The sequence below is a fragment of the Leisingera sp. ABM4_101 genome (assembly GCF_056158725.1).
The window spans coordinates 1,887,501-1,945,045 of sequence record NZ_JBSWTV010000002.1 but is presented as its reverse complement, the minus strand read 5'-3'; the positions used below and the strand labels follow the sequence as shown (position 1 = coordinate 1,945,045).

Below are 57,545 nucleotides of genomic sequence, written 5' to 3'. Positions count from 1 at the left end.
CCGCACCAGCGGATTCGGAAACCGCCGCCGCAGAGTGATCGCAAAGAATGTTTCGCGGATGCGCGGATGCTCCGCCGCCTCCACCAGCCGCCCGGACTTCAGCTCGTCCTGCACCACGATCGGTGCCACCAGCGCCAGCCCGATATCCTCCCGCGCCATCAGGCGCATCATCGCCATGTCATCCACCTCTGCCACGACCTGCGGCCGCACACCCAGGCGGCTGGCCATGGCATCAAAGGCCGTCCGCATCGAATTGTCAGTGGTGGGCAGAACAAAGGGCTGGGTTTCCAGCAGCTCGGCAACCGGGCGGTCCGGCTGCAGCCGGCCGGGGGAGCCGACAATGCTCACCGCCTGTTCCGCGATGCGGTGGGTCTCATAAGGAGCCAGCGAATCGCCGGGCGGCTCCCGGTTCATCAGGACCACGTCCAGATTCAGCGTCTGCAGCCCCTCCAGCAGCTCCGCAGGGCCGCCGGAGCGCAGGATCACCTCCACATCGGAGCGCTGCAGGATCGGCCGCAGAAAACTGATCTGAAAGTTCCGCGACAAGGTCGCCAAAGACCCGATGCGCAGCGCCTGCCGGCTGCGTCCCGTCTCCTGCAATGTCGCCACAAGTTCTTGCCCTGCCGAAAAAATCGCATCCGCATGATCCAGCGTGATCCGGCCCGCCTCGGTCAGATGCAGCTGGCGGCCGCGCCGCTCGAACAGATCATGCCCCAGCCGTTCCTCCAGCTGTTTGATCTGCACAGAGAGCGCGGATTGCGACAGGTTCAGGCGCTGCGCAGTGCGGGTCAGATTGCCGTCATGCGCAACGGCCCAAAAGTAGCGGAGGTGGTGATAATTCAGCGGCATACGTTCTATTATTCAGAACGAAAACTTCAAAACAATGTATTTTTACTAACTAAAACCTTTCCCTAGGTTGCGGCGCCAGACCGGCACCTGCCGCCGAAACCAGGGAAATGAACCATGAGCCACCTCTTTCTGCCTTTGCTCAGCCCGCTGCTGCTTCTGGCGGCGGCCTGCTATGCCAGCCGAAACCCGGGCCGCCGCCCCCGCCTTGTGCCGCAAGCGGCGGAATGGGCCGCGCTCGCCGCCCTCGCCGCCGCCGCAGTCTCTGCGCTGCTGCTGGTGCTGCAGGGGCCCGGGACCTCGCCGCTCATCGGCCTGGCGGGCGCTGGGCTTTCTATCCGGCTGGATGCCGTCAGCGCCGTGATGCTGGTGCTGGTCAGCTTCATCGGCTGGATTGTCCTGCGCTACACCGCCACCAGCCTGGACGGCGAGGCCCGCCAGGGCGCCTTCACCGGCTGGATGGCCGCCACCCTCGCCGCGGTGATGCTGCTGGTCACGGCCGGCAATCTGATCCAGCTGTTTGCAGCCTGGACCGCGGCCAGCCTGACGCTGAACCGGCTGCTGCTGTTTTACCCGGACCGCAATGGTGCCCGGCGCGCCGCCCGCAAGAAAGCCCTCGCCGCCCGGCTGAGCGAGGCTGCGCTGGCCGGGGCCGTAGTACTGCTGATCATCGGCCACGGCACCACCGACATCGCCTCGATCCTCAACAGCATCGACCCCGGCGCACTGACCGCTTCATCTGCGGCCCTGATCGCAGCCGCAGCCGTTCTGGCCTGTGCCCAATTCCCGCTGCACGGCTGGCTGACCGAGGTGATGGAGGCCCCGACCCCGGTCTCTGCCCTGCTGCATGCCGGCGTGATCAATGCCGGCGGCTTCCTGCTGATCCGGCTTGCCGACCTGATGCTGGCGGCGCCCGGCGTGATGGCGCTGCTGGTGATGCTGGGCGGGTTCACCGCGCTGTTCGGCAGCCTGGTGATGCTGACACAACCGGCGGTCAAAACCTCGCTGGCCTGGTCCACCATCGCCCAGATGGGGTTCATGATCATGCAATGCGGCCTGGCCTTGTTCCCGCTGGCGCTGCTGCACATCACCGCCCATTCGCTGTACAAGGCGCATGCCTTCCTCAGCGCGGGCAATGCGGTGCGCAACGTTGCCGCCATCCGGCGCCCAGGCCCGGTTGCGGTGCCCAGCGCCCGCAACGTGATGCTGGCCTTCGCCACAGCCATCGCGATCTACGGCCTGACCGGCAGCGTGTTCGGATTTGACGGCAAGTCGGTGCAGGCCATCGCGCTAGGCGTGATCCTGATCTTCGGTGTCGCCTACCTGCTGGCCCAGGGCCTGGCCGATGCCGCGCCTGGCGCCCTCACCCGCCGCACCATGCTCTATGCCGGCACCGTCTCTGTCAGCTACTTCCTGCTGCAGATGGCCGCCGCGCAGCTGACCGCCGGCGCGCTGCCCCCAGCGCCGCAGCCCGGACCGCTGGAATGGGCGCTGATCCTTCTGGCGCTGGCCAGTTTCGGCGCCGTCGCGGTCGCGCAGTCCACCTTCCCGCTCTGGGCCCAGCACCCCGCTGCTGCCGGCCTGCGCGTCCACCTCTCCAACGGTCTTTATGCCAACGCGGTCTTTGACAGGCTGCTCAGCGGCTGGTCCAAGAAATCCCCTGCCTGAAGGAACCCGGAATGTTTGCAAAGCTCGAAACCTTCCCCGCCCCGCTGCTGGAACTTGTGGCCGAAGCGGCCAGCGCCGCCAAGGCAGTGCCGCCGCTGTTTCCGCTGCAGGCCAGCGTCGCGGTGAACCCCTTTCTGGGCCAGTCCGGCGAGCCGCTGGCGGTCACCGCTGCCCGTATGGCGCGGGTGGCAGGCACCCGGATCACCCCCAGCCGCACCCTGTGGGCCAAGCAGTTCGAGGCCGGCCGCATCCTGGAGGACGACCTGCAGAATGCGCTTGCCGCCATCGAAGGCCGGTTCGGCCGGCCCAGCCTCGCAGAGGTGAAATCCGCCCTCAGCACCCCTGCGCCGCAGCCAAAAGCGCTGCCGACCGTGGCGGAACTGGCGGCGGATGCCTCCGGCATCGACTGGCCCGGTCTGATCGAAGACCGCATCGGTGTCTGGGCCGCCAGCCATTTCGACCAGGGCCAGGCGCTGTGGCAGCCCGGCCGCACCGGCGGCGCCTTTGCGGCCTGGCGCGAGTTTGCCTCCCGCGATCTGACACCCGAAATCCACGGGCTGGCCGGTTTCGGCGCCTTCGTTGCAGCCACAAACCGCTCGCATTGGCGTGCCATTGGCCGGGCCTGTGAAACGCTGGATCTCGGCACCGCCGCCGCGGCCACCGCGTTCCACCGCTGGCTGACCGCCCTGGGCGGCTGGGCGCAATACGCCCGCGGCCTGCTGTGGCAGGCGGAACTGGACGGCCGAAGCGAAAACGCGGTGACAGAGCTGCTGGCCATCCGCATGGTCTATGACGAGGCGCTGTTCACGCTGTACAAGGATCGGATTGCAGCCGAATGGGCCGCGGCCGTGGCCGGGCACGAAGCCCCGCTCGCCCCGGACCGGGACATGATCATCGACGCGGTGCTGCAAGACGCCGCCGAGCGGGCAGAGCAGCGCAGGCTGGCGGAAACCCTGGCCGCCTCCGCAGGCCCTGCACCGCAGGCCGCAGACCGCCCCAAGCTGCAGGCCGCCTTCTGCATCGACGTGCGCTCCGAGGTTTTCCGCCGCGCGCTGGAAGCCCAGGACCAGGGCATCGCCACCATCGGCTTTGCCGGTTTCTTCGGCCTTGCCAGCGCCCATCAGGCCGAAGCCTCCGACGTGGTAGAGACCCGCGGCCCGGTGCTGCTGCCCGCCTCTGTCCGTTCCGGCACCGCAGAGCCCGAAGCCCGCGGCCTGAACCGCCGCTATGCCGCCCGGGCCAAGCGTGCCTGGGGCCGGTTCAAACTGGCGGCCGTCTCCTCCTTTGCCTTTGTCGAGGCCGCCGGGCCGGTCTATGCCGGCAAGCTGCTGCGCGACTCCCTGGCAGCGGGCGGCAAGACGGCCGCCAGCCCCGCCCCGCGCCTGGATCCCGCGATCAGCCTGGAGCAGCGGGTCGGCATGGCGCACACCATCCTGAGCGCGATGTCGCTGACCCAAGGCTTCGCCCCGCTGGTGCTGCTGGCAGGCCATGGCGCGGGCGTCACCAACAACCCGCATGAAAGCGCCCTGCACTGCGGCGCCTGCGGCGGCCACGCGGGGGATGTGAACGCGCGCCTGCTGGCTGCCCTCCTCAATGACACCGGGGTGCGTGCCGGGCTTGCCGCCCGCGGGATCGCCATTCCGGACGACGCCCTGTTTGTGGCGGCGCTGCACAATACCACCACCGATCTGGTCACCCTTTATGACCAGGACGTGCCCCAGGGCGCCCATGCAGAGGAGCTGGCAAGGCTGCGCGGCTGGCTGGCAGAGGCCGGCACTCTGGCCCGGGCCGAGCGCGCGGCGCGGCTGCCGCGGGCGGACACCGGTGCCCAGCTGCTCCGCCGGGCGCAGGACTGGGCAGAACTGCGCCCGGAATGGGGCCTGGCCGGCTGCCGCGCCTTCATCGCCGCCCCGCGCCACCGCACCAAGTCCAGCGGCCTGGCGGGCCAGGCGTTCCTGCACAGCTATGACTGGCGCAGCGATGAGGGCTTCGGCGTGCTGGAGCTGATCATGACCGCCCCCGTGGTGGTCGCCAGCTGGATCAGCCTGCAGTATTACGGCTCTTCGGCTGCGCCCGCCCTGTTCGGCGGCGGCAACAAGCTGCTGCACAACGTGGCCGGTGGCATCGGCGTGCTCGAAGGCAACGGCGGCGCCCTGCGCCCCGGCCTGCCCTGGCAGTCCGTGCATGACGGCAGCGCCTTCCAGCATGATCCGCTGCGCCTGTCAGTGGTGATCGAAGCCCCGCGCGAGGCGATGACAGCCGTGCTGGAGCGCCACCCAGGCGTGCGGGACCTGTTCGACAACCGCTGGCTGCACCTGATTGCCATGGATCAGAACGGCAAATTGGCCTGGCGGTATTGCGGCGGCCTGACCTGGGCGCCCTTCGACGCGCCAGCCAATGCCGAAACCGCAATCGCAGCCGAATAACCCCTGCAACACAACAGATGCGGGCTGCTGGAATGGCGGCCCGCTTTTGCTACTCGACGACGATCAGGTCGGTATCCATTGCCTTCAGCATGTCCTTGATCGCCTGCGAGGGCTGGGCGTCAGTATAAAAGACGTCAAACTTGGTGTCCTTGCCGATCGACACCGGCGCGCGTTTGTTGAACTTGTCCCGGTCGGCCACCACAATCCTGATCTGCGCGTTGGCGGCGGCGACCCGCGCCAGGTTCGCTTCCTCCAGATCGTGCAGCATGAACCCAAGTTCGGCATTGATCGCCCCGGCCGAAAAAATGGCGAACTGCACATTCAGCCGCCGCACCAGATCCAGCGCCTCAGCCCCGAAGGCACCGCCATCATGCGGCCGCAGCTCTCCCCCCGCCAGAAACACCCGGTTGTTGTTGCGCGAGGCCAGCGCATGGGCCACCAGCACAGAGTTGGTGACCACAAACAGGTTCGACCGCTCCCGCAGCTCCTGCGCCACATAGGCAGTGGTCGACCCCACATCCAGAAACACCGAGTCGCCGTCGCTGATGGTCTTGGCGACCTCCCGGGCCAGGCGTTGCTTCTCAGCGGCATGGGTGCCCATCCGGCTTTGCAGCGGCAGTTCGACCACATCCTCCACCAGATGCACCCCGCCATGCACCTTGCGCACCACCTGCGCATCTTCCAGCGTGCGGATATTGCGCCGGATGGTCTCATTGGTCACGCCCAGCCTGCCCGCCAGGTAGCTGACCCGGCAGGACCCGCCGGCCTGCTGCAGTTCCCGCAGGATTTCCTCTTCGCGCTGATTGGTGGTTTTGCGGGTTTTGGTCATAGGGCCTCCTGTTGCGTTGCTACGCGAGAAAGCCACAAAAAACAACATTTCCGCCGGGTGTGCAGGAAAGTTGGCCCAAATACACCCGTGGAGCTCACGAAATATGTGGCTTATTGTGGTTTTTTATTGACTGAAACCGGCAGGCGCCGCAACATCTCAGCACGCGACGCCAAGAATTGCACAAAATGCCACATAACAGGGAATTCCTTATGCTGAGAAACTTCAATGCTTTGGGAGCCGTGGCGCTGACAGCCGCCGTTTCCGCATCCTCCGCCTGGTCCGCAGAATTTGCCGACCCGATTAAACTGACGCTGCACGACTGGTCCGGCCAGCTGATCAATACCAAGATCATGGGCAGCATCCTGCAGGAAGCAGGGTATAACGTCGAATACGTCCAGGCCGATTACATCGCGCAATTTGCCGGGCTCAAGACCGGCGACCTGCATCTGGCCATGGAAATCTGGGAAACCACCGGCCGCGAAGCACTGGATGACGCCACCGCCACCGGCAAGGTGATCAACGCAGGCGAAACCGGGCTGATGGCGATCGAGGAATGGTGGTACCCCTCCTATATGAAGGACAGCTGCCCCGGCCTGCCCGACTGGCAGGCGCTGAAGGACTGCGCCGAGGAATTTGCCACCGCCGAAACCTCTCCCTATGGCCGCTACGTCGGCGGCCCGGTCACTTGGGGCGGCTTTGACGAAGAACGCGTCGAAGCGCTGGAGATGGATTTTGAAGTGGTCCACGCAGGCACCGATGCAGCGCTGTTTGCGGAACTGGAATCCGCCTACCAGCGGCAGGATCCGATTGTCCTGTGGGTCTATGTGCCCCATTGGGCGCCGGCCAAATACGACGGCGAATTTGTCGAGTTCCCGCCCTATTCCGCGGAATGCTACTCCGATCCCTCCGTCGGGGTGAACCCGGATCTGGCCTATGACTGCGGCAAGCCGCGCGGCCCGATCTGGAAAGCTGCCTGGGCGGGGCTGCCGGAGAAATGGCCGGGCGCCTACGAGATCGTGCAGGCCTACAATATCTCCAACGAAGAGATGAGCGCCATGGTCGGAAAGGCAGATCTGGACGGCGTCGGTATCGACACGGTGGTGTCTGACTGGATGGCCGCCAACAAGGACCGCTGGTCCGGTTGGATCGGCAACTGATTTCACTCCCCGGGGCTGCTGTTTGCTCTCAAGGCAGCCCCGGCTTTTTCCCCGCCCGATCAATTTCGCCGGCCGCCCCTGCGGCCCGGCCCCGGAGCCGCCTTGATGACCCCCAAGACCAAACTCTCCTGCCGCAACGTCTGGAAGCTTTATGGCGCCAATGCGGATACCTTTCTGACCGCCAACCCCTCCCCCAGCGGCGGGGACATCCGCAAGGCAGGCATCATCGGCGCCGTGCGCAACGCCCAAATCGACATCGCCGAGGGTGAGATCTTTATCATCATGGGGCTGTCCGGCTCCGGCAAATCCACCCTGGTGCGCTGCCTGTCGCGGCTGATTGAGCCGACCGGCGGCCAGGTGCTGTTCGACGGCGTCGACCTGCTGACCGCCAGCGAGCAGGAGCTGATCGAAATCCGCCGCCACAAGATGGGCATGGTGTTCCAGCATTTCGCTCTGCTGCCGCATCTGACCGTGCTGCAGAACGTGATGTTCCCGCTGACCGTGCAGGCCGCCCCAAGGGCGGAAGCCGAAGCAAAGGCGCGCGAGGTGGTGGAGCTGGTAGGCCTCAAGGGCCGCGAGGATTACTACCCGCGCGAATTGTCTGGCGGCCAGCAGCAGCGGGTCGGCATTGCGCGCTCGCTGGTGACGGAACCCGACCTGTGGTTCCTGGATGAGCCGTTTTCGGCGCTGGACCCGCTAATCCGCCGCGAGATGCAGGATGAATTCCTGCGCCTGCAGGCAAGGCTGCACAAAACCATCGTCTTTATCACCCACGATTTTGAGGAGGCCGTGCGCCTGGCCGACCGCATCGCCATCATGAAGGACGGCGAGATCATCCAGGTCGCCACGCCAGAGGAACTGGTGCTGAACCCGGCCACCGATTATGTTGCCGAGTTCACCCGCCATATCCCCCGCTCCAAGGTTCTGACCGTCGGCGGCATCATGACCCCAGGCGCGGGCGGCGAAGGCACACCGGTGCCGCAAAGCGCGCGGGTGTCGGAAGTCGCCGAACAGATCATCGCCGCCGACGCGCCGCGCCCGGTCTGCGACGGCAGCGGCCAAATCATCGGCTGCATCACCCGCCAGGCGGTTGCCAGGGTCCTGTTCGGCACCGGAGAGCCGGCATGAGCGCCCGCCTCTTTGCCCGCCTGACCGGGCCCGCTGCCGCGGCCTGGGGCCTGGTGCTGGCCACGGTTCTGCTGGGCTGGTTCGGCCGCGACCTGGCCAAGGCGCTGGATGCGCGCTGGCTGGTCAAAGTGCCCTCCGGCTGGGTGATCCCGTTCAAGACCCATATCTCCTCCGCCATGACCTGGCTGGTGGAGGATGCGGCCATCGGCCCGCTGCGTTTTACCGATATGACCCGCGCCATCGCCTGGCTGATCGAACAGCCCTACCAGCTGATGCTGAGCCTGCTGGCAGACGGTTTCCTTGTCTCTTCTGCCCCCGGCGCGCAGGCGCTGCTGCCCGCCGCCAGCTGGATCGCCGTGACCGCTGGGGTCATCGCCCTGGGCCACTATTGCCGCAACTGGGGCCTGGCGGCGATGGCTGGCGCCTGCTTTGCCTACCTCGCGGTCTTCGGCCAATGGGACAGCGCCATGGTCACGCTGGCCTCTGTCCTGATCGCGGTGCCGATCGGTGCGGGCGGCGGGCTGCTGGCGGGGATCTGGGCCTACCGCCATCCGCTGGGCGAGCGTATCCTGTCGCCCATTCTGGACTTGATGCAGACCATCCCGATCTTCGCCTATCTGGTGCCGATCCTGTTCATGTTCGGCTTCGGCCCGGTTTCGGCCCTGGTCGCCACCATCATCTATGCCACCCCGCCGATGATCCGCATCACCATCATGGCGCTCAAGGCGGTGGACCCGGAGATCCTCGACTTCGGGCGAATGGCCGGCACCACCCCGCGGCAGCTGATGTGGCGGGTGCTGGTGCCCTCCGCCAGCCAAAGCCTGATGGTGGGGGTGAACCAGGTGATCATGCTGACCCTCAACATGGTGATCATCGCCTCGATGATCGGTGCGGGCGGGCTAGGCTTCGACGTGCTGGCGGCGCTGCGCCGCCTGGATATCGGCGCGGGCTTTGAGGCCGGTATCGCCATCGTTGTGCTGGCCATCGCCGTCGACCGGCTGAGCCAGGCGCTGGCGGAACGCATGGGCCAGGTGCATCACGTGGCGCCGGGATCCTGGGCTGCCCGCCACAAGCGCACGGTGCTGGTTCTGGCGCTGCTGGCCATCACCTGGGTGCTGGGGCATTTTTCGCCGCTGCTGCTGGACTATCCGGCCAGCCAGACCATCACCACCGGCGCCTTCTGGAACGATGCCGTCAAATATCTGAACGTGAATTATTTCGATGCGTTTGAGGCGGTTAAGGTCTTCTTTCTCAACTGGTTCATGCTGCCGATCAAGAAAACCCTGCTGGGCATTCCCTGGCCCTGGGCCATCGCCATGCTGACCCTGCTGGGCTGGCGGGCCGGCGGCTGGCAGCTGGCGCTGCTGTGCGGCGGCATGTCCGCGCTGATCGCCTTCAGCGGGCTCTGGGCCAAGGCGATGGTCACCGTCTACCTTTGCGGCGCCTCGGTGATCCTGGCCACCCTGATCGGCGTGCCGCTGGGTGTGCTGGCCGCGCTCAGCAAGCGCGCAGGCGTTGCCATCGGCCTGCTGATCGACACGCTGCAGACCCTGCCCAGCTTTGTCTACCTGATCCCGGTGGTGATGCTGTTCCGGGTCGGCGACTTCACCGCAATGATCGCCATCGTGCTTTATGCGCTGGCCCCGGCGGTGCGCTATGCGGCCCACGGCGTGCGCAGCGTCAGCGGCGAGCTGATCGAGGCCGGCCAGGTCTCCGGCTGCACCCGCTGGCAGCTGCTGCGGCTGGTACGGCTGCCGATGGCACTGCCGGAAATCCTGCTGGGCATTAATCAGACCATCATGCTGGCCCTGTCGATGCTGGTGATCACCGCGCTGGTCGGCACCCGCGACCTCGGCCAGGAGGTGTATATTGCCCTGACCAAGGCCGACACCGGCCGCGGCCTGGTTGCCGGGCTTGCCATCGCCTTTATCGCCATCATCGCCGACCGGCTGGTCAACGCCGGAGCCCGCGGCGCCCGTATCCGCTTTGGACTGGAGAGCTGAGCATGAGCCAATCCGATCTGCTTGACCAAATCCGCGCCCTGCCGGTCTGGCAGGGGGAGATCACCGCCGAACCGCTGAACGGCGGCATTACCAACGTCAACTATCTGGTCCAGGACAGCGCCGCCAAATACGTGGTGCGGGCCGGCGACGACATCCCGCTGCATCAGGTGATGCGCTTCAACGAACTGGCCGCCAGCCGCGCCGCCCATGCGGCGGGCCTTTCGCCTGCGGTGGTGCATACCCAGGGCGGGCTGACGGTGCTGGAGTTCATCGAAAGCCGCACCCTGACCGAGGAGGACGTGCGCGACCCGGCCATGCTGCCGCGGGTGCTGGAGCTGGTCAAATCCTGCCACCAGGAGGTGCCGCGCCACCTGCGCGGCCCGGCGCTGGTGTTCTGGGTCTTCCACGTGATCCGCGACTATGCCGCGACCCTGCAGGACCAGAACAGCCCCCACGCGGCACTGGCTGCCGAACTGGCCGCCACCGGCAACAGGCTGGAACAGGCCGCCGGCCCCTTTGACATCGTCTTTGGCCACAACGACCTTCTGTGCGGCAACTTCCTGGACGACGGCCACCGGCTCTGGCTGATCGACTATGACTATGCCGGCTTCAACTCGCCGCTGTTCGACCTTGGCGGGCTGGCGTCAAACAACGGGCTGTCGCAGCAGCAGGAGCAATGGCTGCTGGAAACCTACTTCGAGGCGCCGGCCAGCGATGATCTGCTGCACCGCTACAGCGCCATGAAATGCGCCTCGCTCCTGCGTGAGACCATGTGGAGCATGATCTCCGAGATCACCTCCGAAATCGACTTTGACTACGCGGCCTACACCGCCAGCAACCTCGCCCGCTTCCGCGCGGCGCTCGACGACTTTCAAAACACCTGAGGACTGACATGACCGAACTCCCCTCAACTGCCAAGGCAGTCATCATCGGCGGCGGCATCATCGGCTGCTCGACAGCCTACCACCTGGCCAAGCTGGGCTGGACTGACACCGTGCTGCTGGAACGCAAGAAACTGACCTCAGGCACCACCTTCCACGCCGCCGGCCTGGTCGGCCAGCTGCGATCCAACGCTAATATCACCCAGCTCTTGGGCTATTCCGTCGACCTTTATAACAAGATCGAAGAGGAAACCGGCCTGGGAACCGGCTGGAAGATGAACGGCGGGCTGCGCCTGGCCTGCAATGAGGAACGCTGGACCGAGGTCAAACGCCAGGCCACCACCGCCCATTCCTTTGGCCTGGAGATGGAGCTGCTGACCCCCAAGGAGGCCCAGGACCTGTGGCCGCTGATGGATATCTCCGACGTGATCGGCGCCGCCTACATGCCGACCGACGGTCAGGCCAACCCCTCCGACATCACCCAGGCGCTGGCCAAGGGTGCGCGTATGGCCGGGGCGAAGATATTCGAGGACACCAAGGTCACAGATATCGAGATCGAGAACGGCAAGATCCGCGCGGTGATCACCGAACAGGGCCGTATCGAATGCGAAAAGGTGATCTGCTGCGCCGGCCAGTGGACCCGCACCTTTGCCGCCAAGTTCGGCGTCAACGTGCCGCTGGTGCCGATGGAACACCAGTATATGGTGACCGAACCGTTTGAGGGCGTGCCCCCGGGCCTGCCGACCCTGCGCGACCCGGACCGGCTGACTTACTATAAGGAAGAGGTCGGCGGGCTGGTGATGGGCGGCTATGAGCCGAACCCGATCCCCTGGGCCAAGGACGGCATCCCCCAGGGCTTCCACTACACGCTGCTGGACAGCAACTTTGACCATTTCGAGCAGCTGATGGAGCTGGCGCTAGGCCGGGTGCCCGCGCTGGAACACGCAGGCATCAAGACCCTGACCAACGGCCCCGAGAGCTTTACCCCCGATGGCAATTTCATCATCGGCGAGGCGCCGGAGCTGCGGAACTTCTACGTCGGTGCCGGCTTTAACGCCTTTGGCATCGCCTCGGGCGGCGGTGCAGGCATGGCGCTGGCGGAATGGGTGAAAAATGGCGAGCCGCCGTTTGACCTCTGGTCCGCAGACATCCGCCGCTTTGGCCGCCCGCATTTCGACACCGACTGGGTCCGCACCCGCACAGTCGAGGCTTACGGCAAGCATTACACCATGGCCTGGCCGCATGAGGAGCACTCCTCCGGCCGCCCCTGCCGCAAGTCGCCGCTCTATGACACCCTGAAAAGCCAAGGCGCCTGCTTCGGCGAGAAACTCGGCTGGGAGCGCCCGAACTGGTTTGCCGATGCCGCCAAGGGCGAGACGCCCAAGGATGTCTACAGCTTCGGCCGCCAGAACTGGTTTCAGGCAGTGGGCCGCGAACACAAGGCCGCGCGCGAGGCCGCGGTGCTGTTCGATCAGACCTCATTCGCCAAATTCGCCCTGAAAGGGCCGGACGCGCTGGCGGCCATGAATTGGATCTGCGCCAATGACGTGGACAAACCTGTGGGATCGCTGGTCTATACCCAGATGCTGAACCGCAAGGGCGGCATCGAATGCGACCTGACCGTGGGCCGGGTGGCGCATGACGAGTTCTACATCGTGACCGGCACCGGCTATGCCACCCATGATTTCGACTGGATCCGCCGCAACATCCCCGAAGGCATGAACTGCCAGCTGTTCGACATCACCTCCTCCAACGCGGTGCTGTCGCTGATGGGCCCCAAGGCGCGGGAGATCCTCTCTGCCGTCACCCGCGACGACGTCTCCAACGCGGGCTTCAAGTTCGGCACGATCCGCACCATCGGCATCGCCGGCTGCCCGGTGCAGGCGCTGCGGGTGACCTATGTGGGCGAACTGGGCTGGGAGCTGCATCTGCCGGTCGAATATGCCCAGACCGTCTATGCCGCGCTGATGGAGGCCGGCCAGCCGCACGGGCTGATCAACGCGGGCTACCGCGCCATCGAATCCCTGCGCCTGGAAAAGGGCTACCGCGCCTGGGGCTCGGACATCGGCCCGGACCACACCCCGTTCGAATCCGGCCTGGGCTGGGCGGTGAAACTGAAGAAGGACATCCCCTTCAATGGCCGCGAAGCCGCCGAGGCGCAAAAGGCCGGGGGCGTCAAAAAGATGCTCGCCTGCTTCACCACCGATCCCGGCGTGGTGCTGATGGGCCGCGAAACCATCTACCGCAACGGCGAGCGCGCGGGCTGGCTCACCTCCGGCGGTTATGGCTACAGCGTGGAGCAATCCATCGGCTACGGCTACATCCGCAACCCCGAAGGCGTTGATGCCGATTACGTGCTGAGCGGCAAATACGAGCTGGAAGTCGCCACGGAACGGGTGCCCTGCAAGGTGCAGCTGACCCCGCTCTATGATCCGTCGATGAGCCGCGTGAAGGCCTGAGGAGCCGTCACAGGCCGTTCCTGCTGCAAAAGAAAAGCCTCGCCCGGGTATCTGCCGGGCGAGGCTCATTTTACCAATCTCCAGCGCTTCAGGCGTGCAGATCCTGCGACAGGCGGGTGCCATCTGGCGCTGCCGTGCTCTCGCTGATCGGCGCCGCCGAGGGATCGGTCTTCAGCGACCGGTACAGCCCCAGTGTCATCCCGATGATCACAAAGGAAATCGGGAAGGCCGCCGCAATCGACGCGGTCTGCAGCGCGCCAAGGCCGCCCGCCATCAACAGCACAATCGCGGTCGCCCCGATGCCCGCGCCCCAGATGATCCGGAACTTCTTGGGCGGGTTGTCGTCGCCCATCGACAGCATGGTGGTGATCACCAGCGTGCCGGAGTCCGCCGACGTCACAAACCACGAAAACAGCAGCAAGGTCGCCAGCGCCGACAGCGGCCAGGCGGTCCAGCTCAGATCGCCCAGCCAGGAGGTGGCGCCCAGGTTGCCGATGGTGCCGTAAAGCGCCGCAGGCAGGTCCCAGTCGCGCACGGTCTGGATCACACCCGCGCCGCCTTCGGCTGCCGGGCCGCCGGCCATGTTCAGCTCCTGCCAGATCGCATTGCCGCCGAACATGCACAGCCAGAAGAACGCAATCGCGGTCGGCACAAACAGCACGCCCACCATGAACTCCCGGATGGTGCGCCCGCGCGAAATGCGGGCGATGAACATGCCCACCATCGGCGCCCAGGCAATCCACCAGCCCCAGTAAAAGATGGTCCAGCCGCCCTGCCAGGCGATGTTTTCCTCGGAGCTTGCGGTCCAGAACCCCATCGGGATGAAGTTCCAGATGTAATCGCCCAGCGTGGTCACATAGAAGCCCAGCAGCCACTTCAGCGGCCCGATCACCACAAAGGCCGCCAGCAGGAACATCGACAGCCAGATGTTCCATTCAGAAATGATCCGGATGCCCTTGCCCACGCCCGACACGGTCGAAACGGTGGCAATGATCGTCACGATCACAATCAGCGCAATCTTCAGCGTCAGCGTCGGCTCCAGCCCGAACAGCACATTCAGACCGGTGGCCATCTGGCTGGTGCCCAGCCCCAGCGAGGTTGCAATGCCAAAGACCGAGCCAAACACCGCCAGCAGGTCGACGCAATGCCCCCAGGAGCCATAGATCTTCTCGCCGATCAGCGGATAGAGCGCCGACCGCATGGTCAGCGGCAGCTTTTTGCGGAACCCGAAATAGGCCAGGCACAGTCCCACGATCACATAGAGCGCCCAGCCATGGAACCCCCAGTGGAAATAGGTCACCCGCATCGCGTCGATCGCGCGCTGCATGTCCATCTCCGAATGGCCCGCCAGCTCTGCGTGCGGATTGTTCGGATAGCCCCAAACGGCGGAGTTATCGAAATAGAAGATCGGCTCAGCCACGCCAAAGAACAGGATGCCGATGCCGATACCGGCCGAGAACAGCATCGCAAACCAGCTGAAGTTGCTGAACTCGGGCCGCGCATCATCATCGCCCAGCCGCAGGCTGCCGAACTTCGAGAACATCAGGAAGAAGCAGAAGAACATGATCCCGGCCAGCACCGAGATGTAATACCAGCTCAGACCGCCCTCGATCCAGCTGCGCACCGATTTGTACAATCCGCCCGCGAACTCGACGTTCAAAACGGTGAAAATCACAAAAGCGGCGATCATCGCCTTTGCCGCCATCCCCATGCCTGGGTGCAGGCCGGTAAAGAAACCGGACTTCGCCACCAGATGGCTGTTGGAATTGCTCTCGGACATATGGTCCTCCCTTTGTCCCTAATTGCAAATGCGCCCCGGATCCTCCGCCCGGGACAGCAGCCCGGCCCGGGCAGGCGGGATGAAGCCCTCCCGCCTGCCCCGCAGGTCCGGAAAATCCCTCCCCTGGCTGCCGCCTTTTACAGCGGGCAAGCCGCGGGCCGGATCGGGGAGGAGACCCGGCCCGCATAAAGAAACCGGCAGCCGCAAACTGCCGGTTTCCATATCATCCCCTCTGGCCGACGTGGCGCCCGGCACCTTCCGGCAGCGGCAGTCCTGCATGGGCGGCGGCATAGCCCGCCAGCCTGTCCGCAACCTCCGGCGAGGGCAGCGAGGTGCCGCGCGCATTGAGGTCCATATGCAGCAGCAGCGTCTCGACAGTCGCCGCCAATTGCCCTTCGGGGCCAACCAGGCGGTGGAACAGATGCATCTTCTTGCCTTCGCCCTGCAGCACCTGGGTGGTGACGGTCAGCGCGTCGCCCTCGTGCAGTTCATCCAGGAAGCGCACGTGGTTTTCCACGGTGAAATAGCTGCCACCCGCGGCGATGTAGTCCGCGCCGCAGCCGATCATCTCCATGAAGCGGTCGGTCGCCTGGGCCGAGGCCTCGGTGTAATGCGCCTCGTTCATGTGGCCGTTGTAGTCGGTCCAGCTCTGCGGCACCACGCGGCTGACGGTGACCGGCAGCTCCACCGCCTCCGGCACGGGCAGCGTTGCCTCATGGGTGTTGATGACCCCGCCAGCACCGCTGCCGGATTTCTTCAGCGCCCGCATCATGCCGACCAGATTGTCGTCGCGCAGCCGCTCGAGTTCGCGGATCGGCATATGGCCGGACTGGGCATCCGACTGGCCCGCAATCAGGTCAACCAGCTCCTCGGTGAACTCCGGCACATCCATCAGCTTGGTCCAGGGCCATTCCAGCGCCGGGCCGAACTGCGCCATGAAGTGCTTCATCCCCGCTTCGCCGCCGGCAATCCGGTAGGTCTCGAACAGGCCCATCTGCGCCCACCTGAGGCCAAAGCCCATGCGGATCGACTCGTCCAGCTCCTCAGTGGTGCAGATGCCGTCCTTGATCAGCCACAGCCCCTCGCGCCAGACCGCTTCCAGCAGCCGGTCGGCGATATGGGCGTCGATCTCCTTGCGCACGGTCAGCGGGTACATCCCCACCTCGCGCAGCAGGTCCGAGGCTTGCGCACAAGTGTCCGCATCCCCCACCAGCTCCACCAGGGGCAGCAGGTAAACCGGGTTGAACGGATGCGCCACCACGGCACGGGCGCCTTCGGCGTTCAGCTCCGACGGCTTAAAGCCCGAGGTAGACGAGCCGATCACGGCGCTGGCCGGCGCATGCGCCTGGATCTGCGCATGGATCTTGTGTTTCAGCTCCAGCCGCTCCGGCACGCTTTCCTGGATCCAGGATGCCTCAGCCACGGCCTCGGCCATATCCGCGTGGAAGGTCAGCGCCCCCTCGGCAGGCAGCGCCTTGTCATAAAGCGACGGCAGCGCGCGGCGGGCATTGGCCAGCACTTCGCCGATCTTGCGCTCCGCTTCCGGGTCCGGGTCGAACACCCGCACGTTCCAGCCATTCAAAAGGAACCGCGCGGCCCAGCCGCCGCCGATAACCCCGCCGCCGATGATTGCTGCTGTTTTCATCTGATGTCCTTTTCAAAAACGCCCGGCACTTCTTCTGGCCGAAAATATCCTGGGGGTTTGGGGGCAAGCCCCCAATCCTCCCTCGTGCCGCAGCGCGGCGGTGCACAGGGGGTGTACAGGGGGTGCACGCATAGCACCCCCCGGTTCCCCGCTTACTTCGCCACCGGCGCGCGCTTGGTCAGACCCAGCTTCTCGCGCACCGCGTCTGGGCCGATGATCCTGGCACCCATGCCCTCGATCACGCCAACCGCGCGCTCCACCAGCTGGGCGTTGGTGGCCAGAACGCCCTTGTCCAGGAACAGGTTGTCTTCCAGCCCGACCCGCACGTTGCCGCCCGCCAGCACCGACTGCGCCGCATAGGGCATCTGATCCCGGCCCAGGGAAAACGCCGACCAGGTCCAGTCCGACGGCACATTGTTGACCATCGCCAAGAAGGTGTTGAGGTCGTTCGGCGCGCCCCACGGCACCCCCATGCACAGCTGCACCAGCGCGTTGGGTTCCAGAATTCCCTCTTTTACCAACTGCTTGGCAAACCACAGGTGGCCGGTGTCAAACGCCTCGATCTCCGGCTTCACGCCCAGATCGGTCATCATCTGCCCCATCGCCCGCAGCATGCCGGGGGTGTTGGTCATCACGTAATCGGCCTCGGCAAAGTTCATGGTGCCGCAGTCCAGGGTGCAGATTTCCGGCAGGCATTCGGCAATATGGGCCATCCGCTCGGATGCCCCGATCATGTCGGTCGCCGCCTCATTGACCGGCAGCGGAGCTTCGGTCGAGCCGAACACGATGTCGCCGCCCATCCCGGCGGTCAGGTTCAGCACCACATCCACCTCGGAATCGCGGATCCGGTCGGTAAGCTCCCGGTAAAGCTCAAGTTTCCGGGACGGCGCACCGGTTTCCGGGTCGCGCACATGGCAGTGAACCACCGCCGCACCGGCCTTGGCAGCCTCAATCGCGGACTCGGCGATCTGCTTGGGCGAGCGCGGCACATGGGGGGATTTGTCCTGGGTGCCGCCCGAGCCGGTCACGGCGGCGGTGATGAAGACTTCACGGTTCATGGTCAGGGGCATGGTCTCGCTCCTTTGGGGTTAAGCTTGCAATTCAGGGTGATCCGCAAACAGCGCCAGCGCCTGCGGGTTCGCGAGGCCGGATAGGTTGCGGACAGGCTGTTTGTTCACCACATCCCGCACCGCCAGCTCGGCGGTCTTGCCAGACTTGGTGCGCGGGATGTCGGCGACGGAGATGATCTTGGCCGGCACATGGCGCGGCGAGGCGTTCTTGCGGATTTCCGTTTTGATCCGGGTGGTTAGCCTGTCATCCAGCGCCACCCCTTCAGCGGTCTGCACAAACAGCACCACCCGCACGTCATTGTCGAAGCTCTGCCCGACCACCACCGCATCCGAGACCTCGCCGATCTTGTCGAGCTGCCGGTAGATCTCTGCCGTGCCGATCCGCACGCCGCCCGGGTTCAGCGTCGCGTCCGAGCGGCCCAGCACCACATAGCCGCCATGTTCCGTGCGGATGGTGAAATCGCCCTGCCGCCAGATATCGGGATAGGTCTCATAATAGCTGGCCCGGTAGCGGGCATTGCCGGGGTCGTTCAGGAACCGGGTCGGCATCGACGGATGCGCATTGCGGCAGACCAGTTCGCCCGCCGTGCCCTCGACTGGCTCGCCCGCGTCATTCAGGGTTGCCACATCCAGCCCCAGCATCGGCGCCTGGATCTCTCCCTGATGCACAGGCAGCACCGGGCAGCCGCCGATGAAACAGCCCAGAATATCGGTGCCGCCGCAGATCGAGGCCAGCTGCACATCCGCCTTCCAGTCGGCATAGACATGGGCAAAACCTTCGGGCGACAGCGGCGAACCCGTCGACAGGACCACCCGCAGGCTGGCCAGCTGGTGGCTGTCCATCGGCCGGTTGCGGCGTTTCAGGGAAGTATCCACGTATTTGGCGGAAACACCAAAGTGGGTGACTTTCTCGGAGTCCAGAATACCGAACAGCCTGTGCATGCCCGGGTGCATTGGGCTGCCATCAAACAGAACGATCACCGCCTCGGAGGCCAGCGCCGCCACCTGCCAGTTCCACATCATCCAGTTGCAGGTGGTGTAATAAAACATCCGGTCGCCTGGACGCAGGTCGCAGTGCAGCTGCTGCTCCACCAGCATCCGCAAGAGGGTGCCGCCACCGGAATGCTCAATGCACTTGGGCTTGCCGGTGGTGCCGGAGGAAAACATCACATAAAGCGGATCGCGGAAACCCATGGGGCGGCAGGCCAGCGCCGGGGCGTCTGCCTGCTTGAAAGTCTCATAGGCGGTCATGCCCTGTGGCAGATCCTCAGCCCCGTTTGCATAGGGCCAGACCACGATCTGCTGGATCGACGGCACCCGGGCGGCGACCTCGGCAATGGCGGCGCGGGTTTCAAACATCTTGCCGTTGTAGAAATAGCCGTCGGCGGCAAACATCAGCTTGGGTTCGATCTGGCCGAAGCGGTCCACCACCACATCCGGCCCGCTTTCCGGCGCGCAGGAAGACCAGACCGCCCCCAACGAGGCGGTCGCCAGCATCGCCGCCACGGTCTGCGGCATATTCGGCACGTAGCCGGCAACATGGTCGCCCGCCTTAATGCCTGCCTCACGCAGGGCGGCGGCCAGCTGTTCCACCTCGCGTTTCAGCTCAGCCCGGGTCCAGGCCATGCGGCGGCCGTCCTCGCCGATAAAGACCACAGCCTCGCGGCCATCGGCGTTCTTCAGAAATGTCTCAACGGCATTGAGCCGCGCTTCGGGGAAGAACCGCACCTGCATCGGGTCCGCATCCGCCAGCAGCGGCACCATGCCCTTGTCCCCTGCCAGCCCGCAAAATTCCCAGGCCAGCGGCCAAAATGCCTGCGGCTGCGCAACCGACCAGGCGTGCAGATCCTCAAAGCTGTCCAGCGCCGTTCCGGCGGCCTCGGCAGCCTGCGCCATAAAGCTGGACAACAAGGGTTTACGGCGCGCCGAAAGATCCGGCTGCCAGAGAAGGGAAGCAGTGGTCATAGAGGTCTCAGTGGCTGAAAAGCGGGCGTCGTGTCGTCTTCGGCGGAACGTCAAGTAGCTTGACTTGAGGGTGTCTAGCGCTTTGAGTGCAGCGGGATAAACACAGTTTTGGACATATTACATGCAAAAACGGTCAAAACTGCCACATGTCTTTGAGTTTCTATTGTTCGATGGTTTCTCAAACATGGTGCTGGCCAGCGCGATGGAACCATTGCGCGATGTGCGGATGACGGCCGGCCAGGACACAGCCGCCTGGCAGGTCAGCACCCTGGGCGGGGCGCCGGTCACCAGTTCCAGCGGTCTGAGAATTACACCGGACAGCGCCTTCGACGCGCAGCAAAGCGACCGTGCCCTGGTGCTGGTCGCTGGCTATAACATGCGTGAACAGGCCACGCCTGCGTTGCTTGCCAAGCTCAGAACTGCAGCCCAGAGAGCAGATCTGGTTCTGGCTCTGGACACCGCCGCATGGATGCTGGCGCAGGCTGGTGTTCTGGACGGCCATACAGCCACAATCCACTGGCAGGAACTGGATGCCTTTGCCGAGGCCTTCCCCAAGACAGAGGTCTCCACTTCGAGATTTACACGCTCCGGCCCGTTCCTCACCTGTGGCGGCGCCAGCACCGCACTCGACATGATGCTGAGCCTCATTCAGGAACTCTATGGCTCTGCAGCCGCGTTTGGGGCCTCGACTATGTTTGTCTATGATCCGTCGCGCCAGTCGGAGCTGAACCGTGGCGCCGCCAGGCTGGAACAGAAGGGATCGCCGAAGATCTTGAAAGCGGCGAACCTGATGGCCGAGAATATCGAAACGCCATTGCACACTTCGGAACTGGCTAAACGGGTTTCACTGTCAGAGCGCACCCTGGCCCGTGCGTTCCAGCGCGAATTGGGAATGACACCGGGCAAGTACTATAAAATGCTGCGGCTCCAGCACGCCAAATACCTTGCAGAAGAGACACATCTTAACCTCGAACAGATTGCCCACCGGTGCGGTTTTTCCTCCGCCTCCGCACTGGGGCGTTCCTTTAGCGGGCTGTACGGCCGCACGATCCGGGACGCGCATATTCAAGAGAAGCCGTGGAGGAGTTCCGCGCAGCAAGCCGAAGACCGTCAGGGACATGACGCAGCACCCGGGTTTGATGGCCTTCGCCAGCCCGTTGAGCGTGACTGAAGTGTCCTGCAGCTTGCTGCCGCAGACGATGAAACAGGCGCCGGGTGAACCTGGTTCCTGAACTGAAAGCGAACATCTCTTTCAGCTGCACAAGCTCCGTGGCCTGCCGTTTCTTTCCGGCAAGGTCCAAAATGGTCAAAGCCCTGCTTTGGCCAAGAGGGCCCGATGTTTCTGCTTCAGCCCGTATGGCCGCATTTCTTTTTCATCGGGTGCGAGAACTTACAGTTTCCAGCCTGTTGCCGGCGTTCGCCGCAAGCAAAGCCCGGGCTGACTTGCCCATCTCCTTTGCGCGACAGGTATCTCAAGACTGGCACTTGCTTCCCCTAGGACAGAACGCCTGTTCAGCAAAAATTCGAGCGGCCAGGACAAGTACAGGCGGCCCTGGCACGAAATCTGCCAGAGCCGGGTCTTTGTTTTGTCTTTCCGCTGGACGTCTACTTTACAGCGGCCGTTCGGTCTGATCGTGGCCCAGGTCTTTCATGTCCTGGAACCGGTCACCGATGCGGTGGTGGGGCCTGCCGCCGGTGGCGACGCCGATGGCGATCAGAACCTCGTCCGGGGCGGGCGCATCAGGAATGTTGAATTCCACCGTCATGAAGTGCGAACGGGCGCCGCCCTTGGTGGTGTGGCGCAGCGGGAAAGTGATCGAATTGCCGGGGCCGCCGCGCTTGTTGGTAAAGGGGATGAACTCGCTGCTTTGCACCGCGTCACGCAGGAAGTTGCCGAAACGCAGTGTATGGATCAGGGCAGACCCGTGCTCGATCTCGCCGTTAACACCGACAATGGCGGTTTTGCCAAAGGCTTCGACTTCGCCGCCGCCGCCCACCAGCGGCATCAGACGGTTCACCATCTCCTCGCCCAGCACCGGGGCAAAGGCGTGGATCTCCGGGGTCAGATCCTCGACAAAGCGCCCGGCCCAGGGATTCTTCAGCACTGCTGCCACTGCAGCCATGCGCAAAGGCGGGTTGGCAGGCTTGTGGCCCTCGATCAGGGTGTCTTCGATCCAAGCAACGTATTTGCGGACTTCTGGGGTCATGTCTTGGTCTTTTCTGTTGGGCCGCCATGGGCAGCAAGGAAGGGGTCAATAAGGGTGGCGATCTGGTCCGGTGCTTCCAGGAGCACCGAGTGTTTCAGACGCGGCAGGATATGCAGGCGGGCATCGGGCATCCGGGAAGCCATGAATTCAGACATCCGCGGCGAGGAGCCGATATCGTTCTCGCCGGTCATCACCAAAGCCGGGACGGTGACCTTGTGCAGCTCGGCACCCAGGTCGTTGCCCGCCAGCACCCGGTAGGCGGCGACGTAGCAGTCCGGGTCGTTCTTCAGCGATTTCTGCCGCCGGGCCTCCAGTACCTCGGGGTGGGCGGCGACAAACTCCGGTGTGAACCAGCGGTCCACGGCATTGGCCAAATGAGTGAGGGCGCCGTCGCGGGCCAGAGTTTCGGCGCGCTCGTTGACGCGGGCCTGCTCCTCAGGCGTGCGGCCGCCGACGGAAGACACCAGCGTCACGCAACGCACCCGTTCCGGGCAGCTCAGCGCGATCTGCTGGGCAATCAGCCCGCCGAGGGAAAACCCGATCACTGAGGCAGTTCCGATGCGCAAATGATCCAGTAGCGCCACGGCGTCCTCGGCCAGGCCTGGCAGCGTGTATGGCCCCGGCGTGCGCCGGGATTGCCCGTGCCCGCGCAGATCAAAGCGGATGTAGCGGCGGGAAGACAGATGCGGCAGCACCCCGTCCCAGCTTTCCAGGTCGGAGCCGACGCCGTGGATCAGCAGCACCGGATCACCCGCACCTTCATCCTGGTAATTCAGCGCCACATCGGCGGAACGTTCAAACATCGGCCAGGATCCTTGCATCCTCGGCCCGGAAGCTAAGGGTGGCTTGGCAACCCATCTCCAGCGCGGTGGCCTCGGCCTGGGCGGCCTGTTCCAGCGCTGCGACCTCGGTGCCGTCTTCCAGCGCGATGATCGCTTTGCGGGACTGGCCGAGGTAGATCAGCTCCTTCACAGTGCCGGTGAGCGTGTTCGTTCCGCCAGCACCCGCGCCGTTCACCACACGCAGCCGCTCGGGCCGGACCGCCAGCACTGCAGCCGCACCCTCCGCCAGCGGTGCGCCCAGCTGGCCGGTAAGCCCCCGCACAGAGGCCCCTGCCCCGCTGCAGCCCTGGGCCGCTCCGGCAATGAAATTGGTTTCGCCGATGAAATCCGCCACAAATTTGGTTTGTGGCGCCTCATAGAGCTCCCGCGGAGAACCCACCTGCTCGATCCGTCCTTTGCTGAAGACGGCAATCCGGTCGGACATCACCAGCGCCTCTTCCTGGTCATGGGTCACATAGAGCACTGTGGTGCCCATGTTCTTGTGCAGATGCATGATCTCCAGCTGCATATGTTCGCGCAGCTTTTTGTCGAGCGCGCCCAGCGGCTCGTCCATCAGCAAAAGCCGAGGCTTGAACACCATGGCCCGGGCCAGTGCCACCCGCTGCTGCTGGCCGCCCGACAGCTCCTTGGGCAAGCGGCTGCCGAAACCGGCGAGGCCGACCATCTCCATGGCCTCCTCTGCCCGCTTGCGGCGGTCGCCTTTCGCCACCCCGCGCATCTCCAGCGGAAAGGCGATGTTCTGCGCCACCGTCATATGCGGGAACAGCGCGTAATGCTGGAACACCATGCCAATGTCGCGCTTCCACACCGGTATCGGGTCCAGCGGCTGGCCATTGAGGCTGATGCCGCCGGCAGTGGGCTCAGTAAACCCGGCAACCATCATCAGCGTGGTGGTCTTGCCCGAGCCCGATGGCCCCAGGAAGGTGACGAACTCACCGTCCGCCACATCCAGGTTGATGTTCTTGGCGGCGTCAATCGGGCCATAGGCTTTGCCGAGACCGGCCAGTTTCAAAAGAGGTTCAGTCATGTCGAAGTATCCTCGGGGGTCTACAGGCCCGGCTCGCGGCCCGAGCGGCGGCGGGCTATGCCGTCCGCCAGCAGCGCAAGCAGGGAGAACAGGAACAGCACAGTGGCAATGGCGGCAATTGTCGGGTCGGTGTCACCCTTGATGTTGGACCACATCTGCACCGTCACCGGCCGCACCCGCGGGGTGGACAGGAACAGCGACACCACCAGCTCGTCAAAGGAGATCACCATGGCAAACAGCATGCCGGACATCACCGAGGGCGAGATCAGCGGCAGCGTCACCCGGCGGAAGGCAATCCAGGGCGGCGCGCCGCAATTCGCCGCGGCATCCTCCAGCCGCTTGTCGAACACCGCCAGGTTGGCGCTGACTGTCGACAGCACATAAGGCAGGGTCAGGATCACATGGGCCAGGATCAGCCCCCACAGCGAGCCGTAAAGCCCCCAGATCCGGAACACGCCAAAGATTGCGGCGGCAGTGATGATAACCGGCACCACCAGCGGCGCCATCAGCACAGCCCGGACTGCCAGCGCCCATTTGCTCTCCATCCGGCTGAGCGCCAGGGCGGCGGCGGTGCCCAGAACGGTGGCGGCGATGGCGGCCGGCACCATGATTTTCAGCGAGGTCACCAGCGTCCGCGTCCAGGTCGGGTTGCTGAACATCTTCTCGTACCACTGCAGCGACAGGCCGGGCGGCGGGAAGGTGAGGTAAAGTGCCGAGCTGAAGGAGATCACAAAGATGATCACCAAGGGTGCCAGCATGTAAACCACCAGCATCACATTGATGAGGCCGCGCAAGGCGCCCCAGAATTTTGCGGAATAGAACATCAGATCCGTCCCCGGCGCAGTTTCGACACGCTTTTGATGATCAGGAACAGGAGGCCGGTGCCGATCAGCAGCACAATCGCCAGGGCCGAGGCCAGCGGCCAGTCGCCGAATTCATCGATGCGCTCAAAGATCAGCTGCGCGATCATGATGTCGCCGCGCCCGCCCAAGAGGGCCGGTGTGATGAAATAGCCAAGCGCAATGATGAAGACGAGCATCGCTCCGGTCCCAAGCCCCGGCAAGCAGAGCGGCAGATAGACCCGGAAGAAGGCCCGTACTGGCGTTGCGCCCAGATTGGTCGCGGCCCGGAAGAAAGATCCGTCAATGCGCGCCATCACGGAGTAAAGCGGGAATACCATGAAGGGCAACAGCACTTGCACCATCCCCAACAGCACGCCGAAACGGTTGTAGACGATGTCCAGCGGCTCGGCGATCATGCCGATGCCTGTCAGGACATCGTTGATAATGCCGCCGCGCTGCAGGATCACCAGCCAGGCAAAACTGCGCACCAGGATCGAGGTCCAGAACGGGATCAGCACCACAAAAATCAGCAATTTGCGGATCCAGGGCCGCGCATGGACCATGGAATAGGCCACCGGAAAGCCGATCAGCGCGCATAAGGCGGTCGTCGCCCCGGCAATTGCCACCGTGTTCCAGAGCACCCCCAGATAGATGTTTCTAGAGAAAATGGTGATGTAGTTCTGCAGTCCCCAGACAGGTTCGGAGACGCTGCGCTGCAACAGCCAGCTGACCGGGTAGAGGAAACAGACCCCGATCAGCAGAACTGCCGGTATCAAGAGCCAGAGAGTACGGTTTCCAGCCGTCATCGCACAGCATCTCCTGTTGTCATGGGGTTAGCTGAGCTTCCACTCGTTCCAGCGCTCGGTCAGCGGGCTGAGGTTGTCACGCCAGTAGGCCGCGTCGATCAGGAAGCCTTTCTCGGCGTTCTCCGGCGTGGTCGCCAGCCAGGGCACAACGCTGTCTTCAACCTTGTCAAAGGCCCCCGGGTTCACCGGCGCATAGGCCAGCGTATTGGCCATCAGCGCCTGATTGTCCGCATCCACGGTGGCGTTCATGAAATGCTGCGCGACTTCGGCGTTCGGCGCGCCCTTGGGGATCACCAGATAGTCGATCGAGCGGATGTTCTGGTTCCACGTCAGATCAACCGGCGCGCCTTTCTTGTTCACATCAAACGTGCGGCCGTTCAGCAGCACGCCGACGCCGACTTCACCGTCCACAAACAGCTGCTGCGCGGCAGAGTTCGACTTGTACCAGATCACATGGTCCTTGATGGTATCCAGCTTGCGGTAGGCGCGCTCGATATCCAGCGGATACAGGTCCTCGGGCGCCACACCGTCGGCCATCAGGGCGATTTCCATCATCGGATAGGCCCGGTCGCGCAGGGCGCGCTTGCCGGGGAACTTCTCGACGTCAAACACATCGGCCCAGCTCTGCGGGGTGGTCTCGCCCACCACATCGGTGTTGAAGGCGATGTTGTAGGACCACACGATGCAGCCGATGCCCTTTGGGTGCACATAGGCCTGATCCAGCGCGCTGGCATCAACGATGCCAAAGTCGAGATCCTCGAACAGCTCTTCATTGGCGAACAGGAAGGTGTCGGTCACATCGACCACATCCCAGATCGGCTGGCCGCCCTCGACCATGGTGCGCAGCTTGGAGCCGCTCATCGGGCCGTCCTGGATTACCACGGCGCCGCTTTGCTCCATGAATGGATTGCAATAGGCGCTTTCCTGTGCCGCCTGATAGCTTCCGCCCCAGCTGGCAAAGACCATCTCGCGGCCCGAAAGATCCGCCGCTGCCATCGCCCGGCCGGTGCCGGCCGCCAGCGCGGCGGCGGAAACGCCCGCCGCCAAGGATGTGGTCAGGAATGTGCGGCGGCTGAAGCCCGCCCCGGTTTTGCGTTCAGTCATTTTTTCCTCCCTAAGGTAGACTGTAGTGTGCGTGACGCGCCGGAACCGTCTTTAAGCGGCTTTCTGGGCGCGGAAATGCGGGATGACGCGGTCGGCGAACAGCTCCATCGACCGCAGCGTGCGGTCCCTGGACATGCCAAAGGCCACGCCAAGCATAATGTGATTGATGCCAAGCGCCTGGTAACGTTCAAGCTTTTCAATGATTTCGTCCGGTGTTCCGAACAGCAGGTTATCGCACAGCGCGTCAGCCTGATACTCGTCGCGGTTGGCGACTTCATCAAAATCCACCGGCTCCGGGAAGCCGTCCTTGACCGTGCCGAGCCCCTTGAACAGGTTTTCGAAGTTGCGGCCGAAATTGATCGCGGCGCGCACAGCTTCTTCCCGACCGGCCTTGTCCTCATAGACCGCAACATTGCGCATGGTGGCGTGCTGCAGATGCTCTGATCCCGGCACCGCCGCTTGGGTTTCGTTGAACCGGTCAACCAGCGCCTCGACCTCGGAAAACGGGCGGCGCAGCGCAGTGGACATGATGTTGCAATTGTTCTTCAGCGCAAATTCAAAAGTGTTGGGATCGCGCGCCGCGATCCAAATCGGCGGTGCCTTCTGCAGCGGCTTCGGCACGCAGGCAACCGAAGGGAAGTTCCAGATTTCGCCCTCATGGGCATAGTCGCCCTGCCACAATTTCTGCACCGCCGGAATGATCTCCCGCAAGTAGCGGCCGCCTTCGCCCTGCGGCATGCCCCCGGCCATGCGGTCGAATTCATACTGATAAGAGCCGCGGCCCAGGCCCAGCTCCAGCCGCCCGCCGGTCAGCACGTCGCACATCGCCGCTTCGCCGGCCAGCCGGATCGGGTTCCAATAAGGCGCGGCCACCACGCCGGTGCCCAGGCGCACGTTATTGGTATGGGCTGCCCAGTGCGCCAGCAGCTGAAACGGGTTTGGCGAGATGGTCAGCTCGATGGTGTGATGCTCGGCGGTCCAGACGATGTCAAACCCGCCTTGGTCGGCGGTTTTCACCAGGTCGAGCGCTTCGCCCGCAACATCTTCCATGCTGCGCGAAGTATCGAACCGGGCCATGTTTACAATTGCTGAGAACTTCATGAGGACAATCCTATTTTGTAACACGCATCACAAAGGCGTCCTGCTGGGCGCCCGAATAGTCGATCACGACTGTCTTGATGCGGCTGAACTCTTCGATGGCGGCAAAGCCGTTGTGTTTGCCGTAGCCGGAATCCTTGTGGCCGCCCGAAGGGGACATGACAGAGGGGCTGCGGTAGGTGTTGATCCAGACCATGCCGGCCTCGATCCTGCGCATAAAGCGCAGCGCGCGTTGGAGATCTCGCGTCCAGATGCCTGAGGCCAGAGCGAAATCGCTGTCATTGGCCTGCCTCATAAGGTCATCATCGTCGCGGAATTTCAGAATGGCGAGCACGGGGCCGAATATCTCTTCCCGGGCAATGCGCATATCGTTGGTGACGTCAGTGAAAATCGTGGGCTCGACAAACCAGCCCTCCCCCAGCCCCTCGGGCCGTCCGCCGCCAAAGGCCAGCGTGGCGCCTTCCGATAGAGCGCTTTGGGTGAATTCCTCGACCTTCTCTACCTGGCTCCACAGTGCAAGCGGCCCCAGCTGCACGTCGTCCCGGCGCGGATCGCCGATATCGATCGCGCGGGCCTTGGCGATGATCTTGGCAACGACTTCGTCATAGACGCTTTCCTGGATGAAACAGCGCGATCCCGCCACGCAGGTCTGCCCGGCGGCGGCAAAGATTCCTGCCACCACGCCATTGGCGGCGGCATCCAGATCGGCGTCACCACATACCACATGGGGTGATTTGCCGCCCAGCTCCAGCGCAGCCGGGGTCAGCTGCTCCGCCGCGCCCTTGGCGATCACCTTGCCGGTTGCGGGACCGCCGGTGAAGTCGATCTTGGCGACGCCAGGGTGGGTGATCAGCGCATTGCCCGCGGTGTGTCCCAACCCGGTCACCACATTGAACACCCCGTCGGGGAATCCCGCTTCCTTCATCAGCCCGGCAAAGGCAATTGCGCCGGCCGAGGCGTGTTCCGAGGGTTTCACCACCACCGCATTGCCGCAGGCGAGGCAGGGCGCCAGCGCCCGCATCATCATGAACAACGGCGAGTTCCAGGGGATGATCACCGCCACCACACCCAGCGGCTCGCGCACGGTGAAATTCAGCATGTCGGGCTTGTTGACCGGGATCGTGGTGCCCTCGATCTTGTCGGCCATGCCCGCGAAATAACGCAAGGCCACCGGCAGCGCCTGGCTCAGCGCCCGCATCTCGCGCAACAGCTTGCCGTTGTCCTTGGTCTCGACCTCAGCCAGCCGCTCCACATGCGCATCCAGCAGCTCCGCCAGCTTCAGCATCAGCAATCCGCGCTGGCTTTGCGTCATGTCGCGCCAGGCCGGGTTGGTCATCGCCGCATTGGCGGCTTTGACAGCGGCGTCGACCTCAGCATCGGTGCAATCGGGCACCTGGCACCAGACCTGCCCGGTGGCCGGATCATAGCTGTCAATCAGCATCCCGGCTGAAGCCATGTATTCGCCGCCGATGTAAACGGGCAAGCTGGTGTCACTAAGGGTGTCTACGGTGAAAGCTGTCACTTGGCGCTCTCCTGATCGGTGATGAATTTGGTCCAGGGGGTGGCGCTGCGCTCAATCGGGTTGATCTGCCCGACGCTGGAGGAGCCATCGACATAGAGGCCGAACCGCGCCTCGGCGTACTCAGATTGGAACCGGCGCAGGATCGAGCGCACTTGCGGCACCGCCACCTCCTGCAGGGGCAGCGCATCAACCGGGAACAGGCGCAGTTCGCCTTCCGCGGCGCCAAACTCCATTTCGCCCTGGAAAATCAGCCATGTGGCATTGCCCGAGGGCGCATCAAAAACCGAGTAGAGAAAGCCCAGCTCCGCCGCGATGCCTTGCCCCGCCAGCGATTTTTCCAGCGCCGCGCGGCCCTCTCGGAAGCCCGCACAGACACCGCCCATCGGCAGCGACCAGCCGTCCTGCGTCTTGCGCAGCAGCACCTCGCCGCCGCAATCCAGCACGCAGCCGACCCGCACACCGCCATGATGCGAGACGGAGTCCGCTGCCTCCTCCGCCAGGCCAAGGTCCAGATAGTGGCCGCGCAGGTATGCCAGGGGCCGCCCGTCGGTCTGGCCGAAATCTGTGATTTGGCCGATCAGGATCACATGATCGCCCGCATCCACCAGGTTGTCGGTGGTGCAATCGAACCAGGCGACAGCATTCTCGATCAGCGGCGTGCCCTCCGCACCTTCGCGCCAGGCTGTCCCTGCAAACCGGTCCTCCACCTTGGAAGCAAAGCGGTTCGACACATCCTTCTGTGCCTCGCCAAGAACATTGACCGCAAAGCGGCTGGCCCGGGAGAAGTGGCCAACGTTGGAAGAGGTCTTGGCGAGGCACACCAGGAGCAGCGGCGGCTCCAGGGAAACCGAGGTGAAGGAATTGGCAGTGAAGCCGATCGGATTGCCGTCTGCATCGCGCGCTGTCACCACGGTAACACCCGTGGCAAAACTGCCAAACGCCTGCCGCAGCTGCCGCCGCCTGTCTTCGCTGTCTGTGGCCAAAGTGCTCACGGGTCCGGTCCATCCCAGTTTCTGTTGCACACAGGTTAGGAGTGGAAAGCGCCCGCGGTCCTCCGTTGGTTTGATCTAGATCAGAAAGTATTTTTCCTACGGTTCATAGGAATCTTTCAGCTTCCGCAGCCGGATTGCCAGATCCAGTTCAAAACATTTGTCCGAATCGTCGAAATCAAACCCGTGCTGATCGCTCAACTGTTCCAGCCTGTAGCGTAAGGTCGACACATGGATGCCCAGCACATCCGCCGCCTCCTGGTACCGCCGCCCTGTCTTCAGGAAGGCCTCGATGGTTGCCGCCGCCACTTGCGCCTTGCGCCCCGTGCCTGTCAGCACGCCGGGCAGCACGCTGCCCAGGTAAGCCTCGACCTTTGCCATCTCGGCCGAGGCCATCAGCGCCGGGAACTCCCCAACATTCACTGGCGTCACCCAGCCCGAGGCCTGCATCGATTGCGCCACCTCCAGCGTGTTGGCACAGGTCTCCCGAGCCTTTGGCAGATCCTCGAACACCTCCACCTGCTCCGACATCACCAGCGCCGTGCCCTCGGGCAGCAGCGAGCGGATGCGCGACAGAAACAGCCCCTGCTGCCGCACGGCACCGCCGGCGCGGTCATCGAGCAGCAGCATCAAATCGCCATCCAGCAGACAGGAGACCGAGGCCCCGAACACCGATTGCGCGCTGCGCAGGATAAAGCTGTGGGTGCCGTCATCGACGCTGCCGCCAAGCAGCCGCAGCACCACCAGCCGCAGCGGCGCCTGCAGGTCGAAATCGAGCCTGTGCGCCTCGTCCAGCATCTCCTCGCGGTCGCGCCATTCACCGCTGAACAGGCGCGACAACAGCCGCCGCGCCGTGACCCGGCGCGACTTGAACTCGATGAAGCTACGCAGGATGAAGGACGAAAGCGCCAGCCGCCCCGCCTGCGCCGCGATGCGCTCGTGATCACTCAGCGGCTGATGGCGGAAGAAAAACAGCGCCCCCACATGGCTGCCGTCAATCTGCAAAGGGCTCACCTCGGCGCGGATGGTGGAGCCTGCCACCGACAGGTCCATCACCGTGCCGCTGGCCAGCCCGCGCGCGGCAATTGCGGCAGCGATCAGATCCTCCGGTACCCGCCGGGCTGTGGCCAGCGTGACCGGCGGCGGCACTTCCGGGTCGAACAGCCCGCGTCCGGAGGTCAGGTCCACCGCCAGCCAGCCCGCCGGAAACAAGCTGCTGAGACCTGCGGCCAGCGTGCCTGCTGCCTCAGTGTCCAGTGTCTTGGTCAGCGAGGCGGTCATGTTCTCCAGGATCGCCCGCATCCGAGCGGCCTGTTTCTGCTGCTCCTGCAGCTTGCGCATTTTGCGCACTGCGATGGTAACCAGTTCCGCCACGCATTGCAGAAAGCTGAGGTCAGTCTCGTCGACACTTATGATGTTCCGCGAGGCCACCGAATATACCATCTGCCTCCGCTGCGCGTCGCGCACCCCCAGCGGGATCATCACTGACGTGTGGTAACCACGGCGGATCGCGTCCTCGCGGAACCCCGGGAACTCATCCTGGGCAGCCGCATCCTCCAGGATCAACGGTTCGCCCTCCGCCAGAACCTTTCCTACCGGGCTCGAGCTGGCATCCCACCCCGGAAATCCGGTTAGATCGCTATTGTTGAAGGGATCGTGCCGCACGATCGGAATGGCAAGCCCGGCTTCTGGATCCAGCACTTGAATACTGCTGAGATCCCATTGCGAATGCTGGCACACACCGCGTGTAAGCAACAGGTTGGTTTCCTCAGCATCCTGGCTTTCGTCGATAAACCGGGCCAAGCTGGAGATGTTTCGGAAATGACGGGCTAGGTTGGGATTTCCAGATCGAGGCAAGACAGGCTACAGCTCCGTGCAAGGCGCGTCATTAACACTGCCGGAGACCGGACTAGGCCGCCAATCAGCTGACTTTGGTGCATGAGCCTAGTTTGAGTTACGAAGGAAATTCAACAATGGACTGAGATAACGCAATTTCCTTGAAAACTAACCAGCATTTCGGGACGCTGCTACCCTATGCATTGGAGTGATCCTCCCCCAATGAAGTGGTCCGCCGTTATGTTTAGGAAAACGGAGGATCAGAATGGGAACGAAGCGACACAAGCCGGAAGAGATTGTCACGAAGCTGCGGCAGGTTGAGGTGCTTGTCGGTCAGGGATTGCAGCGCGTGGATGCGATCCGCGAAGTGCGCATCACCGAGCAGACCTACTACCGCTGGCGCAAGCAATACGGCGGGATGGGAACCGACCAACTCAGAGAGCTCAAACGGCTGCAGAAAGAGAACGAGCGGCTGCGTCGCGCCGTTTCGGATCTGACCCTGGACAAGCTCATCCTGTCGGAGGCCGCAAAGGGAAACTTCTGAGCCCCGCTCGCCGCCGGGCCTGCATAGATCATGTGCGCAGTCGGTTCAGCGTGTCGGAACGGAAGGCCTGCCGTGTCCTGGGGCAGCACCGTTCCACGCAGAGAAAATTGCCACGAGGCCGGGTCGACGAGGCGCGCCTGATCGCGGACATGATTGAGCTGGCGCGCCAATACGGCCGCTACGGTTACCGGCGGATCGCGGCCCTGCTGAGGGATGCAGGCTGGCAAGTGAACGACAAGCGTGTCGAACGCCTGTGGCGGCGTGAGGGGCTGAAAGTGCCTGCGAAACAACCGAAGAAAGGACGGCTCTGGCTGAACGACGGCTCCTGTGTCCGGTTGCGGCCCGAATATCGCAACCACGTCTGGAGCTACGACTTCGTGCATTGCCGGACCGATGATGGGAAGGCCTTCCGCACGCTGAACATCCTCGACGAACATAGCCGGGAGTGCCTGGCTATCCGGGTGAAGCGGAAGCTGAACTCAGGTGACGTAATCGATGCCTTGAGTGACCTGTTCATCCTGCGGGGCGTCCCGGCCTACATCCGGTCCGACAACGGTCCTGAGTTCGTGGCACAGGCTGTCCGGGACTGGATTGCTGCGGTCGGCTCCAAGACCGCCTACATTGAGCCGGGATCCCCCTGGGAGAACGGATACTGTGAAAGCTTCAACGCCCGGTTCCGCGATGAACTGCTCAACGGAGAAATCTTCTACAGCCTGCGCGAGGCTCAGATCCTGATCGAACAATGGAGGAAGCACTACAACACAAAAAGACCACACAGCGCCTTGCGCTATCGCCCACCGGCTCCGGAAACACTCGTCCCGATGGACCCGAGGCCGGTCATGCACTAACAATCAAACCGGACCACTCAGGTGGGGCTGATCACACTAACAATCAAACCGGACCACTCAGGTGGGGCTGATCAGCAATCCGGCCTGCCATCTCGAACCCTCCCATTGTTTTGATAGAAATGCAGCAATCTGGCGGCCGCGTGTCATGCTTGTTTGCGACATTCTCAGGGATTGCCGGTCAAGCAGCCGCTATGGGTCGAAGGTTGGCATCGGCGGAATACGGCCCTTTAGGCAATGAGGAGTTTTTCAATGGAATAGGCCCATTCCTGCCATTCATCTTGTCAGGCGTCTGCGGCGCAGCTTCGCCGGGCCGTCCATTCGCTGCAACCGCGAGATCGAAAAGTTACCGAGGCCGGCTCTGGGGGCGAATCTTCCCTTAGAAAATTGATAGCCGAAGTCCGTTTTGATGAGGCACGGCGGTCAAAACTGTGGGGGTAGCCGGTAAGATTCCCCAATCTCATTGTTATGCTTGGTCACCGGGTCAACTAGGATTTCCGGATCAAGTTCTCCTTAAGCCTCAGAAATGACGGGTCGTTGCTTTGTCTCTCGCTATAAACGAGATAGTATCCGAAGCCTGGGCGGCTGACCGGGGGACCGATACACACCAGTTTACCGGATGCGATCAGATCGTCTTCGATCCCGATCGTGCCAATGCTGATACCTTCGCCGGCACAGACCATGTCGAGCATCGTCGGGTAGCTTTGCACCACGCTCAACGCTTGCCTGCCAGGGTACTCCCCACCAGTCAGCGACAGAAAGCGCTCCCAATCCATCCAGCCAATGCCGTTGGGGTCGCCATGATCCAGCATGAGCCTGGGGTCGAGTGACCGCAGCGGATCCTTCGGATCGAGTTGGGGATGGTCCTTCAGAAAGGATGGGGCTGCAATGATCCGGCATTGCTCGTCAAACAGGTGATCCGCGCAGTTCTCCCCGAAATCGCCATGTCCAAATCTTATGGAGAAGTCGACCCCGGGCTCATCGAAAATCCGATAGTCATCAGAGGTGACAAGGTTGATATTCTTACCGGATGCCGCCCGCATTCCGCTGATCCGGGGCATGACCCATAGATGGGCAACTCCGAAGGAAGCACCGACCACGAATTCATCCTTGTTGGCCGGCAGGATCCCACGCACCCCCAATTCCAGCCTGTCAAATGCAGCCGTCGCAAGATCAGACAGCCTTTGACCTTCGAGGGTCAGTTCAACCTTACTGCCGTGACGCAGAAACAGCGGGGTTCCGATCCAGCTTTCCACGTTGGCGATATGCCGGGTGACGGCAGGCTGCGCGACCGAGAGCTCTTGTGCGGCGGTTGTGAAATTGCAGTGCCGTGCAGCCGCCTCAAAGGCCAGGAGCGCGTTAAGAGGGGGAAGCTTACGGCGCACTTTCGCGCTCCCATCATATCAAAATGTTAGTCCACGATGCCGATTTTTGGGATCGCGGTAAAGGCTTTGCTGATGCAGCCTGACCGAAGCAACCGGAGGGCAGCCATGGACAAGGTCAGTTTCACCCAGATGAAGGACGGCACAAAAGAGGAGTATGAACTTCTGAGTGAACGTGCCGTCGATGATGCCAAGCAAACAGCCGACCGTTTGCTGGAGGCACTGGTCGAGCTGGACGGTGAAATGGCAGGCTACCAGATCACCCGCATGGGGCATTCGGTGCAATCAGCCACACGGGCCTGGCGCGACGGTGCGGACATTGACTGGGTCGTCTCAGCGCTGCTGCACGATATCGGGGATATTTTTGCGCCCTACAATCATGATGAATATGCCGCCTCGATCCTGCGGCCCTTTGTCCGCGAACAATGCGCCTGGGTGGTGCAGACACATGGCGACTTCCAGATGCTTTACTATGGCCACCATTTGGATGGCTATGATCAGCACAAGCGCGAACGCCACCGCGGCCACCCCTGTTTCGACGACAATGCCGAGTTCTGCGAACGCTGGGATCAGGCCAGTTTCGATCCTGACTATGACGACCTGCCGCTGGAATTCTTTGCCCCTATGGTGCGCGAAGTCTTCAGCCGCGAGGCCTATGCCCCGGATGTGATCCAAAGCGGCATACGCATCCCATTGGTTCAGCCTGAAATTGCCAAGCAGCGCGCGGCGTGACCGCCAGCCCGGAGAACAAGACCATGACCCAAGAAAACCTGCGTGCGCTGGCTGCGGACTACTATGCAAGCCCGGAAATCCACGCCGAAGAACGCGAAAAACTGTTCTACAAGGCCTGGCAATACGCCTGCCATGTCAGTGAACTGGCTGAACCCGGCGATTATGTGGCCACCAGCATTCTGGGCCAGAATGTATTTGTGGTGCGCGATCAGGACGAAGAAATTCGCGCTTATTACAACATCTGCCCGCATCGCGGTCACAAGCTGGTTGAAGGCACTGGCCAGACCCGCGCCATCGTTTGCCCTTATCACCACTGGAGCTTTTCCCTGGATGGGTCGCTGCGCCATATGCGCAAGCGCGACACCAGCCATATCCCTGAACAGAAAGAAGTGTGCCTGAAAACGGTGCGGGTGGACCGCCTGCTGGACTTCATCTTTGTCAATCTGGATCCGGATGCGGAACCTATTGCAGAATACTGGCCGGGGATCGAGGCGCAGGTGCGCGAAAAATGCCCCAAGGTGGACAGCTATGTTCTGGGTAAAACGGCGGCGGCCATTCACGAGGTGGATGTTGCCGCCAACTGGAAGATCCAGATCGACAATTATCTGGAATGCCAGCATTGCCGTCACGGGCATCTCTCATTCACCGACATGCTGGACATCAACAACCAGACCTATGAGCTGAGCAAGAACGCCGCCTACAACTTCATCCCCGGCAATGGCAAAGCAGACAACATGGCCTATCCGCTGGATCTGGAGCATGACGAAACCGATCTGTACTTCTGGTTCCTGTTCCCCAATGTGGGCATTTCCCAGTTTGCCGGTGTGCCCAATATCACCCTGTTCCAATGGAACCCCATCGGCACCGACCGGGGCTTGCGCTGGAGCATCAACCTGGAGCCTGCCGAAGACACCGATCCGGGGATGCGGGAGCGTCAGGAAAAACGGGCAATCTGGGGGCGCGATGTGCTTCAGCCCGAAGATATTTCCTTCCTGCTGTCAGTTCAGGAAGGCATGTCGCAACGCTCGTTCGATCAGGGATGGTACATCGTGGATTGGGAAAATATCGAGTTTTCCGAGGCGATGATGCGCCATTTCCACGCGCTCTATCTGGCCCATATGGGGCGCGGAGAGATGCCCGGAGATGTCTCCACGCGCCTGGTAGAAGAGCCGGCGCGATGAGTGGTGCAAGGCCGCTCAGCGGCGTCCGGGTTTTGGACTTTGGCCACTATCTGGCCGGTCCGCTGGTCGGCATGATGCTAGCCGATATGGGGGCCGAGGTCATCCGAATCGATCCGCCCGCTGGTCCGCGATGGGATGACCCCGCCTTTGCCATGCTGTCACGCGGCAAGCACGTAATCCGGCTGGATCTGAAAACCGCAGCGGGGCAGCAAAAGGCAATCGAATTGGCCAAACGCGCCGATGTTGTGATCGAGAATTTCCGCCCTGGCGTCATGGACCGGCTTGGCGTTGGCCCATCAGTTCTGAGGGCTGCGAACCCCGCCCTGATTTACCTGTCCATGCCCGGCTTTGCCTCAACCGACCCCCAACTGGCAGGGCTGGCGGCCTGGGAGGCCATCATTGCCGCACGCACCGGCCAGTTCACCGATATGGGGTTGAACCGTCGGCTGATGGGGATCAAGGCGTCGTTCTCCCCGCTGCATCTGGCGTCGGCCTATGCGGCGAGCTACGGGTCGATGGCGGTACTGTTTGCGCTCTATTCGAAAGACAAGACCGGCGGCGATCATATCGAGGTGCCGCTGGCGTCGTCGCTGTTTGAAGGGCTCGCCTACAATCACGAACAGATCGAAGATTATCCCGACCGCTACAAATCCCCGCGCGAGTTGGAACTGGATCGCCGCGCACGCACGGGTGAGCCCTGCAATCTGAGTTTCGCTGAGCTGTCGGAGTTTCTGGACCCGTTTTACCGCACATATACCTGTCAGGATGGCCGCGGGTTTTATGTTGTGGCTGGCAGCATTGCGGCTCACCCCGCACGCGTATTGGAAACGCTGGGGTTGGAACACCTGCTGGAAGATCTTCCCGTTTTTGACCCTTACTTGGACACCAAAGACTGGCCGGACGAATGGACGCTGAGCAATTACCCGGTCGGGGCCCGGGACCGCGCAAGGATCGCAGAGGCGATGAAGGCCGCCTTCTTGACCAAGCCCGCGCATGAATGGGATGCGCTATTTGGCGCGGCCAAGGCCCCGGCAACCGCGCAGCGCAGCACCGCTGAATGGCTTCACGATCCGCATGCGTTGGCGTCTGGTTTGATCTTGTCCGTTGATGACCCAAGCTATGGATTGATGCAGCAAATTGGCAATGTCGCCTGGTTGGCTTCAGACACGGGTGCAACGGTCAAACACGCCCCGTGCGATGGCAGTGCCTTGGTCGAGACGATCCTGGCCGAAGCGCCACGCGATGCTCTAACGGGGAGTGAAAGCGCTGGCTGGCTGGACGGTTTGAAAGTCGTCGATCTGACCAATGTGATTGCAGGCCCGACGATTGGTTCAACACTTGCGCGTTTCGGCGCCAAGATCACCCATGTTCAACCAGTCAGGCCTTCGGTCGATCCGTGGAATGCGGTTGTCTTTGGACTTCAGGCAAACCGGGGAAAGGAGAGTATTCTGCTGGATCTGAAGTCCAAAGCCGGGCGCGAGGCGCTCAACCGCCTGATTGCGGAGGCCGACGTTGTCACCCTGAATGCAACGGACGATCAGCGGGACGCTTTGGGACTGTCGGCAAGCGATCTGGCTCTGATCAACCCCCAGGCAATTCTGGTGCAGCTTGATGCCTTTGGCGGGCCGATCCGGGGGCCGAAATCAGATCACCTCGGCTATGATGACCTGGCGCAGGCGGCAACGGGCATCATGACCCGGTTTGGCGGCGGTAAAGAGACCCCGGAAGAGCATGCCCACGCCGGTACGATCGATGTTCTGGCTGGCTTGACGGCCTGTGTCGCCTTGGGCGGTGCCTTGTTGCAAAAGCAACGTACCGGCAAGGTTGATATTGCCCGATCATCGCTTTCGGCAGGCGGGAACATGATACAGGCGCAGTTCATGTATGACTATGCCGGCCGCGCTGCATTCGATGAACCTTCCGGCCGCGCAGCTTTAGGATCTGACGCGTTCTACCACTGTTACGAAGCATCGGATGGCTGGTTTTTCTTTGCGGCTCCAACCGAGAAACGTGACCGGTTGGCGGTGACTACTGATCTGGCCGGGCTGGCGCAATGCCCCGATCTGATCAGCCGGCTGGCGCAGCGGTTCAAAACCAAGCCCATCGCCTATTGGGCGGAACATCTGAATGCGGGAGCAAGCGCTGTGGTTCCTTTGGCCTCGATGCTGGAAACGCGTGACGACGCCCTGGAAACCGATAGCAACGGCCCGGCCGATATCGAACAAGCCACCTATAGAGCTGTGCGCCACGACACCCACCCCATGGGTCATTGGTGTGATCTGGCTGCGCCCAATGCCATCCGCCTGAAGCATGCGCAGATCAGGGTGCCCAGCCCAGCACCAAAATACGGCAGTGACACAAGGGCCGTGTTGAGGCGGGTTGAGTTCTCTGAACGGCAGATCGACGACATGCTCGCCGAAGGTTCCGCTGAAGAAAGTTGGTCGGTGAGTTACTTGCCGAAATAGCCGGAGTTCAACTGTTTCTCGGCCATACAAAGCTGGATGGCACCGTTTGATACCTTGGCGCTGAACTTGAAGATGCGCTGGCGATCTCAGAAGCCGTAGAAATCTAAAGGTATGGGCCGTCTTCACGGACGGCCCAAAGCTGCCACCCAAGACCTTCCAGTCTTCTGCTTTGCAGCTTCCCCAGAGCAGCCATTCGCAGTCAGGTGCAGAATTTCAAGAACAGGCGAGACAAAGTATGAACTCGCTGCGGTTGCTCGAGCGTCAGCGATTGGCCAACGCGTCGAGCCCAATCCGTGCCTCACACTAAGATCACTTCGGCCCAAAGGCGTTCGCGACTGCGAGCATTCTTACTTCGTGAAAACCTGACGTTTCCCGTCAATACTGTGACTGCAATCCCAGCAAGAATGCGGAGACCATGTCGGATATTTCTGCTTCGCGCTCCTCGTCCACTTCTTTTCCGTTCAGCCATGTGACGCTCAGGAAGACCAAGATCATCGACCGGCGGGCAATCGCCAATTGCCCCAGCTTTCGCCGCCCAAGCGCATCCAGTCCAAGATGACGGCTGATCAGCTCGGCTTCGATATCCAGCCCCTGAACAATAATGGCCTCGTTTTCATCAAAGGCATCACGGGTGGGGTCGTGGGCCTTTGCGAAGTCGTCCAATGACAGGCTTACGATTCCCTTCCGTTCAGCCAAATAGCGGGTCGTCCGCCTGTTGAGTTCCCGAATTGCATCTTCACCGTCCAACTCCTCAGGCAGATCCAGCAACAAGTGCTCTTCTGCCAGGGACTCCCCAATGAGAGCTGTCAGGATGGCGCCCAGACCTTTGAAATGCTTGTAGATAGACGCAGGCTCAATCCCAACAATTCGGGCGATTTCTCTTATTTTCAATCCAGATGCGCCCTTCTCGCCAGCCAGTTTCTCGGCTGCGGCAAGAATGGCGTCACGCGTCGCGAACCCCTCGTATTCCCGGGCAATTTCTTTTGGCCGTCCCACCATGGCTTGGTGTCATCTCCTGTATTTCAGGGCCTCCTCTTGACTTCTTTGCTAACGTTGTTAGCTAAGGCAAACAATGTTAGCTTTGAGGGGCCTATATGAGACTGCCTGCCACGTTTGCCACCACGGCGCTGATTGCGCTGGCAACCACTGCGAATGCACAGAACAGCCCGATGACCGAAGTCGCGGTTGGCGTCTTCCACTTTTTTGCCATGGGATACTCCAGCATGGTGGTTGTTGGAGACGACGGCGTCCTCGTGACAGACCCGTCTTTCACGCCGCGGGCTGAGATCCTGAAAGCAGAACTCGCAAAAGTCACGGACAAGCCCGTTACTCACATCGCTCTCAGCCACGAGCATTTCGACCACATTGGCGGGACCGAAGTGTTCGAAGGCGCCGAGATCATCCTGCAGGAAAACGGCCTGGATGTTCTGAAGCTGTCGCCGCTCATGCCCATGCCAGCCATCACCGTGTCGTTCGACGACAGCCACACCGTGGACCTGGGCGGCCAAACCGTTGAGTTGCATCACCTCGCCGTGGCCGATGGCGTCGCGACCACCGTTGCACGCGTGGCGGACAGCGATGTCGTATTTTCGGTGGACATGTACATGCCGCGGGAATTGTCGCCGCATGAGTTCAAGGAGGACACCAACTTTGTTGGCTCGGCCATTGTTCTGAACACTTTGGTGGATTGGAACCCGGCCTACGCCATCAACGGGCATTCAAGCGGCAACAGTGTCGAGGCTCTTCGGGAAAACGCCGCGTTTTTGAATGAGCTGCAAGCGAAAGTAGAGGCCCGTTTTCAGGAGGCATTTGCCAGCGGCAATCCGTCTGCGCCGGTGGAGCTGCTCTTTACCATTCCGAACGAGATCGAGATGCCCGAATATTCGGACTGGAAAAACTACGACACCGCCTTCCCCGGCTACGCGCGCCGCATGGCTCTGTCCGTTTTCCACGGCGGCTGAACGGCAATGCCCTGTTCCGGGCGGCACAAAACTCAATCTGCAACAAACACAAAAGGGAACCCAACATGTCCGTCATGTCAGTTGGAAAGGAAGCCTATCTTCTGTTCAGCTTCACAGAGGAAGGAGATATGAAGAATTTTGGCGAATATGCAAAAGCCTCTAACGACGTTCTCGAGCAGTTCGGAGGCGAGCTCCTTGTTATAGGCGCGCGGGAGGCCTCCATTTCCAAGTTCGAGGGCAAATGGCCGGAAGGCGCAGGTCTTACCCTGATACGGTTCCCCTCCCGCGAAAACCTTGAGAACTTCTGGAACAGTGATGAATACCAAGCCATCATTGACCTTCGGACAGCGATTTTGCCGGCCAATTTCACCATTGGGTTCTCGCACGGTTGGCGGGGCGAAGCCGCCTCATAACCCTTACGGCACACCTCGATGAAAGACAGAATCATGTTCAGTTCAATCGCTAAATCCGCTGCAATGGCAAGTCTTATCGCTTGCGCAGCCGTGCTGCCCGTCCAGGCTGAAATGGCAAAAAGCTCATACAGAATTGCGCTGGATGAGGCAGAATTCTTCCAGCCTGAGGGCGCACCATTCGAGCTGGCTGTCCTTTGGGGCAATCCCCAGGAAGGACCGTCGGCGGTCCTGATGAAATTCCCGCCGAACTTTCCCGGAGCGATGCACTCACACACCCATGGATACCACGGTATGGTCGTAAGCGGTGCGTCAAAGCACTATGTCAAAGGGGAGAGCGAAGCCGAGGTGCCGCTGCAAACCCCTGGAGACTACTGGTATCAGCCGGGCGGCGAGCCACACAATGACTCCTTTCCCACCGATGAACCTACGGTTCTGTTCATTCAATGGGACGGCCCAATGGACGTTCACTTCCACCCGGAAGATTAGATCTCAGGTCAAAATGGAGGGGCATGTGTCCCTCCAGACGCATTTCTCCGGAATCGGCCCACACAAGACATTCGTCCGGTCGGATAATGCTGCGGTGCAGCTCTCGCATTCCCGCCATTCGTGCGTCTTGCAGCATTTCAGGAAAAGAAGGACTGTGCCGCGGGACCTTCCCGCCCTTCGCCGCCTGGGCTACCCGGTACGGTAGCTCTGCACATGTAGCGACCTTTGCAAAGTCGCGGCAGATAGGAGGCCTTGCCAGGCAGGGACAGCCCAATGCGGTCGGTGAGCGACTGAGCCGAACTGCATCGCGGCGCCCCAGACTGGCCATTCACGTAACATATAGAGAACAGTCGGAACGAGCCCGAGCCGCCTCAAGCGCGGATCGGTGAAGGGCCAGAGGGCGAAAACACTGCGGCGGCCAACAGGTCCCAGCCACGGGATCACAAAACATTGAGCGGGGTTCGATGCGCCGTCCGGCCGCCGGAACTCGGAATTTTCTGCAAACTTGCTATAATTTGAACGGTTCGGGACCAGTCCCGTGTGACCAGCCGGGCATCCGAACGTTCGTTGGGAGACCTATTCATGCTTACCGTCCCATTCACCCGTCGTTCCCTCCTCGCCGCAGGAAGTGCTGCCGTGGCGATGGGAGCCTCCGGCTTCCTTGTTCCCGCCCGCGCAAAGGGCCTTGCACCGACGCCTTCAATGCGCGGGGGTGCCAACAACTATCGCCCCGGCGCTCCGATCGTGGACAGGATTGGCGGCGGTGGATTTTGGATGACGGGCACGGTTCGGCGTGCAGGCGATGGCGCCCCGCTTGCGGGGCAGCGCATCCAGATCTGGGCGCATACGACCGAAGGGCACGAGCGTGACCAGAGGAGCCATGGTGCCACGCTCACGGATGCAAACGGGGAATTCCGCCTCGAGATGCCGCAGATCGTCCCCGCTTTCGGCCAGCCGCATGGCCACCTCGCCTACGATAGCAGTGACTTTGAAACCGTCTTCCTGCGTCCGGTAATGCGGAGTGCCAAAGATACCACCCTAAGCGCGCATTTCGTCCTGCAGCCTGCATAGCTGTAGTGGGTGCTATGATTATGAGCCCGGCCCGAAAGGCTTTGGTATGGGCTGCCCTCACCGCCACCGTTGTAGTTCCAATCGCCGCTGCTGCGATGAGCCCGCTGCAGGCATGGCGCCAGCCAGTTTACATCGCGGCAGGATTTGCTGGTGTGATCGCTATGGCGCTCTTACTCGTACAACCCTTGCTAGCCGCCGGCTACTTGCCGGGATTGCAGTCACGGCGTGGGCGACGCGTGCATCGCTGGACCGGTGGCGTTTTGATCGTGGCGGTTGTGGCTCACGTGGCAGGCCTTTGGGTCACCAGTCCGCCGGACGTGGTCGACGCGCTTCTTTTCGCGTCGCCAACGCCGTTTTCCGCCTGGGGCGTAATTGCGATGTGGGCGGTATTCGGCGCTGCGCTGCTGGCCGCCTATCGGGCACGTTTCCGCCAGAGATTGCGCACGTGGCGCCGCGGCCATACGGCTCTCGTAACAATTACGGTCATAGGGAGCGTGGTCCATGCCATGCTGATCGAAGGAACAATGGAGACGGTGTCAAAAACCGTGCTCTGTGCATTAGCCCTCTTGGCGACAGTTAAGGCGGTGGCTGATCTTAGGGCGTGGGCAATCCGGCCGCGCCATGGCCCCCGACGATGATCTGAAAGCAAGGCCGGACGATGCCCTTGCTCCTCTACCTGCAATGACCACATCACAGGAGCCGGGTCTTCTCCTCTAGAACCGGAAGGCACGAGACACGGCGCCTCCGGCGGTCGCCTTTCAGCGCAGCAAGGCGATAGCCGCGCTGAAGCGCGGCTGCAGGATTTCCCATGAAAACGTCCTTCTGCAGCTGGATGCCGGAGGCGTGAAGGCCGTTGATACAGACGGTTCCGACCTAACAAGCCATCAAGCATTCTGGTTAGCCTGGTCGCAGTTCCATCCTCAAACCGCCCTTTGGCCCAACTAAGTTGGCTTAACACGGACAGCCTTTGGATAAGTCGCGGTCTCGCCGCTAAAAAAGTGGTCAGTGTGCCCGTGGCCGACAGACCCGCTCTATACGTCACCGTACCAAAGCCTGCTGGTAGTGCTCTAGAAAAGCCATGATCGGATGCTCCGACTGAGAGGAGCAGATGGCATCCACTACCAGAGGACCGGTATCGAACCCGCCGGACTCCAGTCCCCGCTGCACCGAGTCCACGATCGGCCCGTCCTCGGCAAAGGTGGTGGTGCGGTGCTGCAGGATGATCTCCTCTTCAACTGCGTTCGGCTCAGGCTGTGGCAGCCACCAGTCGACCTCGATCTTGGTCCGGTTCACAGCCAGAGGCTTCCAGCGGTAGGTATTCACGATGCCGCCCGGGTAGACCTGCAGCGCCAGCAGCGGAAAGAACCACCAAGTCAAGAATTTATCGGTCTTCGCCTCCGGATCGGCCACATAGGAATAGCTCTTCTTCCCGTCGGGCCTCGCGGGCGAAACATGCCGGATGCCGTAATCACAGCCGCGGGTGCGGTATTGGTCTGGATCCACCACCCCGGTGGTCAGCGTCTTATGCACCACCGCGCAATGGTAGCACTCGTTGAAATTCTCGGCGACCACCTTCCAGTTGGCCGCGGCCAGCCGTTCAGTCCGTGCCGCGCGTTGGTAGCTCTCTAGGTTCGGCGCATAATCCTGGATCTCGGGAATGGCCTCAGCCGCCAGTTCAGCAAAGGGCATGGCATCTGCATCCAAGTTGACCAGCACTAGGCCGAAAAAGACCTCGACCCGCACCTGGCGCAGGCGGTGCTGCGACTTGTCGAAACCGGGGAAGTTCGCGGCATTGGGGACCGCGCGCAGCTGCCCCGTGGTGTCATAGGTCCAGGCGTGGTACGGGCAGGTCATCTTCTTCGCACAGCCCTTGCCCTCCAGCAACTCATGACCGCGGTGGATGCAGACATTGTAGAAGGCCCGGATCTCCCCGTCCTGACCGCGCATCACGATAACCGAGGTGCCGGAAACATCCTCCACCACGTAATCGCCAGAATTTGGAATGTCCTTGGCATGGCCGATCAGCTGCCAGCAACGGCGGAAGATCTTCACCTTCTCCTCCGCAAAGAGCGCTTCATCTGTATAGCTGCGGGCCGGCAGGGTGGAGTAGACACCTCCGGCAAAGCTCATTTCCCCCATCTCTCCTCCTCCGGGCAAAACTGGCTATCCGGCAGAGTGCCGCCCTGCAGGCAGCGCTGCGCCTCCATTCCCGCCCAAGGGGTCGGACACAGGCGGCCTGATTACGGCAGGCGCGGCGGTTTCAGACCTTGATATCAACAGCTTGTGAAAGTTGATGACGCATCTGCGAGCCGCGCCGGATTTTTGCGCCGGAAAACCGCAACTGCCCCGTTTCAGAAGGGACATACCGTCGCAGAGATTTGAACAAAGGACCTGACCATGAAGACGCAAATCCTCATCACAACCATGGTGACCGCCATTGCCCTGCCTGCTTACGCCGGCGGAGGCCGCCTCAAGGCGATGGACCTGAACGGCGACGGCAAGGTGACCGTCTCCGAGGCGGTGGAGGCCCGGGTGGCCAAGTTCGACAGTGCCGACACCGACGGCAACGGCAGCCTGGACAAGGGTGAGCACACAGCGATGCTGGAGGCACTGAATAGCCAGCGCAAACGCGGCGGCGGCGCCAAGCGCACAGGCAATGCCGATCCCTTCTCCATCACCGATGCTGACGGCAACGGCAGCATCTCCAAGGCGGAATTCCGGTCTGTCGCCGAGCAGTTCTTCACCCGCGTAGACGCGGACGGCAATGGCGAGCTGACCCGCAGCGACTTCCGTGCCCTGCGCAGCCAGAAGAGCGGCTGACCTGCAATACCGGGCGGGCGCCCGCGGCTGGGTTTGGAGGAGCCCTTACGCCGCGCGATGCACGCCTCCACGGGGGCAGGCAGGCCGTGCCTGCCTGGCCCAACAAGGCTCTACTGAATTTCAGTTAGGAACCTTAACACCCAAGCCGACATTTGCGACTCTGCAAAAAACGTCAACAGGGCCCCGAGCCGACCTCGGATGCATCACAGGATCGGCGCCATGTTGGAACAACGGCCCAAAGCAGCCCTTGATCGGGGGTCCCGTAGCTCCAGCGCAGCTTCCCCAGAGCGGCCATTCGCAATCAGGTGCAGCATTTCAAACCAACCAATGCCTCCGTGGCGGGACGGAGCCGCCTTTCGCCGCATATTCAGCTTGGACAGCCCCACACGTTTGCTTTGGGCAAGAACCGGACTTTGCTGAATCCGGTAAAGCACACCTTGTTGCCACCGTGAGGCTGGAGAGGGCTGCAGTGCAGCTTCCGCTTTTCCGCCGCTCGTGTTTCCTGCGGCATTTTTCGAAGGCCGAAGAACCGCACCACAGTATGGAGCTGCCGTTATTGGTCCTTGTCCCGTCATCCCGCATCATGCCGGAGGCGGCGCCCGGCCAGGTCTTCTGCCGCCGACTAGGAAAGAAACTGGCCCGCATTGGTCTGCTAGCGTCCAAAGAAACCAGGTCCCGAAATAGACAAAGGCAACGAGGAGCATGAATTCAAACCACCAGGGCGCCGAAAACTGAGCCGCAACCGCCAGTCCAACCAAGGTCAGCGGAAAGTGCAGCACATAAAAGGGAAACACTGCGCGGTTTAACTCGCGCAGCAGCGGACTTGATCTGCTGAGATACCGTGCAGCCAGGCCCAGGGCTGCTACACACCAGCACCAGGCTGTTGCCGCCTCGATTACCGAAAAGGCAGTCGTGTTCGGTGGGGTTAAGCCCGCAGAGAGCCAGCCCCCAGCCGCAAGCGTCTGGCCCGCTGCGGGATCCTCTAGCAGCGTGATTGCGAGCAGCGCGGCCTTGCTTCCGAAAAGCAAGACCGCGCAAGCCAGAAGCCACCAGGCATGCCCGCACGCCCAGTCCAGAAAACGGACATGATCGGCGCCGATCAGATAGCCGCCCAGGAAGAACAGGAGGTAGAGGACAAACTGATAATTGTCTCCTGCCAGGGCGGCTGCATAGGGCTTAAGGACAGCAACGGCCGCCGCCGACAGAAGGACCAGGATCGTCAGCAATGCAACTGGCCGCGGCACCCGCGGCCCAAGGCGCCGCCGAACGAGGAAGACTGGCCAGCACAGCACCGTGTAGAGTGTGAGGTTGATCAGGAACCAAAGGTGCTGAACCTGCTGCAGCTCCGGTTCCGTCGCCCAGCTCCACCAGAAGGAAGGAAAAGCCTCAGTCTCTCCCGTCAAGGCCGCGATGGCATAGCCGCCGAAGACATTGATGAAGAAGGTGCCGAAAAGGAGAGGCGCCCCGAGCCGCAGGAATCTCCGGCTCATGAAGCCTGGCCCTACGCCCCTCAAGGTCAGAAACCAGGTGCCGACACCGGCAATCATGAAGAGCGACGGAAGACGCCAGCTGTGGCTCCAATAGATAAACAGGGTCAACCCGTCGCCCGCCAGCCGGTCGTTCACGAAGTGGTAGATGCCTATCCCCCAGTCAACAAAGCCAACGGCGGCATGGTGCGGAACCAGCAATGCAAAGAGAATAATCCGGAGCCAGTCGAGTTCGTGCCTTCTCGTCATTCGATACCTCCTGCCGGATCTTCGGACCTCCGGTCGGCACAATCGGCGCGATCAGACCGCGCTGTCCGGTAAATCCGCCACCATGCTTAACGTCTGCCCTTGAGCTGACGCGGTCAATGGGTTTGGGGAGCGGCCAGCCAGCGGTCACATTTGCAGAGGATGACACGCCCGTTTCAGGATGCGAAGCGCCCGTCTGTTCTCTACGCAGCGGGCGATCAGACCGAGCCCCACAGTACCGAATGCTGCGTGCGACACAGATGTCCGCTTCGCTGAACCGGTTTAATCAAACATGCGAGGGTGTGCCCGGCAGCCAACGGCAGCAATGGGCTCTTTGTAACCATGAAAGGATCGGCCTTTATCGTGTTACCCTGAGCTGCCAATGTCGGATTGGCGATGCGGCGGATCGTGGCGGATTGGAGGAACCGCCATGACTATCGCAAATCTACCAGCCATACGCGCCTGCCGCCCTGCTTGGAACAAGGGACGGGTTGTTGGACAGAAACGTCCGCTGATGCCGAAACATGTTTGGGCCATCCGGGTACGATTGGAAATCGCGGAGAACCATCGCGAGCTAGCTCTCTTCAATCTAGCTATAGACAGCAAATTACGCGGTTGCGACCTCGTGAAGCTGAAAGTCGCAGATGTGTTCGCCTCTGGTCAGGTCAAAGAACGCGCCTCAATCATTCAGAGCAAAACCCGGCGGCCGGTCAGGTTTGAGATCACTGACGGAACGCGCAACTCGATTATGCGATGGATGAAGGAACCCCTTATGATCGGGTCCGAATACCTCTGGCCAGGGCGGTTTCACGAACGGCTGCATATTTCGACGCGCCAGTACGCACGTCTGGTCCGCGAATGGGTCAAGTCCATCGGTCTGGATCCGACTTCATACGGAACACATTCAATGAGGCGAACCAAAGTTGCGTATATCTATCGCAAAACCGGCAATCTGCGTGCTGTCCAGCTTCTGCTTGGACACACCAAGATGGACAGCACAGTTAGGTATCTCGGAGTTGAGCTCGAAGATGCCTTGGCAATCTCTGAAGCCATTGAAATCTAGTTGCAAAGGGCCGCCGACAGTGCGGCCCTTGCCAGACATTCACAGCTTTCTTTCAGCCACCCGGAAGCGGTCGTTGGTGCTGGGTGCGGCATTGCTCCCCTTCACTGGGTGGAAGAAAGCGAGCCCTCCTAAGACAGCATGGTCATAAAACTAAACTTCACCGAGGATAACTCACAGATTGGACGGGATCAGCCTGTCCCAGGGCCGGTGAAGACGTCCAATTGGGTCTTCCCTATCATTATGTGTTCAACCCTAGACTATTCAATACAGATTGCGTGACAGCGGCGGTATCAGCAGCCCCACCCAGGTCCGGAGGCAGCAAACCTGCAGTCAATGCGTCATCCACGGCCTGTTCAATGGCTCGTGCGGCATGAGGCTTTCCAAAGCCATGCTCGAACATCATTGAAACTGACAGGATTGCGCCCAGCGGGTTGGCGATGCCCTGTCCTGAGATATCCGGTGCGCTGCCATGGGTCGGCTCGTAGAGCCCGCCCTTCACGGGGCGCCCAGACTTTGCGGCCGCGGGCAGGGTTGCCGAAGGAAGCATGCCCAGGGACCCCGAGACCACAGCGATCAGGTCCGAGATGAGATCCCCAAAGAGATTGTCACCCAGCAGCACATCAAATTCCCGCGGGGCGCGTGCCACTGCAAACAGTGCGTAATCCATCAGCAGGTGGCTGAGTTCGATATCGGGGTATTCGTCGCGCCCGATCCGCTCGACCGTTTCCCGCCAGAGTTTGCCGCTCTCCATCACGTTCGACTTGTCCAGCGAGGTGACGTGCCCGCGCCGCCCGCGTGCCGCCTCAAAAGCGCAGCGGGCGATGCGCTCAATCTCTGCCGAGCGGTATTCGCTGATTTCAAAGGCCCGGATCTGACCATCGTTCAGCACCTCGCGCCCCCGGGGTTCGCCGTAGTAAATGCCACCCGAGTTTTCCCTCACCACCAGCAGGTCAGCCCCTTCCACGACCTCGCGCCGGTAGGGTGTCGCTGGCAGGAGCGCCCGCCATGCACGCGCCGGACGCAGGGCGTTGTAGACATCCAGCTCGATCCGAAGCCGGGTAAGCCCGTCGGTTTCCGTGACCGGCCCGTCGATCTTGATGTTGTCCCATTCCGGCCCGCCCACGGCACCAACCAGAATGGCATCCGCCGCGCGGGCCTTGGCGGCCACCGCATCGGTGCAGAAGGTGCCATGCATGTCCCAGGACGCGCCGCCGAGAAGGTCCTCCTCGATCTCAACCGCCACACCAAAGAGATCCGCAGCCCGGCGCAGCACTTTTAGCGCGCTGGCCGTCACCTCCGGCCCGATATGGTCGCCGCCGAGCGCCAGAACTTTGAACGGAGCGCTCATCCGGCCATTCCCTGCGGCAGCACCAGATGCATGGCGTCCGGGTCCAGGTCGCGCTGCAGCAGGCGCATGCTGGAGTGGAAATCGTCCAAGTCGACCGAAGACGTGAGAACGGCACGGGGAGGCGTTTCGGGTGTGAACCCCGTCCGCCCGTGCAGCAACCGCTGATTGTCGAACAGCAGCCCTTCGCCTGCCTTCAGATCCAGTGTCAGGCGAAGTTCGTCACTGTACAGCAAGTCAAACAGCCGTTTCAGCGCGCGGTAGACCGGAACAACCTGATCGGCAGGCACATCCAATGGCGAGATCTGCCTCTCGTTCATCCGCACCCCGCAGACCTCGCCCCGGCCGTCCAGCCGGATGAGCGGCAGGCGGGACTTGTACCAGCGCATATTGCCATGGCTGTTGTCGCCAGGGTCAAAGCGCTGGCAGGTCACAGGCGTGTTGCACAGCAGCTCGAACTCCTCAGGCCATTGCGCCTTCAGGCGGCGAACGGCTTCGAACCCGTCCACCAGCGTCGAGGCCCCGCCGTTCGAGCTGGGCCGCAGAACCTGGAACACGGTGATGCCTATGGCGGCATAGCGGTAGGGTTCATCCACATGCGGATCCAGCGGGCCGGTGGTGTCTCCCACATTGGTCACAGTTGTCTTCTTTTTCAGCGTGTAAGTACCGTAGTGCGTCTGCCGCTGCGCGCCCGCCAATTGGATCATCCGCTGGCTTTCTGACCGGTCGGTTGGCGCATCCACGATCTTGCAGAAGCCGTAATCCCGCACTGTTTCGAGGATTTTCAAACGCGCCGCAGGGTCAGCCTCAGCTTCAGCCAGAGACCCAACCGGAATATCCGCGCTGATGGATCCGTCCCAAAGGATCGGCTGCACACGCCTGCGGACACGCTCAGCCTCAGAGTAACAGTGATTGCGCAGCCAGCGCGCCGCGTATTCCGACCGGTGCCCGTCCGGCCAGAGGACCTGAACGCTATTGTCCGCCACTTCCGCGCTCTCGATCGGGATGTCTTCATCTATATGGTGCAGGCGGATGCCGCGCACGCCGGTCTCAGGCGTTCCGCAGACGGGGCACCAGCATTGATGACGCAGCCAGATGGGATGAAACCGGCTTTCGTGGCCGTCCTCAAAGACAACGGTCAGAAGACCGGTCTCTGCAGAAGCTGAGCTGATACGGTGGCGTGCTGATAGCATGAACTGTTCCTCGCGGGTTTCCTGTCCGCAACTAGGCCGCCAGCGAATACATTTGACAAATTCCAATTCAACACATGATGGTTGAGCTAAGCTCAAATATGGAGCGCACATGCTGCCCGACCCCAAAGACCCCTCCTATCTGGGTGCCCTCGTCTATTTTCACCATGCTGCGGAAAGCCTGAGCTTTTCCCGGGCGGCCCAGGCACTGAACGTGACGCCGTCGGCCGTCAGCCACCGCATTGCCGCGCTGGAAAACACACTCGGGAAACGGCTGTTCGAGCGCCGCGTGCGGGAAGTCCGGCTCACCCAGGATGGTGCCGAACTGGCACGGGCCACAGCAGTGATCTGGAACGAGCTCAAAGAGATCACGGGGAAATTGACAGCCCAGGAGGTGCTGCGGGTCTCGGTCGGGCCCTATCTGTCCTCGCAATGGCTCATGCCCCGGATCGGCGCGTTCGAAGCACAGCATCCCGGTCTGCGGGTAGATTTGATCCATATGATCGGACAGCCGGATTTCGGCCTGGCCGATGTCTCGATCATCTGGGCCGAACTGGATAGGCCCGCAGCGGGAGCGACACTGCTGTTTGATACTAACGCCATCCCGGTTGCCGCGCCTGGAGTTCCGACAAGCGGAAACTTCTGGGAGGAAGTACTGCCGCCCATCCACTACCGCGACCGCTCAACCTGGCGTCATTGGCTTTCGACAATCGGCGCCCCCGCAGATTTTGCAGAACGCGGCGAAATCCTAGAAGAGCCGCATATGGTTCTGGAAGCTGCTGCCTATAGGAGGGGCATTGCGATCGGTTTTCTGCCCTTTATCGGCAAGTTCCTGGAACAAGGGCGGCTTGTTCAAGTGGGAACGCATTCTGTCCGCTCCAACCGGGGCTACCGGATGGAGGTAAACTCGGACGGTCGCCCTGTGGCCACACTGTTTGCCGATTGGGTAAATCACCGGGCAAAAGAGGATGTGAATTATACAGCGACGGGAAAGCAATCCGGGTCAACTTGAAGGGTAGACACCGCAATCTCAAAACGATGGGTCAGATAAAGAACTTGGTCGCGTCAGATTGCGCTGCAGGGGCAAGCTGAGGGCATCGTTTGGTTGCTTGGAGCCAAGGGGTCACTGTTCATATTCACCCGCTGAGAATGCTTGTAAACCGGCCTCATCGACAATCCAATCCCGGAAGGCTTTCAGCTGCTCCTGCTCTATCGCATCCGGCGGGCAAACGGGCTGAAGCCGGTTTTCTGCCCTTCGTGCCAGTTGCTTCGACACGCTCCGAGATCCGAGATGGCTTCGTTGCCGCCTTGCGGCTGTGCAGAAATCAGCTGGCCCAAATGAACGTTGGAATGTCAGCTTCAACAGATGACCCCACAAGATCTAGCTCTTGCAGAGAAGGTCCGCATTCCGCCCCTTGCTACAGTGGCCCGTTTCCTGGCTCCCTATGCGAGATCCTCGTCAGCCGCGCTTCATCTTCCGGCTCCCATTTCTCGCGCAGGCCGCGAACATAATCCGCGTCATGCTTCAGCTTTTGCCGCTCCTTGGCGAGGACGCGTTTCACGGTCCGGGCCACCAGTTGAGCAATGCGCGTGACCATTCCCATTGCTGGACGGATTTCTTTCAGCTTTCCCTCCCTCACGCCCTTGGTCTTCGGAGCTGTCGCGCCCCAAGCCAGGCCTGCCTGCTGATCTGCAGACGCCTCCCGCCAGTAGATCGCCCCATCAGCAACCAGATTCAATCCGCTTTCAATCGCATCCGTGATGACCTCCGCCTCCGCTGCTTTCAGCCGGACCTTTTCTTCTGCCTCCTGCAGCCTCGTCTCCTCAGCCAGCCGGGCAGCCCGGGCCTCAGCAACTGCTTTCTCTTCCTGGCCGCGGTGCTGAACCATCTGCAGCAGCTGAGCGGCCAGATCAGATTTCTCCGCCTTCGCGGCGTTCAGCACCTGCTCGGCCTGTTGCCTTTCTTGGATAATCCGCGCGCGTTTTTCCTCTTCGGCCTTCCGCGCTGCCGTTTCGTCCCGGTACTTTTCTGCAGCTTCTTCCGCCCTTGCCTCATACCCCTTAACCCTCGGCTCCAATGCACCGACCTCAGCCACAATTTTCTTTTTCAGAGCATTCGCGGCGTCAGCCGCTTTTTCCTTCTGCACAGCCTCTGCCTCCGTCGCATCGCGGCGGCGGATCATCTTTGCAGTTTCCCGCGCGGCCCGCTGTTTGCGGGCCCGCGCCTCTTTCACCGCTCGCTTGCGCGACTTTTTGACCGTGGCCTTGGCCAGGTCCCGGCCGTTTTCAACGGCCGCCTTTGCCTCATCCAGAGCATCGCCCAGGATGCGCTTCTTCTCCGCTTGCGCCTTGAGGCGCTCCTCGGCACGCCACTTTGATGGCGGCACATGCTGCCGCCGCTCGGGCAGAGGTTTTCCCTCTGCCCGCGCCTGGCGCCGGGCCTCGGCACGGCGCTCCCCCCGGGTGATCCCGATTGTCTCGAAGGCCTCTCCGGCAAGATTCTGGGCATGCTCATAGCTTTTGATGAGCGGGTTCTCAGATGCCTGCAGCAGGATCTGATGCCCGCGGTTGGCGGATGGTTTCTCGGTCCAAACGGCCACGACAAAGTGGATATGGTACACTGCCGAGCGCAACCGGCTGAAGGCCGCAGCCGCCGGGAACCGCAAGGAAAAGGAACAGGCGCTCGCCCGTGCAAAACGCGACCACCAGAAGCTGGTGGATGCGATCATTGCGGGCATTCCCGCAGACCAGGTGAAAGACCGGATGATCGAGCTCGACACGCGGCGCCAGCAGCTGGAACGGGAGCTGGAGCATACCCCTGCCCCGGACACGGTGGTGTTTCACCCGTCGATGGCGGAAGCCTACCGGGAGCGGGTCAGGCGGCTGATCAAGGGCCTTGGTTCCGCCGCAGGCATGGAAGAGGCCAAGGAGGCACAGCGCGCATTGGTGGAGCGGATTGTGCTGACGCCCGCGGCGGAGGGCCCTGGCCTGGATCTGACCATGGAGGGGGATCTGGCCGGGCTGCTGCGTCTTGCGGCCGGAGCGGAGGGTCCGAACACGGAGAAGGCCCCGGATGGTAGATCCGAAGCCTTTGATATTTCTGAGGAAATTGTGTTGGTTGCGGGAGCAGGATTTGAACCTGCGACCTTCAGGTTATGAGCCTGACGAGCTACCTGGCTGCTCCATCCCGCGACAGGTATGATGTCCTACCGCCCGGAGGGCTACTTGAGGACTTTTGTTTGTCCTGCCGCGTGGAACGCTGCTTGAGGACGGTGTTTTTATCGTTTTCGAGAGATTTTTTGGATTTTACTAGGTTTGGCGGTGACCTACTCTCCCAGGGCTTTAGCCCAAGTACCATCGGCGCGACAGTGCTTAACTTCCGGGTTCGGGATGGGACCGGGTGTTTCACTTGTGCTGTGGCCACCAAACCAAGAAAAATCCAAGCGCCGGAGGCGATTGGATTTTCTTGGTTAGCGGCAGACAGCGGGTTTGCGGAGCAAACCTGCGTTGCCGCACCCGAGTTATGTCACATGACATATCCAAATGCGTCCGGCTGCAATCAACGTTGTCCAAGTGTTTGTTAGGGATGTGTTTGCTTTCTGTGTCCGTAACACTGTCTGTTACTGGATCAAATCAAGCCTATCGGGCGATTAGTACCGGTCAGCTGAACGCATTGCTGCGCTTACACCTCCGGCCTATCGGCGTGGTGGTCTTCCACGGCCCTCAGGGATACCTTGTTTTGAGGGGGGCTTCCCGCTTAGATGCCTTCAGCGGTTATCCTGTCCGATCATAGCTACCCTGCACTGCTGCTGGCGCAACAACAGGTCCACCAGTGGATCGTTCACCCCGGTCCTCTCGTACTAGGGGCAACTCCTCTCAAGTATCCTACACCCACGGCAGATAGGGACCGAACTGTCTCACGACGTTCTAAACCCAGCTCACGTACCTCTTTAAACGGCGAACAGCCGTACCCTTGGGACCTGCTCCAGCCCCAGGATGAGATGAGCCGACATCGAGGTGCCAAACACTGCCGTCGATATGGACTCTTGGGCAGTATCAGCCTGTTATCCCCGGCGTACCTTTTATCCGTTGAGCGATGGCCCTTCCACGCGGGACCACCGGATCACTATGGCCGACTTTCGTCTCTGCTCGACTTGTCAGTCTCGCAGTCAGGCTGGCTTCTGCCATTGCACTCAACGAGCGATTTCCGACCGCTCTGAGCCAACCTTCGCGCGCCTCCGTTACTCTTTAGGAGGCGACCGCCCCAGTCAAACTACCCGCCACGCAGGGTCCCGGATCCGGATAACGGACCGCGGTTAGACATCAAGAGTGCGAAGGGTGGTATCTCAAGGGAGGCTCCACAGGAACTTGCGTTCCTGCTTCGATGCCTACCACCTATCCTGCACATCACAATCCTGATGCCAGTGCGAAGCTGTAGTAAAGGTGCACGGGGTCTTTCCGTCTAACCGCGGGAAGCCTGCATCTTGACAGGCAATTCAATTTCGCTGAGTCGATGTTGGAGACAGCGGGGAAGTCGTTACGCCATTCGTGCAGGTCGGAACTTACCCGACAAGGAATTTCGCTACCTTAGGACCGTTATAGTTACGGCCGCCGTTTACCTGGGCTTCAATTCGGAGCTCTCACCCCTCCTTTTAACCTTCAGGCACCGGGCAGGCGTCAGACCCTATACGTCGCCTTACGGCTTCGCAGAGCCCTGTGTTTTTAATAAACAGTCGCCACCCCCTGGTTTGTGCCCCCGGATCCAAGTTGCCTTGAACCCGGGCCTCCTTCTCGCGAACTTACGGAGGTATTTTGCCGAGTTCCTTCAACATCGTTCTCTCAAGCGCCTTGGTATTCTCTACCAGTCCACCTGTGTCGGTTTAGGGTACGGTCTGATGGAGGGCTATTTCCAGGGACCAATCAGCGGCCCGCCCAATCCGATAAGGGCGGACAACCTTCATGATCCGTCACATCCTCCTGGCCCAGGAATATTAACCTGGTTCCCATCGCCTACGCCTTTCGGCCTCGGCTTAGGGGCCGGCTTACCCTGCTCAGATTAGCTTTAAGCAGGAACCCTTGGACTTTCGGCGAGAGTGTCTCTCACACTCTTTGTCGCTACTCATGTCATCATTCTCGCTAGTGATCTCTCCACCGGATGGCTCACGCCCCGGCTTCATCGAAAGCTCCTTGCGTCCAACACCTTCCGAAGAAGGCTAAAGACGCATGGAACTATGTCACACTACGCTCTGCTACCATGCACTATGTGCATCCTCGGCTTCGGCTCATGGCTTGAGCCCCGTTACATCTTCGCCGCAGGACGTCTTATTTAGACCAGTGAGCTGTTACGCTATCTTTAAAGGATGGCTGCTTCTAAGCCAACCTCCTGGTTGTTTTGGACATCCCACCTGCTTTCCCACTTAGCCATGAATTGGGGGCCTTAGCCGGAGGTCAGGGTTGTTTCCCTCTCCACGACGGACGTTAGCATCCGCCGTGTGTCTGCCATCTAGTACTCCCGGGTATTCGGAGTTTGGTTAGGATCAGTAAGCCTGTGGGGCCCCATTACCCATCCAGTGCTCTACCCCCCGGGGTATTCGGATGACGCTCTACCTAAATAGATTTCGCAGAGAACCAGCTATCTCCGAGTTTGATTGGCCTTTCACCCCTAGGCACAGCTCATCCCGATCCTTTTCAACGGATGTGGGTTCGGTCCTCCAGTGCGTGTTACCGCACCTTCAACCTGGCCATGCCTAGATCACTCGGTTTCGGGTCTGATCCCACGAACTCATGCGCCCTATTAAAACTCGCTTTCGCTGCGCCTCCGCCTAACGGCTTAAGCTTGCTCGTAAGACCAAGTCGATGACCCATTATACAAAAGGTACGCTGTCAGCCCTCAAGGGGCCTCCAACTGATTGTAGGCGTTCGGTTTCAGGTACTGTTTCACTCCCCTCGCCGGGGTGCTTTTCACCTTTCCCTCACGGTACTGGTTCGCTATCGGTCAGTAAGGAGTACTTAGCCTTCGGAGGTGGTCCTCCGGTCTTCGAACAGGATTTCACGTGTCCCGCCCTACTTAATACGTCCCTCAGAGCTTAGAATACGGGGCTGTCACCCGCTATGGCCATGTTTCCCAACATGTTCTTCTCACTCATCAGGCTCGGCTGGTCCGCGTTCGCTCGCCACTACTAAC

At 61.8% G+C, this 57,545-nt stretch carries 43 protein-coding genes, 1 tRNA gene and 2 rRNA genes (2 of these 46 cut by a window edge); 20 read left to right on the top strand and 26 right to left on the bottom strand.

The window, feature by feature from the left end; genetic code table 11:
• Positions 1-849: the 5' portion of a LysR family transcriptional regulator gene (locus ACXAEK_RS10540; protein WP_475041761.1), read on the bottom strand. Its footprint begins 60 nt before the window's first position; the window shows 849 of its 909 coding nt (coding positions 1-849); its start codon is at positions 847-849; its stop codon lies off the left edge, out of view.
• Between the two features lie 114 nt (positions 850-963).
• Between ACXAEK_RS10540 and ACXAEK_RS10535 the strand changes: the two genes are divergently transcribed.
• Together ACXAEK_RS10535 and ACXAEK_RS10530 are read left to right on the top strand one after the other, a co-directional pair.
• The gene (locus ACXAEK_RS10535) at positions 964-2,514 is read left to right on the top strand and encodes a proton-conducting transporter transmembrane domain-containing protein (protein ID WP_475041760.1); all 1,551 of its coding nucleotides are present in this window, start codon (positions 964-966) and stop codon (positions 2,512-2,514) included.
• An 11-nt stretch (positions 2,515-2,525) separates the two neighbouring features.
• Entirely contained in the window at positions 2,526-4,940 is a 2,415-nt protein-coding gene (locus tag ACXAEK_RS10530; RefSeq protein ID WP_475041758.1) for a YbcC family protein, read from the top strand.
• A 49-nt stretch (positions 4,941-4,989) separates the two neighbouring features.
• On the opposite strand, the gene ACXAEK_RS10525 is transcribed toward ACXAEK_RS10530, so the two are convergent.
• Positions 4,990-5,769, bottom strand: a complete 780-nt coding sequence (locus ACXAEK_RS10525) for a DeoR/GlpR family DNA-binding transcription regulator (protein WP_475041756.1) — start codon at positions 5,767-5,769, stop codon at positions 4,990-4,992.
• Positions 5,770-5,978: 209 nt separating this feature from the next.
• On the opposite strand from ACXAEK_RS10525, the gene ACXAEK_RS10520 reads away from it, so the two are divergent.
• The 5 genes from ACXAEK_RS10520 to ACXAEK_RS10500 all read left to right on the top strand — a co-directional run bounded on the left by ACXAEK_RS10520 (position 5,979) and on the right by ACXAEK_RS10500 (position 13,397).
• Positions 5,979-6,926 (top strand): ABC transporter substrate-binding protein, encoded by a 948-nt coding sequence (locus ACXAEK_RS10520; RefSeq protein ID WP_475041754.1) that lies wholly within the window; start codon positions 5,979-5,981, stop codon positions 6,924-6,926.
• A gap of 105 nt (positions 6,927-7,031) precedes the next feature.
• Positions 7,032-8,054 carry a quaternary amine ABC transporter ATP-binding protein gene (locus tag ACXAEK_RS10515; protein ID WP_475041753.1) on the top strand — a complete coding sequence of 341 codons (1,023 nt, stop codon included), beginning with the start codon at positions 7,032-7,034 and terminating at the stop codon, positions 8,052-8,054.
• Entirely contained in the window at positions 8,051-10,057 is a 2,007-nt protein-coding gene (locus tag ACXAEK_RS10510; RefSeq protein ID WP_475041751.1) for an ABC transporter permease, read from the top strand. The genes ACXAEK_RS10515 and ACXAEK_RS10510 overlap by 4 nt, the downstream gene beginning before the upstream one ends.
• A 2-nt stretch (positions 10,058-10,059) precedes the next feature.
• Entirely contained in the window at positions 10,060-10,941 is an 882-nt protein-coding gene (locus tag ACXAEK_RS10505) for a phosphotransferase (protein ID WP_475041750.1), read from the top strand.
• Between the two features lie 8 nt (positions 10,942-10,949).
• Complete coding sequence (locus ACXAEK_RS10500) at positions 10,950-13,397, top strand: GcvT family protein (protein WP_475041748.1); 2,448 nt, start codon at positions 10,950-10,952, stop codon at positions 13,395-13,397.
• An 88-nt stretch (positions 13,398-13,485) separates the two neighbouring features.
• Here ACXAEK_RS10500 and ACXAEK_RS10495 read toward each other — a convergent pair whose 3' ends face one another.
• From ACXAEK_RS10495 to ACXAEK_RS10480, 4 genes are all read right to left on the bottom strand, one after another.
• The gene (locus tag ACXAEK_RS10495; protein ID WP_475041746.1) at positions 13,486-15,177 is read right to left on the bottom strand and encodes a BCCT family transporter; all 1,692 of its coding nucleotides are present in this window, start codon (positions 15,175-15,177) and stop codon (positions 13,486-13,488) included.
• A gap of 223 nt (positions 15,178-15,400) precedes the next feature.
• On the bottom strand, positions 15,401-16,822 hold the full coding sequence (locus tag ACXAEK_RS10490; protein ID WP_475041744.1) for a carnitine 3-dehydrogenase: 1,422 nt from the start codon (positions 16,820-16,822) through the stop codon (positions 15,401-15,403).
• A 152-nt stretch (positions 16,823-16,974) separates the two neighbouring features.
• On the bottom strand, positions 16,975-17,892 hold the full coding sequence (gene bcoG, locus ACXAEK_RS10485) for a 3-dehydrocarnitine:acetyl-CoA trimethylamine transferase BcoG (protein WP_475041743.1): 918 nt from the start codon (positions 17,890-17,892) through the stop codon (positions 16,975-16,977).
• Positions 17,893-17,910: 18 nt separating this feature from the next.
• Positions 17,911-19,857 (bottom strand): acetoacetate--CoA ligase, encoded by a 1,947-nt coding sequence (locus ACXAEK_RS10480; RefSeq protein ID WP_475041741.1) that lies wholly within the window; start codon positions 19,855-19,857, stop codon positions 17,911-17,913.
• A gap of 121 nt (positions 19,858-19,978) precedes the next feature.
• On the opposite strand from ACXAEK_RS10480, the gene ACXAEK_RS10475 reads away from it, so the two are divergent.
• Complete coding sequence (locus ACXAEK_RS10475; RefSeq protein ID WP_475041740.1) at positions 19,979-21,028, top strand: GlxA family transcriptional regulator; 1,050 nt, start codon at positions 19,979-19,981, stop codon at positions 21,026-21,028.
• Between the two features lie 439 nt (positions 21,029-21,467).
• Here the strand turns inward: ACXAEK_RS10475 and ACXAEK_RS10470 are convergent, their stop codons facing one another.
• The 10 genes from ACXAEK_RS10470 to ACXAEK_RS10425 all read right to left on the bottom strand — a co-directional run bounded on the left by ACXAEK_RS10470 (position 21,468) and on the right by ACXAEK_RS10425 (position 32,097).
• A complete protein-coding gene (locus ACXAEK_RS10470) occupies positions 21,468-22,064 on the bottom strand; it encodes an amino acid synthesis family protein (RefSeq protein ID WP_475041738.1) in 597 nt (198 codons plus the stop codon).
• The gene (locus ACXAEK_RS10465) at positions 22,061-22,867 is read right to left on the bottom strand and encodes an alpha/beta fold hydrolase (protein ID WP_475041737.1); all 807 of its coding nucleotides are present in this window, start codon (positions 22,865-22,867) and stop codon (positions 22,061-22,063) included. The genes ACXAEK_RS10470 and ACXAEK_RS10465 overlap by 4 nt, the downstream gene beginning before the upstream one ends.
• A complete protein-coding gene (locus ACXAEK_RS10460; protein WP_475041735.1) occupies positions 22,860-23,933 on the bottom strand; it encodes an ABC transporter ATP-binding protein in 1,074 nt (357 codons plus the stop codon). The genes ACXAEK_RS10465 and ACXAEK_RS10460 overlap by 8 nt, the downstream gene beginning before the upstream one ends.
• Before the next feature lie 20 nt (positions 23,934-23,953).
• On the bottom strand, positions 23,954-24,757 hold the full coding sequence (locus tag ACXAEK_RS10455) for an ABC transporter permease (protein ID WP_475041734.1): 804 nt from the start codon (positions 24,755-24,757) through the stop codon (positions 23,954-23,956).
• Complete coding sequence (locus ACXAEK_RS10450) at positions 24,757-25,581, bottom strand: ABC transporter permease (protein WP_475041732.1); 825 nt, start codon at positions 25,579-25,581, stop codon at positions 24,757-24,759. Before ACXAEK_RS10450 ends, ACXAEK_RS10455 begins: the two co-directional genes overlap by 1 nt.
• A 27-nt stretch (positions 25,582-25,608) precedes the next feature.
• On the bottom strand, positions 25,609-26,685 hold the full coding sequence (locus ACXAEK_RS10445; protein WP_475041730.1) for an ABC transporter substrate-binding protein: 1,077 nt from the start codon (positions 26,683-26,685) through the stop codon (positions 25,609-25,611).
• A gap of 51 nt (positions 26,686-26,736) precedes the next feature.
• Positions 26,737-27,786, bottom strand: coding sequence for an LLM class flavin-dependent oxidoreductase (locus ACXAEK_RS10440; protein WP_475041729.1), 1,050 nt, complete (start codon positions 27,784-27,786; stop codon positions 26,737-26,739).
• A gap of 10 nt (positions 27,787-27,796) precedes the next feature.
• Positions 27,797-29,305, bottom strand: coding sequence for an aldehyde dehydrogenase (locus tag ACXAEK_RS10435; RefSeq protein WP_475041727.1), 1,509 nt, complete (start codon positions 29,303-29,305; stop codon positions 27,797-27,799).
• Positions 29,302-30,297 (bottom strand): flavin reductase, encoded by a 996-nt coding sequence (locus ACXAEK_RS10430; protein WP_475041725.1) that lies wholly within the window; start codon positions 30,295-30,297, stop codon positions 29,302-29,304. Before ACXAEK_RS10430 ends, ACXAEK_RS10435 begins: the two co-directional genes overlap by 4 nt.
• 96 nt (positions 30,298-30,393) lie before the next feature.
• Positions 30,394-32,097, bottom strand: a complete 1,704-nt coding sequence (locus ACXAEK_RS10425; protein ID WP_475041723.1) for a helix-turn-helix domain-containing protein — start codon at positions 32,095-32,097, stop codon at positions 30,394-30,396.
• Between the two features lie 298 nt (positions 32,098-32,395).
• On the opposite strand from ACXAEK_RS10425, the gene ACXAEK_RS10420 reads away from it, so the two are divergent.
• A protein-coding gene (locus tag ACXAEK_RS10420) for an IS3 family transposase (protein WP_475038988.1) occupies positions 32,396-33,522 on the top strand; the annotation gives its coding sequence in 2 pieces (ribosomal slippage) (positions 32,396-32,660 and positions 32,660-33,522; 1,128 coding nt in all).
• Between the two features lie 485 nt (positions 33,523-34,007).
• Here ACXAEK_RS10420 and ACXAEK_RS10415 read toward each other — a convergent pair.
• Positions 34,008-34,904 (bottom strand): LysR family transcriptional regulator, encoded by an 897-nt coding sequence (locus ACXAEK_RS10415; protein WP_475041722.1) that lies wholly within the window; start codon positions 34,902-34,904, stop codon positions 34,008-34,010.
• Between the two features lie 105 nt (positions 34,905-35,009).
• Between ACXAEK_RS10415 and ACXAEK_RS10410 the strand changes: the two genes are divergently transcribed.
• From ACXAEK_RS10410 to ACXAEK_RS10400, 3 genes are read left to right on the top strand one after another with little or no spacing between them, the layout of a single operon-like run.
• Positions 35,010-35,633, top strand: a complete 624-nt coding sequence (locus ACXAEK_RS10410) for an HD domain-containing protein (protein WP_475041721.1) — start codon at positions 35,010-35,012, stop codon at positions 35,631-35,633.
• A 23-nt stretch (positions 35,634-35,656) separates the two neighbouring features.
• On the top strand, positions 35,657-36,814 hold the full coding sequence (locus tag ACXAEK_RS10405; protein ID WP_475041719.1) for an aromatic ring-hydroxylating oxygenase subunit alpha: 1,158 nt from the start codon (positions 35,657-35,659) through the stop codon (positions 36,812-36,814).
• Positions 36,811-39,279: a CoA transferase gene (locus ACXAEK_RS10400; protein ID WP_475041717.1), complete on the top strand. Its 2,469-nt coding sequence runs from the start codon at positions 36,811-36,813 to the stop codon at positions 39,277-39,279. The genes ACXAEK_RS10405 and ACXAEK_RS10400 overlap by 4 nt, the downstream gene beginning before the upstream one ends.
• Before the next feature lie 375 nt (positions 39,280-39,654).
• Here ACXAEK_RS10400 and ACXAEK_RS10395 read toward each other — a convergent pair whose 3' ends face one another.
• Positions 39,655-40,278 carry a TetR/AcrR family transcriptional regulator gene (locus tag ACXAEK_RS10395; RefSeq protein WP_475041715.1) on the bottom strand — a complete coding sequence of 208 codons (624 nt, stop codon included), beginning with the start codon at positions 40,276-40,278 and terminating at the stop codon, positions 39,655-39,657.
• 95 nt (positions 40,279-40,373) lie between these two features.
• On the opposite strand from ACXAEK_RS10395, the gene ACXAEK_RS10390 reads away from it, so the two are divergent.
• The 5 genes from ACXAEK_RS10390 (at position 40,374) to ACXAEK_RS10370 (ending at position 43,848) form a co-directional block, all read left to right on the top strand.
• Positions 40,374-41,240 (top strand): MBL fold metallo-hydrolase, encoded by an 867-nt coding sequence (locus ACXAEK_RS10390; RefSeq protein ID WP_475041713.1) that lies wholly within the window; start codon positions 40,374-40,376, stop codon positions 41,238-41,240.
• 65 nt (positions 41,241-41,305) lie between these two features.
• The gene (locus tag ACXAEK_RS10385; protein WP_475041711.1) at positions 41,306-41,653 is read left to right on the top strand and encodes a DUF1330 domain-containing protein; all 348 of its coding nucleotides are present in this window, start codon (positions 41,306-41,308) and stop codon (positions 41,651-41,653) included.
• 18 nt (positions 41,654-41,671) lie between these two features.
• Entirely contained in the window at positions 41,672-42,139 is a 468-nt protein-coding gene (locus ACXAEK_RS10380; protein ID WP_475041710.1) for a DUF4437 domain-containing protein, read from the top strand.
• A gap of 582 nt (positions 42,140-42,721) precedes the next feature.
• A complete protein-coding gene (locus tag ACXAEK_RS10375) occupies positions 42,722-43,210 on the top strand; it encodes a twin-arginine translocation pathway signal (RefSeq protein ID WP_475041708.1) in 489 nt (162 codons plus the stop codon).
• 20 nt (positions 43,211-43,230) lie between these two features.
• Positions 43,231-43,848, top strand: a complete 618-nt coding sequence (locus tag ACXAEK_RS10370) for a ferric reductase-like transmembrane domain-containing protein (RefSeq protein ID WP_475045245.1) — start codon at positions 43,231-43,233, stop codon at positions 43,846-43,848.
• Between the two features lie 400 nt (positions 43,849-44,248).
• Here ACXAEK_RS10370 and ACXAEK_RS10365 read toward each other — a convergent pair whose 3' ends face one another.
• Positions 44,249-45,340 (bottom strand): aromatic ring-hydroxylating oxygenase subunit alpha, encoded by a 1,092-nt coding sequence (locus ACXAEK_RS10365; protein WP_475041706.1) that lies wholly within the window; start codon positions 45,338-45,340, stop codon positions 44,249-44,251.
• 267 nt (positions 45,341-45,607) lie between these two features.
• On the opposite strand from ACXAEK_RS10365, the gene ACXAEK_RS10360 reads away from it, so the two are divergent.
• Positions 45,608-46,030, top strand: coding sequence for an EF-hand domain-containing protein (locus ACXAEK_RS10360; RefSeq protein ID WP_475041705.1), 423 nt, complete (start codon positions 45,608-45,610; stop codon positions 46,028-46,030).
• Positions 46,031-46,611: 581 nt separating this feature from the next.
• Here ACXAEK_RS10360 and ACXAEK_RS10355 read toward each other — a convergent pair.
• Entirely contained in the window at positions 46,612-47,766 is a 1,155-nt protein-coding gene (locus ACXAEK_RS10355) for an acyltransferase family protein (protein ID WP_475041704.1), read from the bottom strand.
• 427 nt (positions 47,767-48,193) lie between these two features.
• On the opposite strand from ACXAEK_RS10355, the gene ACXAEK_RS10350 reads away from it, so the two are divergent.
• Positions 48,194-48,826, top strand: coding sequence for a tyrosine-type recombinase/integrase (locus ACXAEK_RS10350; protein ID WP_475041702.1), 633 nt, complete (start codon positions 48,194-48,196; stop codon positions 48,824-48,826).
• A gap of 238 nt (positions 48,827-49,064) precedes the next feature.
• Here the strand turns inward: ACXAEK_RS10350 and leuB are convergent, their stop codons facing one another.
• Positions 49,065-50,174 (bottom strand): 3-isopropylmalate dehydrogenase, encoded by a 1,110-nt coding sequence (gene leuB / locus ACXAEK_RS10345; RefSeq protein WP_475041700.1) that lies wholly within the window; start codon positions 50,172-50,174, stop codon positions 49,065-49,067.
• On the bottom strand, positions 50,171-51,364 hold the full coding sequence (locus ACXAEK_RS10340; protein WP_475041699.1) for a TauD/TfdA family dioxygenase: 1,194 nt from the start codon (positions 51,362-51,364) through the stop codon (positions 50,171-50,173). Before ACXAEK_RS10340 ends, leuB begins: the two co-directional genes overlap by 4 nt.
• Positions 51,365-51,473: 109 nt before the next feature.
• Here ACXAEK_RS10340 and ACXAEK_RS10335 point away from each other — a divergent pair, with 109 nt between their 5' ends.
• Positions 51,474-52,373: a LysR family transcriptional regulator gene (locus ACXAEK_RS10335; RefSeq protein WP_475041698.1), complete on the top strand. Its 900-nt coding sequence runs from the start codon at positions 51,474-51,476 to the stop codon at positions 52,371-52,373.
• 406 nt (positions 52,374-52,779) lie between these two features.
• Here ACXAEK_RS10335 and ACXAEK_RS10330 read toward each other — a convergent pair whose 3' ends face one another.
• The 4 genes from ACXAEK_RS10330 to ACXAEK_RS10315 form a co-directional block, all read right to left on the bottom strand.
• Positions 52,780-54,090 carry a hypothetical protein gene (locus tag ACXAEK_RS10330; RefSeq protein ID WP_475041696.1) on the bottom strand — a complete coding sequence of 437 codons (1,311 nt, stop codon included), beginning with the start codon at positions 54,088-54,090 and terminating at the stop codon, positions 52,780-52,782.
• 386 nt (positions 54,091-54,476) lie between these two features.
• Positions 54,477-54,553 (bottom strand) — tRNA-Met (locus tag ACXAEK_RS10325).
• Positions 54,554-54,674: 121 nt separating this feature from the next.
• Positions 54,675-54,789, bottom strand: a 5S ribosomal RNA gene (rrf, locus tag ACXAEK_RS10320).
• 201 nt (positions 54,790-54,990) lie between these two features.
• A 23S ribosomal RNA gene (locus tag ACXAEK_RS10315) occupies positions 54,991-57,545 on the bottom strand (it continues 275 nt past the right edge of the window).

What these genes read in the sequence shown, in the direction of transcription:
- ACXAEK_RS10405 (WP_475041719.1), top strand. Translation starts at nt 35,657, where the DNA reads ATGACCCAAGAAAACCTGCGTGCGCTGGCTGCGGACTACTATGCAAGC.
- ACXAEK_RS10450 (WP_475041732.1), bottom strand. Translation starts at nt 25,581, where the DNA reads ATGACGGCTGGAAACCGTACTCTCTGGCTCTTGATACCGGCAGTTCTG.
- ACXAEK_RS10515 (WP_475041753.1), top strand. Translation starts at nt 7,032, where the DNA reads ATGACCCCCAAGACCAAACTCTCCTGCCGCAACGTCTGGAAGCTTTAT.
- ACXAEK_RS10525 (WP_475041756.1), bottom strand. Translation starts at nt 5,769, where the DNA reads ATGACCAAAACCCGCAAAACCACCAATCAGCGCGAAGAGGAAATCCTG.
- ACXAEK_RS10340 (WP_475041699.1), bottom strand. Translation starts at nt 51,364, where the DNA reads ATGCTATCAGCACGCCACCGTATCAGCTCAGCTTCTGCAGAGACCGGT.
- ACXAEK_RS10505 (WP_475041750.1), top strand. Translation starts at nt 10,060, where the DNA reads ATGAGCCAATCCGATCTGCTTGACCAAATCCGCGCCCTGCCGGTCTGG.
- ACXAEK_RS10390 (WP_475041713.1), top strand. Translation starts at nt 40,374, where the DNA reads ATGAGACTGCCTGCCACGTTTGCCACCACGGCGCTGATTGCGCTGGCA.
- ACXAEK_RS10465 (WP_475041737.1), bottom strand. Translation starts at nt 22,867, where the DNA reads ATGTTTGAACGTTCCGCCGATGTGGCGCTGAATTACCAGGATGAAGGT.
- ACXAEK_RS10440 (WP_475041729.1), bottom strand. Translation starts at nt 27,786, where the DNA reads ATGAAGTTCTCAGCAATTGTAAACATGGCCCGGTTCGATACTTCGCGC.
- ACXAEK_RS10475 (WP_475041740.1), top strand. Translation starts at nt 19,979, where the DNA reads ATGCAAAAACGGTCAAAACTGCCACATGTCTTTGAGTTTCTATTGTTC.
- ACXAEK_RS10495 (WP_475041746.1), bottom strand. Translation starts at nt 15,177, where the DNA reads ATGTCCGAGAGCAATTCCAACAGCCATCTGGTGGCGAAGTCCGGTTTC.
- ACXAEK_RS10355 (WP_475041704.1), bottom strand. Translation starts at nt 47,766, where the DNA reads ATGACGAGAAGGCACGAACTCGACTGGCTCCGGATTATTCTCTTTGCA.
- ACXAEK_RS10510 (WP_475041751.1), top strand. Translation starts at nt 8,051, where the DNA reads ATGAGCGCCCGCCTCTTTGCCCGCCTGACCGGGCCCGCTGCCGCGGCC.
- ACXAEK_RS10380 (WP_475041710.1), top strand. Translation starts at nt 41,672, where the DNA reads ATGAAAGACAGAATCATGTTCAGTTCAATCGCTAAATCCGCTGCAATG.
- ACXAEK_RS10455 (WP_475041734.1), bottom strand. Translation starts at nt 24,757, where the DNA reads ATGTTCTATTCCGCAAAATTCTGGGGCGCCTTGCGCGGCCTCATCAAT.
- ACXAEK_RS10535 (WP_475041760.1), top strand. Translation starts at nt 964, where the DNA reads ATGAGCCACCTCTTTCTGCCTTTGCTCAGCCCGCTGCTGCTTCTGGCG.
- ACXAEK_RS10410 (WP_475041721.1), top strand. Translation starts at nt 35,010, where the DNA reads ATGGACAAGGTCAGTTTCACCCAGATGAAGGACGGCACAAAAGAGGAG.
- ACXAEK_RS10330 (WP_475041696.1), bottom strand. Translation starts at nt 54,090, where the DNA reads ATGATCGCATCCACCAGCTTCTGGTGGTCGCGTTTTGCACGGGCGAGC.
- ACXAEK_RS10375 (WP_475041708.1), top strand. Translation starts at nt 42,722, where the DNA reads ATGCTTACCGTCCCATTCACCCGTCGTTCCCTCCTCGCCGCAGGAAGT.
- ACXAEK_RS10500 (WP_475041748.1), top strand. Translation starts at nt 10,950, where the DNA reads ATGACCGAACTCCCCTCAACTGCCAAGGCAGTCATCATCGGCGGCGGC.
- ACXAEK_RS10360 (WP_475041705.1), top strand. Translation starts at nt 45,608, where the DNA reads ATGAAGACGCAAATCCTCATCACAACCATGGTGACCGCCATTGCCCTG.
- ACXAEK_RS10445 (WP_475041730.1), bottom strand. Translation starts at nt 26,685, where the DNA reads ATGACTGAACGCAAAACCGGGGCGGGCTTCAGCCGCCGCACATTCCTG.
- ACXAEK_RS10470 (WP_475041738.1), bottom strand. Translation starts at nt 22,064, where the DNA reads ATGACCCCAGAAGTCCGCAAATACGTTGCTTGGATCGAAGACACCCTG.
- ACXAEK_RS10520 (WP_475041754.1), top strand. Translation starts at nt 5,979, where the DNA reads ATGCTGAGAAACTTCAATGCTTTGGGAGCCGTGGCGCTGACAGCCGCC.
- ACXAEK_RS10385 (WP_475041711.1), top strand. Translation starts at nt 41,306, where the DNA reads ATGTCCGTCATGTCAGTTGGAAAGGAAGCCTATCTTCTGTTCAGCTTC.
- ACXAEK_RS10460 (WP_475041735.1), bottom strand. Translation starts at nt 23,933, where the DNA reads ATGACTGAACCTCTTTTGAAACTGGCCGGTCTCGGCAAAGCCTATGGC.
- ACXAEK_RS10365 (WP_475041706.1), bottom strand. Translation starts at nt 45,340, where the DNA reads ATGAGCTTTGCCGGAGGTGTCTACTCCACCCTGCCGGCCCGCAGCTAT.
- ACXAEK_RS10530 (WP_475041758.1), top strand. Translation starts at nt 2,526, where the DNA reads ATGTTTGCAAAGCTCGAAACCTTCCCCGCCCCGCTGCTGGAACTTGTG.
- ACXAEK_RS10480 (WP_475041741.1), bottom strand. Translation starts at nt 19,857, where the DNA reads ATGACCACTGCTTCCCTTCTCTGGCAGCCGGATCTTTCGGCGCGCCGT.
- ACXAEK_RS10490 (WP_475041744.1), bottom strand. Translation starts at nt 16,822, where the DNA reads ATGAAAACAGCAGCAATCATCGGCGGCGGGGTTATCGGCGGCGGCTGG.
- ACXAEK_RS10335 (WP_475041698.1), top strand. Translation starts at nt 51,474, where the DNA reads ATGCTGCCCGACCCCAAAGACCCCTCCTATCTGGGTGCCCTCGTCTAT.
- ACXAEK_RS10395 (WP_475041715.1), bottom strand. Translation starts at nt 40,278, where the DNA reads ATGGTGGGACGGCCAAAAGAAATTGCCCGGGAATACGAGGGGTTCGCG.
- leuB (WP_475041700.1), bottom strand. Translation starts at nt 50,174, where the DNA reads ATGAGCGCTCCGTTCAAAGTTCTGGCGCTCGGCGGCGACCATATCGGG.
- ACXAEK_RS10370 (WP_475045245.1), top strand. Translation starts at nt 43,231, where the DNA reads ATGAGCCCGGCCCGAAAGGCTTTGGTATGGGCTGCCCTCACCGCCACC.
- bcoG (WP_475041743.1), bottom strand. Translation starts at nt 17,892, where the DNA reads ATGCCCCTGACCATGAACCGTGAAGTCTTCATCACCGCCGCCGTGACC.
- ACXAEK_RS10400 (WP_475041717.1), top strand. Translation starts at nt 36,811, where the DNA reads ATGAGTGGTGCAAGGCCGCTCAGCGGCGTCCGGGTTTTGGACTTTGGC.
- ACXAEK_RS10350 (WP_475041702.1), top strand. Translation starts at nt 48,194, where the DNA reads ATGACTATCGCAAATCTACCAGCCATACGCGCCTGCCGCCCTGCTTGG.